Below are 57,462 nucleotides of genomic sequence, written 5' to 3'. Positions count from 1 at the left end.
GTAGTTGATGGTAGCGCGGCCCGAAGCCCCTTTCTTGGTGGTGATGATAACGGCACCGTTGCCGGCGCGCAAGCCATAGATGGCGGCAGCAGCCGGGCCTTTCAGTACCGTCATGCTCTGGATGTCCTCGGGGTTCAGGTCGCCGGCGCGGTTCTGGTTGGCCGTGGAGCGGCCCAGCAAGCCGTTGAAGGCCGAGCCTCCACCCGGGGCCGTGCTTTCCACGAACGAGGAGTTATCCATGATGATGCCATCGATAACAAACAGGGGCTGGTTGTTGCCATCAAGGGAGTTACCACCCCGAATTACAATGGCCGCGCCTTCGCCAGGAGCCCCGCCTGAGCTGGTAATTTGTACGCCCGCTACTTTGCCCTGCAAGGCATTCACGATGTTGGTCTGGCGGGTTTCTACCAGCTCTGAGCCCTGCACCTGGGGCGCGCTGTAGTTCAGCTCACTACGTTCCTGCTTGATGCCGTAGCCCGTAACTACTACTTCGTTCAGGCTTTTAGAGTCGGGGGCGAGGCTGATGTTGGCCGTGGTGCCAGCCCCTACGCGGTACTCCTGGCTGGTGTAGCCAATAAAGCTGAATACCAGGGTGCTGCCTTCCGGCACGTTCGGGAGCGAGTAGCGGCCCTCGCCATCGGTTTGGGTGCCTTGGGTAGTGCCCTTTACCAGCACGTTTACGCCGGGGAGGGGCTGCTGGTCGTTGGCACCAACCACTACGCCCGTGAGGGTGCGGGTGGCCGCCGTTTGGGCGTAGCTAGGCGGTGAAGCCAGCAGTACCCCCAAGGCCAGAGGAGACCATAGAAGTTTTTTCATACAGTAAGGAAAGTGAGAGATAAGAGGAGAGAGGAAGGCGGCGCAGAGGGAGTGCCGGGTAATAGAGCAGAAAAGCAATCTGTGGTCAGCAGATCAAAAAAGCAGAAACCGAGTGAAAAGAACTGGAAAATGAGACTGAACGACTAAAAAAAGAGCGTATTGCTGAGGAAATAAGCTCGTTTTATTAAAAAAATAAAGAAAAAAGTGCTGCTAAATCTAGTAGGCCAAAATTCAGCAACCAACTATATAGGGGTTTTACTAGCTAAGGGAAAGTGCTTTGAATGCTCGGGGCAAAGCGTCAATTTGCTTGCTCACAACTGATGGTTGCGGGCAGGACTTGTTTATGCTTGGCTGCCTGAATCTACGGTTCTCTAGCTAAACTATTCATATGCAGACCACTACTCAGGCCGCCGTGCATACTACCGGCGCTCAGCCGCTGGCCGAAGCCTCTCAGCCCGGTCGGCTCGTGTCGTTGGATGTGTTCCGGGGCATTACCGTAATGGCCATGATTCTGGTGAACAATCCCGGTAGTTGGGACCATATTTATGCGCCCCTGGAGCACGCTCACTGGCACGGCTGCACCCCCACCGACCTGATCTTTCCCTTTTTCCTGTTCATTGTAGGGGTGAGCCTGGTATATGCGCTTGATGGGGCCCGCCAGCAGCCCAGCACGCATGGGCGCACCATGCTGCGCATTCTGAAACGGGCCGCTATTCTCTATGCGCTAGGCCTGTTCTCGGCTCTGTTTCCCACCTTCGACTTCAGCACCGTGCGCATACCGGGCGTGCTGGCCCGCATTGCATTGGTGTTTCTGGTATGCGGCATTGTGTTTCTGAAAACCACCTGGCGCCAACAGCTAGGCCTGTTGGCTACCATTCTGGTGCTCTATAATATGCTGCTGCAACTAGTGCCGGTGCCAGGATATGGTCCCGCTAACCTGGAGGCCAGCACCAACCTCGGCGCCTGGCTCGACCGCACTATTCTGGGGGAAGCTCACCTCTGGAAGCAAAGTCGCACCTGGGACCCCGAAGGAATTTTGGGCACGCTGCCCGCCGTGGGTACTGGCCTACTGGGTATGCTCACGGCCCGCTGGCTCCGGCAACGGGAGGTAGAGCCGGCCACGAAAGTGGCCTGGTTGTTTGTGGCGGGTGGGGCCTGCGTGGTGCTGGGCCTGATCTGGAACGGCTGGTTTCCCATCAATAAAAGCCTCTGGACCAGCTCCTATGTACTTTACGCCGGTGGCCTGGCAGTGGCGGTGCTAGCGGCCTTCTACTGGCTCTGCGATGTGCAAGGCTACCGCAGCTGGATTAAAGCGCCCCTAGTGTACGGAGTGAATGCCATAACCGTGTTTTTCCTTTCCAGCCTGGTGCCGCGCCTGCTTAATATGATTAAAGTGGCCGGCCCCAACGGCCCCACTGGCCTACGCACCTGGCTCTACGACACATTCTTCGTGCCGTACTTCAGCCCCGTTAATGCCTCTCTGGCTGGCGCCATAGTGTGCGTATTGATTTGGCTGGGAATTTTGTGGGTGATGTATAAAAAGCAGATCATCATAAAAGTGTAGCCGCTTGCCAAGCCACTCTCACAGGGATGTTCCGAGCGGGAGCGAGAACTCAGGGCTAGCCTACCAATGGCCAATCCAGGTTCTTGGCTCCCGCTCACAGTATCAGCGTTTAGCAGTAGGCTACTCGGCGCCTGATTTCGGCTGTCTGCCTCAACGATGGCCCCGATTTCTCGTACTTGGGGTATGAAGAACTTGTGGATACTGGCAGCGGCGCTTGTGCTGACTGCCCCGGCAGTAAGTGCCCAAACAACCACCACTCCTGCTGCGGCCTCTGCTACGCCCATATCTGCGAGCCACCGGAAAGCGGCAGAAGAGCTGCTGGCCATCACCGGCAGCGAGAAAAACATGACGGAAATGAGCAGCCGCATGCTTGATGTGCAGCTGGAGCAGCGCCCCGAAATGAAGGCGGTGGAGCCCGAAATGCGGGCTTTCCTCACCAAGTACATGAGCTGGCAATCCATGAAGGATGACTTGGTGCAGCTGTACGCTCAGGAGTTCACCGAAAAGGAGCTCAAAGAGCTGAACAAGTTCTACCAGACGCCCACCGGTCGGAAAACTATCCAGAAAATGCCCATGCTTATGCAAGCCGGAATGGAAATTGGGCAGCGCCGCGTGCAGGAGCACCTCCCGGAGCTACAAAAAGCCATTGCCGATAAAATGCAGAACCAGCAGCCAGGGGCGGTGAAGCAGTAATTGAGCGAAGTGGCCCAGCGGCGCTGTCATTGTCAGCGGAGCGAAGCAATCCTTCCTTGTCGTGCACAAAGCTTCTGCAGAAACCAAGCAAGCCCTTATTTCCGTTGTGGAGGTAAGGGCTTTTGAGTAGGTCAAAGATTCGCGCGCACTGCAGGAAGGATTGCTTCGTCCTTCGTCCTCGCAATGACACACCTCGGCTTGGCCACTTCGCTAAATCATTCACTTAATCACCGTTTCTCAAACTCATACCCCGCAAAGTCTTGGCGGAGCTTGGTTTTGAGGAGCTTACCGGTGGCGGTGTGGGGGAGTTGCTCCACAAACTCTACGGCTTCCGGAATCCACCAGCGGGCCACTTTGCCCTCATAGTAGGCCAGTAGCTCCTGCTTGCTGATTTCAGAATCGGGTTTTCTGACCACTACCAGCAACGGCCGTTCGCTCCACTTGGGGTGAGGCACGCCAATCACGGCAGCTTCGGCAATAGCGGGGTGGCCTACGGCGAGGTTCTCCAGCTCGATACTAGAAATCCACTCGCCGCCCGATTTAATCACGTCTTTGCTACGGTCGGTGATTTGCATGAAGCCAGCGGGGTCAATGGTGGCCACGTCGCCGGTCCGGAACCAGCCGCTGGCCGTGAGCCCACCCGGCTGATCGGCCCCAAAGTACTCGCGCGCAATAAACGGGCCGCGCACTAGCAAGTCACCGAAGGCCACGCCGTCGTGGGGCAACTCCTGGCCGGCATCATCCACAATCTTCATATCCACGCCAAAAATGGCGCGGCCCTGCTTAGTCTGAATGGCAAACTGCTCATCGGGGCTCAGGTTGAGTTGCTGGGGTTTCAGGGTGCACACGGTACCCAGCGGCGAAGTTTCCGACATGCCCCAGGCGTGCCGAATCTCTACGCTCAGCTCCTCATCAAAGGCCTTAAGCAGAGCCGGAGGGCAGGAGGCGCCGCCCACAATCATCTTTTTGAGAGTGGTGAACTGCAGCTTTTTCTCCCGCATAAACGTGAGCAGCCCAAACCAGATGGTGGGCACGCCCGCCGTAAACGTTACGCCTTCCTGCTCATACAACTCATATAGGCTGGCCGCATCGAGGCCGGGGCCGGGCATTACCAGTTTGCAGCCGTTCATGGGGGCCGTGTACGGAATGCCCCAGGCATTAACGTGAAACATGGGTACTACCGGCAGCACCACATCCCGGGCCGAGCAGTTGAAGCCATCGGGCAGGGAGGCGGCGTAGCTGTGCAGTAGCGTGGAGCGGTGGGAATAGAGCACGCCCTTGGGCTGATCAGTGGTGCCGGAGGTATAGCACAGGGAGGATGCGGTATTTTCATCGAACATAGGCCACTCGTAGTCGCTAGTATGCGCAGCCAGTAGGTCTTCGTAGCAGCGTAAGTCGGGCAGGGTAGTCGCCTCGGGCATATGGGCCCGGCCGGTCATGAGCACCCAGCTCTCTACTTTAGGGCACTGGGGGGCCAGCTTTTCTACCAGCGATAGAAAGGTAAGGTCAAAGAACAGCAGCCGGTCTTCGGCGTGATTGATGATGTACACGAGCTGCTCAAAAAACAGGCGCGGGTTGATAGTGTGGCACACCGCGCCCATTCCTGAGATGCCATAATACAGCTCAAAATGCCGGTGCGTGTTCCAGGCTAAGGTGCCTACCCGGTCGCCGTTGCTAACGCCCAGCTCCGAGAGAGCGTTGGCCAGCTGCTTGCTGCGCAGGTGGGCGGCGGCGTACGTGTAGCGGTGTAGGCCACCCTCCGCTAAGCGAGATACAATTTCAGTTTCGGCGTGCCACTTGGCAGCGTGCTCTAGCAGCCCCGCAATGCGCAAGGGCTCGTTCATCATCAAACCTAACATGGAAGTTCTGTTGGTGGGGATTTTAAGCTAACAGATTTCCCACAGATATACATATAGGAGAATTTTCACGGATTTCAGTAGGCCACCTGGCACTCGGTTAGAAACAAAAAAGCTCCGGCCTTGTGGCCGGAGCTTTAGGTTAGTTCTCCTGCGGTACGGTGCTTTCTACGGCTTGCCTGCGGGGTTGCTGAATGCTCTCCAGCGCCACCTGCAACACCCCAGACCTGACGCTGAGCTCCGTGATTTTGTTGTTGCGGCGCGTGGGGTTCACACGGTTAGTGAGCACGATGCAGGTAAGATCTTCCTGTGGGTCAACCCAGAAATACGTGCCCGTAAAGCCCGTGTGCCCGTAGCTGAGCTGCGATACGCTCTTGGCCGAATTGACCGAGGGGTTTGCGGCAGGCCTATCGAAGCCCAGGGCGCGGCGGTTATCGGGGCAGAACTGACACTTAGTGTACTCCGCTATGGTTTCGGCCTTGATTATCTGCTGCCCGCCGTAGCGGCCATTCCAGGCATATAGTTGCACCAGCTTGGCCAGGTCGTTGGCGTTGCCGAACAGGCCCGCGTGGCCCGATAGGCCGCCCAACAGGGCCGCGCCTTCATCGTGCACCGTGCCGTGCAGCTGGCCGTGGCGGAACAGGGAATCGTACTCAGAAGGCGCAATGCGGGCCAGCGGGAAGCGGCGCGTGGGGTTATAGCCCAGGGTAGTGGCACCCAGCGGCCGATAAATTTCGTCGGTTACAAACTTGTTAATGGTTTTGCCCGAGGCCGACTTCACAAAGCGCGGGTACATGATGAACGACAAGTCGGAGTACACGTAGCCGGGCTTCTCGTTCAGCGGCGACTCAGCAATGGCTTTGGTAATGCGCTCGGGGAAGTCGTTGCGGGCCCACAGGTTGGGGCCGGCCGGCAGCGGGAACCGGGCCGAGGAATCGGGGCGGAAGTAGCGGCGGCTCATCTCTGAGGGTTTCGTGGCCGATACCTCTTTGGCATCAGGACTCTTACCGAAAATGGAGTTGAAGAAGCCCTGAGGCTTCGTGTAGTCTTTCCAGAACGGAATCCAGGCTTTCAGGCGGGCCTGGTGAGTGAGCACGTCGCGCAGCTTCAGGTTTTCCTTGTTAGTGCCCTTGAACTCGGGGAACAACTGGCCTAGCGTCATGTCGGGGTTGAACTTGCCCTCATCTTGTAACTTCATCAGGGCCGGCAGTGCCGCCGATACTTTGGTCACGGAAGCCAGGTCGTAAAGGTCGTCGTTGCGGACGGGGCGGCTGGGCTTACCACCCTGCACCGGCGCATCAGCAAAAGAGTGGGTACCGTAGCTCTTGCGCAGTACTACCACCCCACGGCGGGCAATTACCACCTCGCCGCCAGGAAAAGCTTTGGCCGCCACGGCGCCATTCATAATAGAGTCCACGCGGGCCTCCAGATTGTTGTTCATGCCTACCGCCTCGGGGAAGCTGTAGCGCAGCCGGATGCCGCCCTTGGTGGCTAGGCCAGTGCCATAGCTATAACGGTCCGACACCGTAACGGGCAACTTGCCACTGGCCGATACCCCGCCGAAAAGTACCTCGGCGGCTACCTCCTGGGCATTTTTACTTTCCTGGTAGGCCAGTACCACCGCGTCGGCGCGGTCCAGGTCTCGGATTTTGGCTACGGCGTAAGCATTACCAAACACCGTAACAATAACCTTTTGGCCCTTGCCGCCCAGCTCGTGCAGAAATACGTTGGTTTCGGGTGTCACGCCAAAGTTGGTGGCGGGCAGTCGGCCGAGGTTGTTTACGCCCACTAGCACCGTGTTGTAACTTTTCAGCGTTTCGCGCATCTTCGTCAGCTCGTCCATGCTAGCGGTGGCGGGTAGCCAGAAGTGGCGCACGGGGGCGTAGTCGGCCACCATGCGCTGGAAGTCGGTGGTATCTTTGGTACCGATAGTGAGCGTGGCCAGGCGCAGCGTATCAAGGCGCTGCAGGGGCAGCAGGTTTTTCTGGTTGCGCAGTACCGTTACGCTCAGCTCCGTGAGGTGCTGGCTGAGGTACTGGGCGTGGGGCGTGTTTAGGTCGGCGGTAAGGTTGCGCAGGTCGATGGGCTTGTACTTGTTCAAGCCAGCCCACTCTTTCAGGGCCAGCACCTTGCGGCAGCGGGCATCGAGGTCGGCTTGGCTAAGTTGGCCTTGGTTGATGGCGTCGCGCACCATTTTCAGCGCCAGCGGAATATTCTTGGAAAACTCCAGAACGTCATTGCCGGCCAGCAAGGCCCGTAGGTCGGCGTCGCCGGGCGGGTACTTGCTGATGACGCCCTTCATGTTCATGGCATCGGTGAAGATGATGCCCTCAAAGCCCAGCTTCTGCTTGAGCAAGCCCTGAATGATAGGCTTGGAAAGAGTACTGGGCATGCCCGTGGTATCCAGGGCCGGAATGTTGAGGTGAGCCACCATCATGCCCCCAATGCCACGCTTAATCAAGCTTTTGAACGGGTACAGCTCCAGCGTATCAATGCGCTTGCGGTCAATGCGGAGCAGGGGCAGGGCCAGGTGAGAGTCAGTGTCGGTGTCGCCGTGGCCAGGGAAGTGCTTGGCTACGGCCAATATGCCCGCATCCTGCATGCCCTTCATGTATTGGTAGCTCTTCTCAGTTACGTTTTCGCGGTTCTCGCCCCAGCTGCGGTAGCCGATGACGGGGTTGGCGGCGTTGTTATTCACGTCTACTACCGGCGCGAAGTTTACGTGCATACCCAGGCGCTTGAACTGCGCTGCTACCTCGGTGCCCATGTCGTACACCAGCTGGTTATCCCGCACTCCTCCCATGCTCATCTGGTAGGGAAAGCGCTGCACGCTATCCAGACGCATGCCCACGCCCCACTCGGCGTCCATGGCCACCAGCAGTGGCACTTTACTCTGGCTCTGGTAGCGGTTGAGGAGCTTGCTTTGGCGCACAGGGCCGCCCTGAAAGAAAATCAGGCCGCCAATTCCGTACTGCTGAATCAGGGCCGAAACGGAGTCTTCATCAATCCGCTTGCGGTTAGAGTACGCCGCCACCATAAAGAGCTGCGCCACGCGCTGGTCGGGCGTCAGGGTCTGCATCACCGAGTCAACCCACCGCGACTGGCCTAGCTGCCCGGCAAAAGGCACCGGCAGGTTGCGGCTTTGTACAACGGGGGCCGCTTTTTTGGCGCTGGCCGCCTTGGTAGCTTCCTGCTGCCGCTTGGGGGCAACTTCGGAGCGGGTAGTTTTCTTCTGAGCGGAAGAAGACTTGCGGCGTTGTGCTGAAGAGTCGGCGGGGTTCAGCAGCATGAGCAGTAGCCACAAAAACGAAAGGGAGCGAAGGAAAGACAAGGGCAGTGCTAGCGGTTAGAATGGGTAGAATGCGAATTTAAGGTATTTGAGGAGGAAGGTAGCCGCATGCCACTGAACACGCGCCCAAGAGGGCGCCGGAAGTGGCCTAGAACTAAGAAAGGGCGACTGATGCCAGCCGCCCTTTCGGTACTACTTGTTGGTTGGGTGCGTGCCCGTTACTTCACCAGCACCAGACGCTTGGTTTCCACCTTGCCACCCGAAACCAGACGGCAGGTGTATACGCCCTCTGTGAGGGAACGGCCTTCCAGCGTGGTATCATAATCACGGCCGGCTTCGGCTACGCCTTGGTACAGGGTAGCCACCAACTGGCCTAGCTGGTTGTACACCTGCAACTGCACGTGGGCCGTAGCCACCGCCCGGAACCGCACCACGGTCCGCTCAGTGAAGGGGTTAGGGTACGCTGCGAAGGTCGAGCCTTGCGCGTCACCTACAACACTGGCAGTAGTGCTGGTAGCCTCCGGAGTGCAGGAGCCCAGGCCGTTGCCGTCCTTCTTAAGATGAGCAGGCACCGCATTCACCGACACGCAAATCACCTTGCCGCTCTGGCACACCAGTACCTTATCGGAGTTGGGGTTATTGCTGCAGCGCACGTCGAGCACCGTGAGAGTTACTTCTTTGGTGGCCGAGCAGCCAAACTCGTTGGTGACAGTTACCACGTAGCGGTACACGCCGGGCTGGCTGGCCGTAAACACGGGGTTGGCAATGGCGGCATTGCTGAGGCCAGCGGCTGGGCTCCAGCTGTAGCTGGTGCCACCGGTGGCCGTGAGTGTGACGCTCTGTGGCCCGTAGCCTACGTACAAAGTAGTTGGTACGCCGCCGGTATACACATCGTTGGCGGGCGTAACTGCTAGGCCAGGGGTCGGCAGGGGGTTTACCGTTACTACTGCCTGCCCGCTGATAGCGCTGCCGCTGCAGGAGCCATCAGAAACGGCCGTGAGCGAGTAGGTGGTAGTGCTGGCGGGGCTTACTGAGAAGGTATAATGCGAAGTCGTGATGCCGGTTACCGTTACTGGCGTGGTGCCATCAGTGTAGGTCAGCGACCAGGGCGCCGTGCCGGTCAGGGCCACACTCAGGGCAGCACTTGAGCCGGCGCAAATAGCGGTGGTGCCGCTGAGCGTAGCCGTTGGCAAAGCCTTGAGCGTAAGGTTGGTGCTGTTGGCGTTACCAAATACTGAAGGCGTAGTGCTCACCACCCGAATGCGGTATAGAGTGCCCGGCGCTACCGTAGCTGGAAGGGTAGCCGCAATAGAATAATTGCCTGCCGCCGATGCCGTAACAGAGCCAATAGCCGTTGGAGCCGTGAAGCTACCCGTAGCATCAGAAAGTTGAGCTGTGAAAGTGCGGTTTGCGGTACCGGAGCCAGCTACCGTAAACGGTACATTCAGGGTGCTACCCACGCAAAAAGAGCTAGAGGCTAGGGGGCTAGTGGTAATAGTTGAGATATCGGTGCGTTGCACATAGTCGCGGAGCCACTTGAGAGCGGCGCGCTCAGCCCCGTTTTCGTAGGCCAGGTAGGCCCCCTGCGCCGTGCGCCAGTGGCCGGGCCGGTAGCCCCACAGCGTAATGCCTTTCACGGCCGGGTGCTCCCAGAACAGCGGGAACACGCGCTGGTACTCGGCCAGCTGCACTTCATCCTGGAGGCCATCAATATCAAGCTCCGTGATATAAATAGGAAGGCCCGCTGAGGCAATCAGGTTGAGGTTGGCCGTGAGGGAGGCGGCAGGCGTTGGCTGTGTAGAGAAAGCGTGCCCCTGAATGCCCACCACATCAATGAGGTTGCGCTGCCGCAGCAGGTTGATGATGTTTAGGTACTGCTGAGCGCCAGCGGTGGTGTTTTCCACGCTGTAGTCGTTCAACATCAGTTGGGTATTGGGGAAGTACTGGCGGGCCAGCTGGAAGGAGGTAATTACCCAGTCCCAGCCCGTGGTGCCTTTGCCGCCCAGCGCCTCAATATAGTTGCCGCTACCCTGGTCGGTGGGGCTTTGCTTTACCGGGGCATCGTGGGTAGGCTCATTTACTACTTCCAGAAAGGCAACGTCGGGGTAGCGCTGGGCTACGGCCGCAAACCACTCTTTAATCTCGGCCAGCTGCTCAGCCGGAGGGAGGTTTTCAATCCAGGAAGGCTGCTGGTTGCCCCAAATGAGTACGTGCATCCGGAAGGGGATATTCTGCCGTTTGGCCCGAGCATAGGCTGAGTCCAGGTCCGTCCAGTTCATCACGTTGCGGGTGCCTTCTACGCTGCCCCACTTGCCGCCATTCTCCGAAACTACCTGGTTGAAGTACTTCCCGAAGTTAACCTTCTGCGGATTGCTATATACACCACCCAGGAATTTAGGCTTGCCAGTAGCAATAGGCGGCCCCGGCGGGTTGAAAGGGGGTGGGGGCGGGGTAACAGAGCCCTGCTGCCCATTATCTAGGTTAGCCACGGTGAAAAACACGCCCGAGGCTCCAAACACGAACTTGTCGATGTCAAGGCCATTTTCCCGACTGCCAATTTCAAAGGTCTGAGTCAGGCCGCTGGCAGGTACCGTGAAGTTGCTGCCCCCAAAGGCCGACATCTTCACCCATTTCCAGACGTTGTTAGTAGAGGCAGTGCCCGCGCTGCTAACAATATCAGTTGAGGTAGTGTATCCGCCGCCCGCCAGGCCATTGGCGTTAACCCAGCGGTTGGTCTCAAACGCTGAGCGGGTCCCGAATGAATTGGGAACGTAGTAGCTGTCGTCATTGAAGCCGCCAGCGCCCACCCGTACTCGGGCATAGAGCTCATAGGTGCCGGCGCCCGGAAAGGTAATAGTGTAAGAAACCACCCGGTTATCGGCGTTGGGGCTCTGCGTGGAGCCATTCAGCGTAACAAAGTCGCCTACTACGCGCAGAAAACCGGTACCGGCCTCAGTGTTGAAGGTAATAGCCGCCGGAGCGGTGGCTGCATCCCGGATGGTGCCGGCTTCGGCTTGTATTACTACGGGAGCGTTCTGGCCGTACATGGCTAAACTGGAGAAGAGAAGTGCCGGAAGCAACAGTAAGCGTCGGAGTCTTACCATGAGAGTTGGTGGGTTTGGTGGAGGAATGAGAAGCACAGGTATTAGTTGAAGTCTATGTCAACTGATATTTGTCCTAATGTATAGTGTTCTCAGGCTCATCAAATACCCTTAGAAAACCCAGCGCAGAGAAAAAATACGCAACCGTTTCCGGTAGTAAATTGCAATCGTTTGTGATAGATGAATATTTAAAAAGCACAAAATTGTGTATGGCTCCAGGCGGGCGTACTCAACTAACCTTAATAGGCTAAGCGGCTTATGTCGTGTCTAAGCTCTGAGAAGAGTACAGCCAAGCCAGCTACCAGGACCAGTCCAGCATGGCAGTTGCGGTGGTACCCCAACGCGGTGTTGCCCTCACTGGAAAGTGCCAGTGGTGGGCTCTGCTATTCAGGCTAGGGAATTAGTGCCTTACAGTAGCCATGCAGTTTGATAGGTGACAGTGGGCTGGGCATAAGCGGGCGCATAACCAGTTAGTTAAGAAAGCTGCTCAACAAGCTTTTTAGGCCGGTTCGTATATCTTTGGCGCCCTTCCCCTCCACCTCGATCTGTGTCCCATGCCTTCACTTGATATTGATGCACTGCTGCATCAGCTACCCGGCAATTACATTCTGCTCACCCCCGACAATATCATCATTGATGCGTCAGACGACTATCTGGCTGTTACGCTCAAGCAGCGCGCAGATATAGTTGGCCGTAATATTCTGGAGGCCTACACCGCCGCCGAGCAAAACGAATGGCAGGTACTGGCCGACTCCTTCGAGCAGGTACGCCGCCTGCGCCAGCCCTTCACCATGCCCCTCATTCGCTACGATCTACAGCGCACCGATGGACAAAGTGGTTATGAGGAGCGCTATTGGCAGGCAACAAACTACCCCATACTTGACGCCGACGGCGCGCTGCTCTACATCCTGCGCCGTACCCGCGACGTAACGGAGGCGCACCTAGCGGAACTCCAGCGCCGGCGTATGGCGCAGGAGTTGGCTGAAAGCCAACAGCGGGCCCAGTTTATTCTGCAGGTCCTGCCCGTAATGGTGTGGACCAGCCAACCCAACGGCGACGCCGAAACCTTCAATGAGCGGTGGCTGCAATTTACCGGCCGCACCCCCGAGCAGGAGCGGGGCCACGGTTGGCAGGAGGGTATTCATTCTGATGACCGCGCCAAGGTGACAAAAACCTGGCAGGAGGCCGCCGCCGCCAAAACCAAATATCAGCTGGAGTACCGTTTGCGCTGCGCCGATGGCAGCTACCGTTGGGTGCTGGCTCAGAGCGTGCCCCGCGTGAATGCAGAAGGCGAAGTAACCATGTGGATTGGCTGCGCAACCGATATTCATGATCAACGGCAATTGGTGCAGGAGTTGCTGCAGGCCAACGAAGAGCAAATGGTCTTATCGGAGCAGGCGTATCAGGCACACCAGTTAGCCCGCAGCCAGCGGGAGTCGTTCTATGAGCTGTTCCTGCAGGCTCCGGCCCTAATTGCAGTGGTGCGCGGCCCCGAGTATCGCTATGAGTTTGTGAACCCACGCTACCAGGAGCTGTTCCCCGACCGGGAGTTGCTGGGGCGTACTGTGGCCGAGGCCGTGCCCGAGGCGGTGGAGCAGGGCTTTATTGGTTTGCTCGATGAAGTGTACCGCTCCGGTGAGCCTTACCGCGGCAATGAGGTGCTGCTGCAACTGCGCCGCCATGATTCAGGCCAGCTAGATGAGGTGTACCTGAATTTCACTTACCAAGCCCTGCGTGAACACGGCCACATCGTGGGCATTTCGTGCTTTGCTTTTGATGTGACCGAGCTGGTCATTGCGCGCCAACAGCTTGAGCAGCTACTAAACCGCACGCCCAACCCTGAGGCGTAAGCGAGGATGGAAACCACGAACCTAGACGTGCAGCAGGCACGCATCAAGCAGATTCTGTTTAAGTCGCAGTTGCGCTCGGTGCTCTATGGGGTGCGTGAGCCAACAGAAGCCCTGTTCTCGAGTCGGGAAAATGTGCTGGGCCAATGGCTGACCACCGTGTTGCGCCCGCAGCACGGCACCCGCCCGGAGCTGCGCGAAGCCGAACGGCTACTAACTCAAATGCTGAACGTTGCCCGGGAGCTGGTGACCCAATACCAACGCGGTCAGATCGAAGAATCGCGCCGGGGAATGAGCCAGATTGACGCCTACGCCGAGCAGCTGTTGCAGCAACTAGAGCGGCTGTCAGCCTAACCGCTGGAGCTGGGTGTTCTCTAAGCGCGGGGGAAATACCGTGGCATCAGTAGGCTTGGCGGGCACTGCTGCATTTTTCCTGGACTGTAGGTTGTATATTGCCCCGAAGCCGGGACGTAGCCCCTACAAATGTAGGGTGCACTCCACTTAGGTCTCAGCTCTTGCCCACGCCTCTCTACTTCTCCAGCTATGAACCATTTGCAAACTGAAACCGAGCGCCTGACCGCCTTAAAGCGCTACGACATTCTGGGTACTCCTGCCGACGGCAGCATGAACCGGCTGGCAGCGCTGGCGGCGAAGGTATTCAACATGCCTATTGCCATTATCAGCATGGTGGATGAAGACCGTATTTGGTTTAAGTCTCGCCATGGCCTCGATGTTGACCACATAGACCGCGACCCTGGCCTCTGCGCCTCTGCTATCCTCTCTGATGAGGTGTATATTGTGGAAGACGCGCGGCGCGACCCGCGCACACTTACCAACCCCTTGGTGGCCGGCGAGTTTGGGCTGCAGTTTTACGCGGCCGCCCCACTGCGCACCCACGATGGCTATAACCTGGGCACCTTCTGCCTGATTGATCAGAAGCCACGCTATCTAACGCAGGCTCAAAAGGCCATTCTGCAGGACCTGGCCGATCTGGCAATGGATGAAATTGAACTGCGGCTGGCGGCCCGGCAGGCTGCTCAGGAGAGTACGGAGCGCATTGCGGAGCTGGAAATGCGCGCAGCTGGCGCGTAATCTTAAGAGCCACAGCCGTGCTACATGCGTCGTAGCCATTCCGCTGCCGTATCTGGTTCGCGGAAGGTCATGAACACGATGCCGGCAGTAGTATGTTCTATAGCCAGCTCTGCCGAGAGCTGGCTATAGCGCTCCGGCGACTGTACCCAGGCAAAATAACGGCACCCAGCCGCATAGAGCTGGGGAAAGAATACCTCGCCGCCCCACCGGGCCGCTTCGGCCCAAAGCCCCTGCATGCGGGAGTTATCATTCAGTATTTTCTGGCAGCGCTCGTGGTGCATCAGCTCCAGCAGCTTAAGGGCCCCTTCCATTACCTCTTCATCGTTAGGGCTGCCCTGCCATTGAAGCTCCAGCCAATTATCTAGGTAGTGGTAGGCAATGCTGAGCGTAGCTGAAGTGTACAGGGCGCGTTGGGCCATTGGAGTAGTAACTAGGTTGGCTGTATCTGCTGTCAAACGGAGCGCCGCCAACAAGGGGGAGCGTCGTCTAGGCCAGGAGAATCATGGGGGAAAGACGGTTGACTGCTTATGAGGGTAGTGATTGAGGCTATACCCGTATCAGGCCACACAGAGCAACTGTAACAAGGCCTGCCTACGGCAGTTAAGCTACGTCTGTATCGGCCCCACTGGCCCAGGCCCGGGCTTGTGGTAGGTTAGTGAACGTGCGAACTTCAAAGGGCTGTACCTGCGTGGCTCCTTGGTACATGTTGCCGATAAGCAGGCGGTTCAGAGTTTCACCGGACTCAAGCCGGGCAAAGCGCAGTACGCCCAATTCGGCAATTGCCGGCAACACGTACTCTGACACCCAGCGCAGATCAACGGGCCGTACTGCACCCAGCCGCTGATCGTTAGCAACCCAGGCCTTTACGCCGTGCTGCTTTGCTAACACCAAGGCCTCCTCCACATAGCGGCGAAAGTCTGTGCTGTTAACAAAGGCTAGCCATTCGGTTTCTAATGTTGGTAGGGGCCCCGGATGAAGGTGGAGTACCAGGGAGGGATTTGAAGCAAGAACGGGCATAAAAGGTAAAAGAAAAACGAGGAGCGGCGAGCGGGTAAGGGTGGGAGAGATGCTTCTTACCAGCTGTTGTTGGCACTACTTCTATTTGATGAGGGGAGGCTGGCCGGAGCTGCCAAAACGCAGTACGCACAATAGGCCTATCTACTGAGTCCGGAATCTGCCTAACCGGTTACCAGGCGGATGCCAATTAGGCTGCTCCAGCGTAGGTTCCGGCTGGCGGGGCCAGCTTTTCCAGTTGAGTTATGAGCTGGTCGCCGAGGCGGTCAATTTGCGTCATGCCCCGGCGGGCTTCATCAATCTGGCCGCGTTGGTACTGAGCTACAAGCTCACTACCGGTGTTGAGCAGTTGCCGAAGCAGGCGTTCTGCTTCTACAATCTCCAGGCGGTTAGGGAATTTAGGCTTAACAACCCCCGTGAGCCATTGACCAAGGGCATTGCCCTGGGGAAGAAACAGGGCCGCATCTGGCTCACGCACCCCATAGAGCACTGAGCGCAACTGCGACTTAAACAGGATATGCTTGATGCGGACCTGTTGAAAATCAAGGGTGTTTATATCCATCGAGTAAGCTTCTTGCACAAGAGTATAGGGTACATCATCTTACTCAGGAAGCACTTGAGGCCGAAGGTGGCGTTTGTGACTCCAGTTGCTGGCGGGCCTGCACCAGCTCGGTGACATCAAAGGCGAAACTAAAGATGCCCACAATTTCACCGTTTTCGCGTAGCGCTTGGTAGGTAAAATCAAAGTAGCGCGTTTCACGTTGGCCAGTCGCACGGCGGTGCAGTTGCAGGGGCATCTGCTTGCCGTAGAACGGCTCCCCGGTCTGATAAACCTGGTCAAGCAAGGCAATAAAACCTTGCTCTTTCGCCTCAGGTACTACCTCCAGCACGGTCCGGCCGATAAGCTCATCGGTGGCAAACAGCTCGTAGTAGGGTGGGTTAACAAATTCAAACAAGTACTGAGGGCCGCGCACCACTGAAATCAGGGCCGGAGCTTGCATGAGCAAAGAGTAGAAGGTCTCGCGCTGGCTCTGCGACAGTTGGAAAGCCTGGTAGGCCTGATCTGATAAAGCTGCCTGCTCTTCATTGGCCTGCAGCAGTTCAACCACCAGCTGCTTCTGGTCGTGAATATCAATGGAACAGCCTACCCACATGCTTACCTGTCCATCTGCATTACGGCGCGGAATGCCACGGGCCAGCACCCAGCGGTAGTCGCCGTCGGCGCTGCGCAGGCGGTACTCGGTCTGGTAGTTTTCGCCCGATTCGTAGGCCTGTCGCCAGGCAGCTTCGGCTGCGGGCCGGTCATCGGGATGTACACCTTCCAGCCAGCCAAATGCCGTTTCCTGCTCCATGCGGCGGCCCGTAAATGAAAGCCAGCTGTGGTTGAAGTACTCAGAGTAGCCATCGGGCCGGGTGGTCCATACCATCACGGGCAGAGCTTCTAGAATGAAGGAAGAACGCGCCTGGCTTTCCTGCAGATCACGCTGCATAGTGCGGGCCTGTTGCTCAGCCTGGTACTGCTCTGTAATATCACTGGTGCGCAACAAGATGGCCTGCAGCTGCCCTTGACCATCAAGCTGCGGAAAGTTGGTGGTTTGCCAGTACCGCTCCTCCATGCCGCCGCCCTCTGCCGCCTGGCGCTGCATATCATAGCGGATGCGGGGCATGGTGTGCGGCTTGCCGTGGGTGCGCACAAACTCCAGCGAATCCGTAAAAACCTGCCAATCGTTTTGGGCGGCGGGCGGAAAGACATCAAATACGTTGCGCCCTACAATTTGCTCCCGTTGCTTAAACGTAACCTGCAAGTACAGGTCGCTGGCATCAAGAATGGTAAAATCCGGTGCCATAAGCAGGTAGTGCTCAGGCAGCTGCCAAAGAGAGTAAAACGTGCCAGGTGCAGATAGGGGTGGAATCATTAGGGTAGGTTAGGAAAGTAGTGCACAATATACGCAGGACAGCCGCGTCTGGCCAGCTTCCGGCCTTGCCCTATGCCTGAAAGGCGGCTGGTGCGCGATGCAAAGGGAAAAGTGCCAGCTCTGGCTTTACCCGTCCTGCCAGCCTCACGCTCATACCGACAGCCAACACAGCAGCTTACCAACGCCTGTTTGAGACCACTCCGATACTCTGTTGCCGGCCTCACTGGGCACTAGGCACTACTAATTAGAGCTCAGGAGTTGTGCCAGCAGCTAGCAGGTTGCCTCGTTTTTAAGCTGTCTAACCGGGAAGCGTAGCGTCGGGCTGCCTGGTGCTACGCCTCAGGAAGCGGTAGCTCATGCCAGCCGTGGCGCTTCTCCGCGACTGCTCGCTACCATTAATGGGCAGCGGGCGAAGAAATAATTGGGCCCAGATAGGCCACTGCTACTTACTGCGGAAGCTCTATCTCCTGCGTGAAGAATACTTGGCCATCATCTCCGCGCAGGGAGGCCGAGACCAGAAGCTTGCGGCGGCGCTGCCGAAACCGGAACAACGCGTAGTGCTTCTCATTAACTAATGGCCCCAACCGGTATTGGTTTGGCTCGCCGGTGTTATGGGTGGCCGGGTGGGTGAGGCCGCTGGAAGTAACCTCGTATACTGGGTAGGCCACTCCCGGAACCATCATTTTAGAAATCTCGCCAACGTGCCGGTCGCCGCTGATAAGCAGTACTCCCTTTGCCTGGCTGGACGCCAGCAGCTGCAGCAGGCGCTGTCGAGCCACCGGAAAGTTGGCCCACTTCTCGAAGCGGTGCTCCTGGGGTAAAAACTGAATGCCCGAGGCAATGATGTGCGCATCGGCATCGGAGTGCTGGAGCTGCTGCTCAAGCCAATGCCATTGCGCTTCGCCGAGGATGTCGCCGGTGAGGTTAGGATGGTATACCTGCTGAGCGTCGCGGTAGAGGGTATCCTGAAAAGATCGGTCATCGAGCAGTAGTACTTTTACCTTTTTGCGGCCAACCTGATAGGTATAGGCAGCATAAATACCCTCCTGCTTCCGGCGCGGGCTATCGGCTGGCTCCTGCAGAAAATCAAGGGCAAGCTGCTGGTTTTGGGCTTTGAAGGGGTAGTTTTTGTCGCCGTCGTTGCGGCCGTAATCGTGGTCGTCCCAGGTGCCAATGATCTTCACGCCTTGTTCGCGCAGATGGCGGTAGCCAGGCTGGTTGAACTCGGCGTCGTACTTGGCGCGCAATACGGCAGGATCATCGGAGTCGCCGTAAATGTTGTCGCCGAGCCAGATCCAGATGTTGGGTTGGTCGCGGGCAATATCGTCCCAGAGGGGTTGGGGCAGGTCGTGGCGGTTGCAGGAGCCAAACGCAATTCGCAGCTCCTGCTTAGGTGTTTGGGCGGCGGCCCATTGGCTACTCAGAAACAGGCACAGCAGTAAAGTCAAAGGCTTTTTCATGCGGCAAAGATGCGGGCTACGGTGTCAGTGAGTAGGAGAAGCCCACGTTATCAATTGGTGAAATATAGAGGCCTAGACTACTCTTAACCAGAAAACCACAGGCTTTACCACACTACGGCCTTACTTTTGCAAGCGGGGTATATGCCTCTGGCTCCAACGGGCGTTATATCGTTGGGTTACCCGTTTCATCCTTTAACTACCAGGCCGTTTTGCACTCAACTGCCCAACTCCCCACACGTATTTTGTTCCGTAGCTGGCTGCTGCCGGTGTTTTTACTGCTATCGGGGGTGCTGCTGGCACCCGTGGCCCAAGCCCAGGTGCAGCTTAAAGGCGTTGTGATTGATAAAGATACCAAAGAACGCCTGCCTTTCGCCAGCGTGGCCGTGCAGGGCACCGGCAACGGTACCGCCACCAACCTGGAGGGGGAGTTCACGCTGAAAGTAGCCAAGCTGCCCGTAATTCTACTGGCCTCGGAGCTAGGCCACGTGCGCGACACGCTGCGCATTACCAGCGCTACCCAAGCTATTGAAATTGCGCTGGGGTCGGCCTCTATTGTGCTGCCCGAGGTGAAAGTAGGCAGCTACCCTTTTCAGCTCGTTGACCGGGCCTACCGGAATATGGAGCGCAACTACCGCCGCAAGTACTACGGCAAGGCCTTTTACCGCCAAACCACCCGCATTGATAATGAGCCCACGGAGCTGCAGGAGGTGGTGTGGAACGTGAAGTCTAATAATGCCCGCATTGAGGGCACCGCTATTGCCCAGGGCCGCTACGCCGGCAAGCAGGCTATTACCAACTTTAGCAACTTCTCGCTCTACACGAAATCCTACGGCCTCTTCGACCCCAGCGCCGACACTACCAGGTCGTTGGCGCTACTGAGTCCCAACGTGGTAAAGAACTACGAGCTGGAGCTGAAAGGCATTGTGGCGGGCGCCGACTCCACGAAGGGCGGCATTGCCGAAATCGACTTCAACACCCGTCCTGAGCTGACCAAGTATAAGTCGGAAGGTACTATCTGGATTGACACCGACACCTACCGGGTGGTACGCTACCGCATGACCACGCCCAACTTTACGGGTAGCACCAGCAACCCCAGCCAGAAGTTCCGCGATACCCAGCTCGATATTGAAATGAGTTTTCAGAATACCGAGGGCGAAGTAGCCCCGCTAGAGTACATGAAGACCAACCTGACCGCTAACCTGGTGAGCGGCAAAGACGTGACTCCGCTCAATGTGTCGTCGTTTACGTTCTTCTATGACACCAACACCACGCCTACCAACATTCCGTACGCTCGCGTAAGCCTGCAAGACCGTGACTTGGCCGCAATCCGCAGCATCAAGTACGACCCGGAGTTTTGGGCTAACAACCCCGTAGTGCGCCGTACTCCCGTGGAAGACGAAGTAATTGCTGCCTTCGAAAAGAAAGGCGCGTTTGGCACCATGGTAAAGCCTGCGCCCGCTAGGCCAGCCCGCTAAGCACTCATGAACTACCTCATAAAAAAGCCTTCTGCAGTAGCGGAAGGCTTTTTTATGAGGTATTGGCAGTAGGTTTATACATAGTGTGCGTACTAGGCCCAGTAAATAAGCGTTGCGCTGGCCATGCAGTGGAGCTTGTGATCTGCACACGGCAACGTGGCCAGCAATGGCCGAGGCCTGCTTGCTGGAGGAAGAACGGCGAAAGCAGTCTATCAATACCGTGGCACAACCCTGCATCATTAAGAGTGGGAGGAAAGTTCTGCGTATAAGGGGAGTAGAGACACAGGAGGGCATCGGAGGCTGACCGAAATAAAATTCTGGTTGAGTCAAAAGTGTATATGCAGTTGTCCCGCTCAGAAGGTTTTGGGTTGAGTATTGCACAGGCGTTGGCTTGCCAGACGCCGGTAGTCATTTCAACTCAGGTGCCTATTCATAGTAAAATCAGGGCGTACGGCGCGGGCTTTGCTGTAAGCTCTCCCGAAGAAGCCGCGCAGGCCCTAGATACACTCTTCTCGTTACCGCCAACGGAGTATGTTGCCATGGCTGAAAACGCGCGCCGCTGCTATGAGCAGGAGTTTCATCCGGATGTTATTAAGCCCCAATTGATTAACCTGTATAAAAAGGCACTCTCGCAGTCAGTGCCTTAAGTTCGGATTGCTTGTCGGTTAGGCTCCATGCCGCCAAGCGCTACTATAACTTTCTAACCTGAAACAGCCGTAAACGAAGAATAAAGTTGGCTGCGCACTGTGCAGGATGTTTCTTTGCAGCGGAGCGGCCAGCAGGCCTAGCTCTTCCAGTTACCCGCTTTATGCGCCAAGCCGTTGCTATTCTGCTGCTTTGCTCGCTCATGGTGCAGTGCACCGGGCGGTTTGGCATTGTGGCAGGCTGGTGGCTAAACCAAGACTACATTGCGCGGGTGCTCTGTATCAACCGCGACAAGCCACAGCTGAAGTGTAATGGCCGCTGCCATCTGCGCAAAGAGTTGAAAGCTCAGGAGGAGCGGGAACAGAAGCAGCAAACTGGTAGCAAGCAGGCCGCCCAGGAAACCCTCACCCTGTTTTGCGCAGCTATAGTGCCCCTGCGCCTTACACCACCAACTGCCTTCCCGGAGGCTACGCGCTACGCCGCCTTTCGCGTAGGCCACTATGCCTGGGACCAACCCGGCCCCGACTACCCGCCCGCGCAGGGCTGATTATACCCCGCTTTCTCGGAATCTGACAGGCCTAGCGGCCCGGCTTCGTGTTGCCTTTTTGGGCGAGCAGAAGCGGGTGCGGCCTGCCGTACAATCAGCCTTCTTTCAGTGAAGAAACATGTATTGCTGCCCCTGGCTCTCGTGGTGAGCCAGGCAGCGTGGGCACAGCGTACCCTCACGGGCCGCGTGTTCGACGCTACCACCAAAGAACCCCTGGTGGGTGCCACCGTGCGCACCCCCAATGCCCAGCTCGGAACCGTTACCAACGCTAACGGCCAGTTCTCGCTTGCCACCGAAACCAACCAGCTAGTGGTTTCGGCGGTGGGTTATAAACCGTTTACCGTAGCCGTGCCGGCCGAAAGCAGTGGCCTACGGGTGGCGCTGAAGCCGGCCGTGGAAGACCTGCAAACCGTGGTGGTAACCGCCAGCCGTGAGGCCCAGCTGCGCACCGATGCTCCGGTGGCCATTTCTAAACTCTCGCCCACCGTCATTCAGGACACTAAGCCTACGCTGCTGACGGAGCTGATAAATAAGGTGCCGGGGGTAGTAATGCTCAACTACGGCAACGAGCAGCACGCCATGGGCATTCGGCAGCCCTTCGGCACCTCGGCGTACTTTCTGTACCTAGAAGATGGTATTCCGCTGCGGCCCATGGGCGTGTTCAACCACAATGCACTGCTCGAAACCAACCCGTTGGCTATTAATTCTATTGAGGTAGTGAAGGGGCCGGCTTCTTCGCTGTACGGGCCCGAGGCGGTAGGCGGGGCCATTAACGTGCTCACCAAGCGGCCCACCAGCGTGCCCACCGCCAGCGTGGGCGTGCAGGCCGACCAGTACGGCTACCGGCGCCTGCAGTTTGGGGGCGGGGGCATGGCCACCCCGAAGCTGGGGGCCTACGTAGGTGGCTATGTAGCCCGGCAGCGCAACGGCTGGGCCGCCAGCTCCGACTACGACAAGGTATCGGTGAACGGCCGGGTGGAATATGCACTGTCGGATAAAACCCGCCTCACTGCCGCGGCTTCGTACAACGACTACGACTCCCAAACCAGCAGCGCCGTGGACAGCGTGGCCTACTACCGCCGCGAGTACTCCAGCACCTCCAATTTTACTTACCGCAAAACCTACGCCCTACGGGCCCGCCTTACTGCCGAGCAGCAGTGGAATGCGCGCAATCAAACCACGCTCACAGCCTTCTTCCGGGATAACAGCATCGGGCAGAACCCCACGTATGGCATTCGGTGGCGGTCGGGAGCCAGCACGGCCACCGGCGAAATCAACGAGAGCCAGTTTAAGAGCTATGGTGTGCTGGCCCAGCACAGCGTACAACTCGGGTGGCTGAAGTCGAGGCTGCTGACGGGCACCAGCTTCGACTACTCGCCCACCCAGTACAATGCCCATCAGCTTGACCTCACGGCTCAGTTGCGGGCCGATAGGAAGTCGGTGGAGCGCTACACCGTGACGGCTGACCGGCCCGATCTGCCCATTGCCCATTACGACACCGACCTGCTCAACTCGGCGGTGTACGCGCAGCTGGATGTGCACCCCCTAGAGCACCTGCAGCTCACGCTGGGAGGGCGGTTTGATAGGCTGTCGTTTGACTATAACAACTACCTCGACCAGTCAAGCGGCAACAAAACCTTCCAGCAGGCCACGCCCAAAATCGGGCTGACGTATGACCTGGGCCACGGGCGCGGGCTGTACGCCAATTATAGCCAGGGCTTTTCGCCGCCGGGCCTCACGGCCATTTTCCGGAAGCGGCCCAACACGCCCGCCGGTGCCCCCTCTGAGTTTTACTACAACCTGAAACCGGCCCATTTCTTCAACCGCGAAATTGGGGGTTGGGCCTCAGTGCTAAACAATAAGGTGTACGTAGATGTGGCCCTGTACCAGTTGGACGGCCGCAATGAGCTGCTCAGCATCCGGCAGCCCGATAACTCCACCGACTACCAAAGCGCTGGCAAAACTCTGCATCGCGGCATTGAGTACGGCCTCACTTACAAGCCTACGGCCGAGCTGCTCTTCCGCTTCGGCGGTACTAATGCCGTGCATCGGTTTGAGGATTTCCAGCTCAGCGCTAACCAGACTGATGCAGTGCAGAACGTAAACGGCAAAGACATGCCCCAGGCGCCGCGCTGGGTAGCCAATACCGAGCTAACCTACAAGCCCCAATGGCTACCCGGCTTCCGGATAGCTGGCGAGTATCAGCGCATCAGCAGCTGGTACCAAGACCAGGTAAACCGCGTGCAGTATAACGATAAAGGCCTGTTTGGAGTCCGGGGCGTGAGCGTGCTTAACGTGCGCACCGGCTACAGCTGGCACGAAACCCTGGAGGTATTCGTGAACTTGCTCAACGCCACTAACGAGCTCTACGCTACCGCCGCCACCCGTGGCAACGCCCGCACCGACCGCACCACCTACACCCCCGGTGCCCCCCGCACCTTCACGGCCGGCGTGCAATACAATTTCATCGGCAAAAAATAGCGGCCAGAACCTAGCTCACCTTCTTAGATAAGGAGGGGTTGGAGTAGTTGAGTGGCCTAGGCTACGTAGACAGCAAGGCTTTCAAATAATGAAAGAACATCGTGCTGAGCACCGCCGACGCCTTGCGCGTGCTGCCCATAAAGCCTAGATAAGGCCACGTCTCAACGATTCTCCTAGAACGTCCTGCTGAGCGCAGCCGAATGTTCCTTCCTAGACCCCTAGGCCACTTCTGTTGCTTCTCAGCCTCGCATACTTCAAGAGAGTGGGCTACCACGCTGGCCTCCCAACTATTACTCACTCCATGCAAACCACTACCCAGGCGCCTGCCGCCCAGCCCGGCCCCATCCGGCGTATGGTGCAGCGCAATATGTACCGCTGGCACCGTATCATAGGCATTCTTACGGTGATACCCGTCATTTTCTGGACCCTGAGTGGGTTGACTCACCCCCTGATGAGTAACTGGTTTAGGCCAAAAATTGCGCGGGAGTTTCTGGTGCCGGTGCCCGCTCCACGCCTCACGGTGCCGTTGGGGCAGGTGTTGCGCCAGAACCACGTACCTAGTCTGCGCAACGTGCGGCTGGTGCGCTGGAAGGGGCAGCCAGCTTACCAAGTGTTAGTTGAATCTCCAACGGCCGTGCTGCGCTACTTCAGCGCCGCTACTGGCCTAGCACTACCCACCACCGCCGACCGGCAATACGCTGAGCAGCTGGCCCGCTACTTTGCGCAGGACACTGCCGCACAAGTGGCCTCCGCTGAGCGGTTAACGGCTTTCAATGGGGAATACAAGTTCGTGAACCGCCTGCTGCCAGTCTGGAAGATTACGTTTGACCGGCCCGATGGCCTAACGGTGTACGTGGAGACAATGCCGGCTCGCATGGCCACATTCAACAACCACACCCGCAGGGCTTTCATCCGGGTGTTTGACCTGCTACACAACTGGTCGTTTCTGGAGCTAGTGGGCAGCAACACGTTTCGGGTCCTGATTATGCTGGGGCTGTTAACCATCATCCTGGCCTCCACCCTTAGTGGCCTGGTGCTATATGGGTTTATGTGGAAGCGCTTCCGCAAACCCCGTAGCGCGCAAGACAACCTGGGGTGGTTGCGGAAGTACCACCGGCAGGTGGGGCTGGCTGTGGCATTTGTCACGTTCACCTTCGCCGGCAGCGGGGCCTTTCACGTTTACCTCAAGCTGCACCCCGACGACCGGCTGCGCTATCAGCACGCCCCCGCCATACCGCTGGGCCAGTTGCAGGTTGACCTCACGGCCCTGCCACTCCAATGGAAAACGGTGCAGAACGTGGCGCTGGCGGAGTTTGAGGGGCAAGTATACTACCAGGTATTTCTTTTGCCCATCAACGATGAAACCGCCAATAGTGTAACTGCAGGGGGTAGCACCGGCCAGCCCATTGAAGCGGTTAAGCCTCAGTCAGTGGCCTACTACAGTGCCGTTACCGGCGAGCTGCTGCCCGATGGAGCTACCCGGCACGCCCGCGCCCTGGCCAGCGCGTTTTTGAGAGAGGCCAGCGGTACTGTAAAGATGCCAGCCATCGAGAAAACGGAGCTAATCGACCATTTCGAAGGTGAATATGGCTTCATCAACAAGCGCCTGCCCGTGGTGAAAGTGGCCTACCACACTCCCGCGCAAACTACACTCTACGTAGAGCCCGTTACCGGCCGCCTGGCCGCCCGCATCGAAAATGCTGACCGTTACGAGGGCCTCAGTTTTGCCTTCCTGCACAAGTTCCACGTCATCGGCACCGCCGCCGGCAAAGACATCCGCGACATTGTAACCATGCTTTCGGCACTGGGTGTGCTGGTGGTGGCGTTGCTAGGCTTGTGGCTGTTTGTAAAGGTGAAGTAAGAGGCCTAGCGGAGCGCCTCACCCCCGGCCCCTCCTTTGAAAGAAGAGAAGGGGAGGCTGACGATTTCAGGTCAGTAGGTTTTGAATGGTATGCTAGGCTAGAGCCGTCTGCTGACAGTTGGCTCCTCCTTTACTGGAGAGAATAGGAGGCTGAGGGAGGGCCCGCCAGAACGAGCCGGCAAAGCAAAAGGCCGCTCCAAGTAGTTTGGAGCGGCCTTTTGCTTTGTGCGCTGGTAAGCTTACCCTTTGCGGGCTTCGTCGTAACGACGATTTACTTCAGCCCAATTGATGACATTATAGAATGCCTTGATGTAGTCGGGGCGCTTATTCTGATACTTGAGGTAGTAGGCGTGCTCCCACACATCAAGGCCCAGCAGCGGGGTGCCGCGCTGAATGCCGGGCAAATCCATTAGAGGGTTGTCTTGGTTGGGGGTGGAGGTAACAGCCAGCTTACCCGACTGCTTGTCATGAATCAGCCAGGCCCAGCCAGAGCCAAAACGGCCGGAAGCGGCCTTCGTGAATTCCTCCTGAAACTTCTCGTAGCTCCCAAAGTCCTTGTTGATAGCTGAGGCCAGAGCGCCTGTTGGCTGTCCGCCGCCTTTGGGAGTCATGAGCAGCCAGAAGAAGGAGTGATTCCAGTGGCCGCCAGAGTTGTTCCGAATAGCATCAGGCTGCTTGCTGGCCGAAGCCAGCAGCTGGGCCAGGCTCAGCTTTTCTTCCGGCTTGCCAGATACAGCGTCGTTAAGCTTAGACACGTAGCCTTTGTGGTGCGCATCATGATGAATTTCCATCGTCTTGGCATCAATGTGCGGCTCCAGAGCATTAAAAGCGTAGGGGAGGGCGGGCAGCGTGAAGGGGCCATCGGCAATGGGCGTAGCCCGGGCCTCGCGCAGTAGTTTCTCTTCGTGCGCGGCCGCCAGCAAGGCAGGGCTCACGAGGGCGCCCACCAGCGTCAGTAGGCCGTTTTTCAGGAAATCTCGCTTCAGCATGATCGTATGGGAAGGATGGAAGGGAAGATAAACGAAGGCAACCAGGCAAATAAGATACCAGTCGCAAGGTAAGGGTTGTACCTATACTAGCGGCCTGCGGTTGCGCTTGGGAGCAATAAGCACGTAGTAATGAGCAGTGAGCAATGAACAATTCACGTGCTCTACACGGCCTTACTCATTGTTCACGGCTCATTACTACTTGTTAATTGCCTAATTACGGATTGGTGCTCCACATGCCGGCTTCTTTAATGAAGATGCGGCGGTTGAGCTTAAGCTGGGAGATGATGAATTCTGCCAGGTCTTCGGGCTGCATCACCTTATCGGGGTTGCCGTCGGTGAGCTTGTTGCTGATGGCCAGTTCAGTAGCTACAGTGCTGGGCGTAAGGGCCGAAACGCGGATGTTATGCTTGCGCACCTCCTGCATCAACGACTCCGTGAGGCCCAGAATGGCAAACTTGGAAGCACTATAGGCGCTGGTGGTAGCAGCGCCCCGCTGCCCGGCCGTAGAGGCAATATTGATAATGTCGCCGGTTTCGCGGGCAATCATTTGGGGCAGTACGGCGCGGGTGGCGTAGTACGTGCCCAGCAGGTTTACCTGAATAATCTTCTCCCACTCCGCCGGGTCCATGTCTACGAGCTTGGCGAAGGTGCCGATGCCAGCGTTGTTGATGAGAATATCCAGGTCGCCCAGCTCGGCTTGTGCTTTACTAACGGCGGCTTCCACGGAGGCGCGGTCGGCAATGTCGGCGGCGAGAACTACGGCCTTCACGCCCAAGGCTTCAATTTCCTGAGCTACTTCGCGCAGCTGACTTTCAGTGCGGGCCAGCAGGGCTACGTTCACGCCTTCCTGCGCCAATGCTACCGCTATAGCTCGTCCGATACCTTTTCCTGCTCCCGTTACCAGAGCGCTTTTGCCAGTGAGTGAGTTCATATAATGCGTTATTAACCAAGGGGTGTGGCTGTATAACCCTGCCAGGCCAATTCGGTTACGAAATTCTCACTCTTGATTATGCCAAAGTCTGGTTTTTAGGCAAACGGCAGGACTTCCAGCCACGGTTTAAGAGCACAGAAGACTCCCAACAAAGTCATAGTTATCAACTCAGTCGTGATGCTAAATCAAGACTGTACTATGGCCGGTGAAGATGTTATACTAACCGCTGGTTCCTGTGGCTCGCTGGTTGAGGACCAGCCAAGCCGTACTGTTAGCTTCGGTTCCGGGCAAGCAGCTATCAGTGGCTGCCGTAATGACGGTTGGCAACGGCCAAAGCCTTGTGAAAGACTTATTTGATGCCGGCTTACAAGTGTGTATTAAGGGCGAAAGCTCCGATTGCAGCCTCGGCGACATCAAAAACCTGGAGTGCAACCCGTATGCCATGGAGTTTGTAACGGCCAATGGTTGTGCTAGCCCACTGCCAGTGCAACTGGTAAGTTTTACTGCCCGCAACCAAGGCGGCAAGGTGTAGCTGAACTGGGCTACGGCTACTGAGCTAAACTCGGCTTCGTTTGACGTAGAGCGCTCCGTTGATGGAAAGTCCTTCCAGAAGATAGTAAATGTTAAGGCCGCCGGCAATAGTTCTTCCACCCGCAACTACACCGCCATTGATGCGGCTCCGCAGCAGGGTACTACGTATTACCGCCTGCGCCAGGTTGACCGTGATGGCACCATGGCTTACTCGCAGGTAGTAACCGTGCAGGTAAACAGCAGCCTAGCCCAGCAGGAAATGAACGTATATGGCAGCCCGACTCTGCTTAACGTTGATATGCAGACCAACGGTGTGCCAATCTATCCGGGTGCTGGATGCTATGGGCCGCGTGCTCCGTTCAGAGCAGCTGCCGGCCGGCCAGACGGGTACCTTTAACCATAGAGTAGCACTGGGGCAGCAGGCCCGTGGCGGTGTATATATTGTGCAGGCTATTACCACCCAAGGCACTATAAGCCGGCGGGTAATGCTACAGGAGTAACCCCGGCATACATACTAAAAGCCAGCGCCCCGGCGCATGCGTTTCGGGGCACTGGCTTTTTGTAGTGAGCGGGCAGTGTTGGCTGGTATTGGGGCCTAGGCCACTCTGGGCAGGGGTGCGTAGCGCTGAGTGTTGAGGTTTAGCGCCGGCTACTTACCTTCAAGCTTCACTTTCTACTAAATACGGTTAATGAAGAAATTAGCCCTGACCGGCCTGTTGGCCAGTGCCCTTCTGGCAACGGCCTGCAACCAGCAAAAATCTGCCGATGGCGGCGCGGCAAGCGCAGAAACCAACCTTGCCGACGTGAAAGACATTAACAAGCTGTTTGAACTGTACTGGGAAGACAATGCCAAGCTCTTCCCCCTCGACGCCACTACCCAGGGCGACAACCGCTACAACGACCAGCTACCCAACGATGGCACCAAGGCGTTTCGGGAAAAGCTGCGTGCTTTCTACCAAAACTACCTCAACGGCCTGCAGAAGTTTGATCCTGCCTCGCTGTCCGAGAACGACCGGATCAGCTACAACATCTTGCGCTATGACCTGCAAACCAAGCTGGAGGGCCTGAAGCTGAACACCTGGATGATTCCGTTCCAGCAGTTTTGGGGCTTGCCCATTACGCTAGGCCAGTTCGGCTCGGGCGAGGGGGTGCAGCCGTTCAAAACCACTAAGGATTACGAGAACTGGCTGGGCCGCGTGCACGGCTTTACGGTGTGGGCTGACACGGCCATCGGCAACTTCCGCCAGGGCATGAAAACCGGCATGGTGTTGCCCAAAGCGCTGGTAACCAAGATGATTCCGCAGATGCGCGACCTGGAGGTGACCGACCCCACCAAAAGCTTGTTCTACGGCCCCATCACGCGCATGCCCGCCGACATTTCGGCCGCCGATAAGCAGCGCCTCACCGAGGCCTACAAGAAGGCCATCATGGAGGAGCTGGTGCCCACCTACAAGAAGCTCGGCGACTTTCTGGAGAACGAGTACGCGCCCAAAGCCCGCAACACCACCGGCATTTCGGGGGTGCCCGGCGGCGATGAAATCTACCGTTACTACGTGAAGAGCTGGACTACCACCGACAAAACACCGGAGGAAATCTACCAGACTGGCCTACGGGAGGTAACCCGCATTCGGGGGGAGATGGAGAAGGTAAAGGCGCAGGTAGGCTTCAACGGCGACCTGAAAGCGTTCTTCCAGCACCTGAAGACCGACCCCAAGCTCATGCCCTACAAAACGCCGGAAGAAGTGCTGAATGCTTTCCGGAATATTCAGGCCAAAATCACACCTAACCTGCCCAAAATGTTCGGGCGCACGCCCAAAACGCCGTTCGAGATTCGGCAGACGGAGGCGTTTCGGGCGGCTTCGGCCTCCGCCGAGTACAACCAAGGCTCCCCCGATGGCTCTCGGCCAGGAGTGTTCTACATTCCAATTGTAGATGCGACCAAATTCAACGTTACCTCCGGCATGGAGTCGTTGTTCCTGCACGAAGCCATTCCGGGCCACCACTACCAGATTTCGCTGCAGCAGGAGAATACCAACCTGCCCAAGTTCCGCCGCTTTGCGTGGTACGGGGCCATGGGTGAGGGCTGGGCACTCTACTCTGAAAGCCTGGGCAAGGAGCTAGGCCTCTACACCGACCCCTACCAGTACATGGGGGCCCTCGGCGACGAGATGCACCGTGCCGTGCGCTTGGTAGTTGACGTGGGCATGCACAGCAAAAACATGAGCCGCGAGGATGCCATTAAGTACATGATGGACAATGAGGCCATCAGCGAAGACGGGGCTACCGCCGAAATTGAACGCTACATGGCTATTCCGGGGCAGGCCCTGTCGTACAAAATCGGGGCCTTGAAAATTCGGGAGCTGCGCGAGAAATACACCAAGCAGCTCGGCCCCCACAACGATAAGCTTCGGGAGAAGTATGCCGGTCAGCACCGGGCCCACTTCAACCTGGCCGCCTTTCATGATGAGCTGCTCAAGGATGGTGTAATGCCGCTTTCCGTGCTGGAAAGCAAAATGGATAATTGGGCATCTACTAATAAATAACCGTAAGCCCTACCTAACACAACAGCGCCCGAGTGGAACGGCAGTGCCGCCTCGCTCGGGCGCTGTTGTTTGCGGAGGTAGCCTAGCGCAGCAAGTACAGTCTGCCGGGAGCTACTGCATGCCCCGCGCTACTTGCTCAATGATTCCAGCGCATCCATGTCTTCCTGCGAAAGGGAAATGGAGGTGGCTTTTGCGTTTTCTTCTAGGTGCTTCACTTTAGAAGTACCCGGAATGAGCAGGATGTTGGGCGAGCGGTGCAGCAGCCAGCTCAGGGCAATTTGCTGCTTGCTGGCTTCATACTTCTGGCCAATCTTCTCCAGCTTGCCCAGGGCCTCAGTATTCCCCCCGTTGAGCGGGTACCACGGAATAAAAGCCATATCGTTCTGCTCGCAGTACTTCAGCTCAGCCTCCCACTTGCGGTTATCTACGCTGTACATGTTCTGTACCGATACCACTTTTACATATTCCTGAGCCTTCTTAATCTGCTCTACGCTTACCTCTGAAAGGCCAATGTGCTTTACCAAGCCATCCTTCTGTGCCTGCTGCAGAAACTCCAGGGTTTTCTCGAATGGGACTTCCGGATCTACGCGGTGCAGCTGGTACAAATCAATCTGGTCTAGCTTCAGGCGCTTCAGGCTACCCTCCAGCGCCTCCCGCAGGTGGTTGGGGTGGGCATTGATGGGCCATTGGTTGGGGCCGGTGCGCAGTAGGCCACCCTTGGTAGCAATGACCAGGCCGGCGCGGTAAGGGTGGAGGGCTTCGGCAATCAGCTCTTCCGATACATTGGGGCCGTAACTGTCGGCGGTGTCAATGAAGTTGATGCCCAGCTCCACGGCGCGCTTCAGTACCCTAATGGATTCATCGTGGTCTTGAGGTGGGCCCCAAATGCCCTCGCCGGTAATGCGCATAGCGCCGTAGCCCATGCGGTTAACGGTAAGGTCGCCGCCCAGCGTAAAGGTGGGCGCGTACGAGGTGTTGGTTTGATCAGCCATAAAAAATAGTTGGTGTTTAGAGAAAAGAACGAGTTCTTAAAAGCTACTAGGCTTATACGAGGGTAGGGGTAGATAACAGCTGAAACAAAAGAATGTCACGGCCTGCGGGGAACCGTAGTGCCTGGGTAGAGGCCTAGCATTGCCTGGGTCAACTGTGCTGGCCGCCTGTGCGTAGGCATCAACTCCTCTATACAAATAGTCTAATGAAGCTTTCTACTCCTGCGCTGGCCTTTGTGTTGGGCCGCCTGATGTTGGGTGTCAATTTTACGGTGCACGGGCTGGTGCGGCTGCCTAAGCTGGCGGGCTTTCGGGCGGGGCTGCTGAAGCAGTTTGCCGCCTCCCCGCTGCCGGCGCCGCTGGTAGAGGCCTTTGCCACGGTGCTCCCGTTTGCGGAAGCTGGCATTGGTGTGCTGCTCTTGCTGGGCCAGTTTACGCGCCCAGCTCTTACGGCTGCCATGCTGGTACTTACCAGCCTAGTATTTGGCAGTGCCCTGCTTGAGCAGTGGGACACGGTGGGCACCCAAATGATATACGGTATTTTCGTGCTGGGGCTCATTCTGCTCAGCCCGCACAACCGCCTCTGCCTCGACCGCGTTAGCTCTAACGCGCCTCTAGGCCACTAACTACAGATTCTGCCGGGCTGCTTCGGCCATTAAAAGAAGGCTTGCGTTCAAGGAAAGACTATTCTTCCATCGACTTCCTTCTAGTACCCATGAGCAAACATCTTTGGCAAACCATTGGCCTGAGCGGCCTGGCGGGCTTCCGGAGCATGACGGCCCCCGCGCTGCTGAGCAGCAACCTTCTCAAATACCATCCGCAGGCTCTCGAAGGCTCACCGTTGCGGTACCTGCAAAAGCCCCTGGTAGCCAATGGCCTGAAAGTAATGGCCCTTGGCGAGATGGCCGCCGATAAACTGCCCCAAATGCCCGATAGAATTGCGCCAGGCGTCTTGGCCGGGCGTATTGCCTCGGGTGCCTTGATTGGCGCTACCCTCTACAAGGTGAACCACGGCAGCTTGCTTAATGGCGCATTGCTAGGCAGCCTGGCTGCCGTAGCGGGCAGCTACCTGAGCTTTTTCCTGCGCAAGCAAGCCACTCAAAGCTCTGGGCTGCCCGGGGGTATAGTAGGCGGCCTAGAAGACCTACTAACGGTGGGCACTGGGCTGGCCCTCACCAAGGGCAGCCACGTAGCGCAGCCTCAGCCCCGGCGGTGGGCCCTCTAACGCAGCCCAGCCCTAACACGCAAAAAGCCCCGCAGCATACGTGCTACGGGGCTTTTTAGGTGGCGGTAAATTACTCCTCCGACTGGCTGCTGCGGGCAGTGCCTCGTACTTCTGAGTTGCCTTCCGGAACGGTAACATTCGGTGAGCCAGGGTTGCTGGGTGAGCCCTCCAGGCCAGCCTGGGCCGACGTTTGCTGGTCTTGAGCGGAGCCTTTGCCGATGGGCGTGTAGGCCTCATCGCCATGGCTGATGCTGTCGCGGTTGGTTTCGGTGGCACGGGCCGGCGTAGAAACAGTAAAGTCCTGGCTGACTTGTGGGTCTTTGCCGGGGGTGTTTCTGTAGTCGCAGGCGGTGAGTGAAGTAAAGAGGCCGGTAGCCAGCAGAAGGAAAAGAGCGCGTTTCATAAGGGAAAGAATAGGATGAGATGCAAGGAAGAGGAAAGGGAATATAGGTAAGACGGGACTCCGGGGGTTTCAGTTACACGGATAACTCCGGGCGGCCGTTGTACTATTGCGTATGCATTCACAAGTACCGGCCCCGGCCCTCATGAACTGGAGCGGTGGCAAAGATTCCGCCCTGGCGCTCTACCACGCCTTGCGCAACCCTGAGTTGCAGCTCAACGCGTTGTTAACCAGCGTAAACGCGCAGTATCAACGGGTGTCTATGCATGGGGTGCGCGTGCAGCTGCTGGAAGCGCAGGCCCAGCGCATTGGCCTGCCGCTCACCCAGCTCCTGCTCCCCGAAATGCCCGACATGAGCACCTACGAGGCACAAATGCAGGCGGCCCTGGCCCCGTTGCGGGCGCAGGGCATAACTCATTCCGTATTCGGAGATATTTACCTCGACGATTTACGTCAGTACCGGGAGCAGCAGCTGGCTCGCGTGGGCATGCAGGCAGTATTTCCGCTCTGGCAGAGGCCTAACGAAGAATTGCTGCGCGACTACCTGGGACTGGGTTTCCGGGCGATAGTGGTGTGCGTAAACGACCGGTACCTCGACCAAAGCTTCTGCGGCCGCCTCCTCAACGAGGAGTTCCTGCGCGACTTGCCCGCGGGCGTAGACTCCTGCGGCGAAAATGGGGAGTATCACAGCTTTGTGTTTGACGCTCCTTACTTCAGCAGCCCTATTCCGTTTGAGCGCGGCGAGCTGGTGCACCGTACCTATCAGGCCCCTGCCAGCAGCCAAAGCACCTGCCCACCCACTACAGATACCACCGCACCACCTGACCCAGTTGCGGCGGGTTTCTGGTACTGTGACCTGCACCTGGCCTAGTGTAGCAGGTATTTAGAGTGGAGAAAGCTTACTGCCACTGGCCATTCTGGTAGCACAAGTCTGAGCAGGTAGCGCCTTCGCGCAGCACCCAGTTGCCGGGGCGTTCCATCCACTCCAGCTGGCCGGTTTCGTTGCTTTCGCGCGCAATATTGATGGAGCAGACGTCAATGGTTTCCGTCTCAATCCGGTTTACGCGCAGCTGCTCTACATATTGTAGGGTGAGCTTGTCCTCGTCGAGGCAGGAAGGATGGAGGGCCAGGTTATGAGCTGGGCTGGGCATGGCCGCCGAGGGGTACAGGAGCCCATCAAAGGCAGTGCCCAGCTGGCAAGCTTCAGCAATGGCAATTGAGAGTCGGTAATGATGAGCGTTATCATCGTGCACCGTGCGCGTAAAGGCACCCGTCAGGAACTGCGCCAAAGCCCGGGCGTCATCCGGGAGCTGTTGCAGGGCCCAGCGTAAGGCTTGGTCGCGGTCAGTGTGTGGGTCGTCTACGCACACATCGGCATAGCCAAAGCTGACAATGCTCAGAGGCTTTTTTGTTTGCCAACGACTGATTACAATATGGTCGCCGGGTACTACGCCGGCCTCAAAAAACGGCGGGTGCCAGGTGGCGCTGCAGTAAAACATGGGGGTGCCCTCCCGGTTGGCCCGTTGGTCGTGTACTACTCGCTCTGCCGGTGGGTACGATACATCATGCACATAGCGGGGACGTTGTTTGGTAACGATGCCGCGGTACACAACCAGGCCCGGCGCAAAAGTTAAGCAGCGCATAGTTTGCCCTTGCAGTAGCTGCCGCACGCGCTCAGCCAGCTCATCAATGGAATGCTTGCGCAGGTCTAGGTGGCGCAGGGAGGCCAGCTGGCGGTTGAGTGGCTGGGCCCCAGTGGGTGGGCTGGAGGGAGTGGAAGCCATATAGAAAGGGAACATACTCTAACCGCACGGAGGCTGCGTAAGGCACTGCAGAGCCTCCGCGCGGTGAAAGCAGGGTGTGAATGCAGTAGCAAGCGTGCGACAATCAGCGTGCAGCTACTGGCGGTTACTCATACTCTTCCTCGTCATAGTAATCTGCCTCGTCCTGCTGGTTTCGGTGGTTGGCCCATAGCAGGCCGCCTACCAACGCCAGGCCGGCCCCCAGTAGCCAGAGCGGAATGTGTGGGGCCACCGCGGGCGGTACTGACTGCACGCCTCGCTCATCGGTACGGGCGGGGTGGCCTACGTAGCGCCCATGCAGCGGCACGGCCTTTTTCTCAAAGTTTTCAACCAGGTCGGTCAGTTGGCGGCTGAGTTCTTCACCGCGCATCGGAATACCGTGGCCAGTGGCGGCTACTCGCGGCATCAGCCCCGCCAGCCGCTCCACTGATTGCCGGGCCAGCTCCCAGTCGGGGGTGAAGTACATGGGCGGCCCGTGTACCTCCTGCTTCTGCACCCATACCGCCAGCGCCGACTCCTGCTTGGTGGTCACGAAGGCATCACCAGCCAGTAGCATTTTGTCTGCGTCCCGGAAAAACGACACGTGACCCGGGGCGTGGCCCGGCGTGAACACCCAACGCCAGCCCGCGAGAAACGGTACCGAGCCATCATCCGGCAAGGCCTTCACCCGGGCACCGAGGTCGAGGGGGCTTTTGGGGTATAAGAAGGACATGGCTGCCATGGCGCCGCCGCCCACGGTGGGGTCTGGGGGTGGGTAAGCTGAGAGCCCCGTTAGGTAAGGCAGCTCCAGCGGGTGCGCGTACACGGGCACGTCAGGCCACTGCTCAAGCAGGTAGTGTAGGCCACCCACATGATCAAAGTGGCCGTGGGTGAGCAAAATGGCTGCCGGCGGGTTATCGGCCCCAAAGAGTTCCTGCGCATGGTGGTGAATCTTGGGCCCCGAGCCCGGCAGGCCGGCATCTACCAGCACCCACGGGTCCGTAGGAACATCGGGGTTGCGCACGTAAAACAGGTTTACAAATACATTGCGCAGCCCCCAAACACCTGGCTCTACATAGAACCGGGTGGGGGTGTTGGCGCGGTTTGCGTGGTTAGTCATTAGATAACGGGGTTAGGTGAGAAAAGAGAGCTGAGTAAGTTTTCAGAGGCAGGGCAAACAGGGCAACTAGAGGCTATGGCGCGCAGCCACAGAGTAGCTCGGGCTTGGGCGGGGGAACTTTGTAATCGGGTTGCGATACTTCTTTCATGTAGATGACGTCGAGCTGCTGCAGCGGCGGATTAGCCGGGTTCTCGTGCCAAATGCGTAGCAGATAGTTGCAGTAGTAAGGCCGCATGTAGCTGTTGTCTACGAACAAGTAGTTTTCAGAGTACTTGCGCCACCGGTCATTTTTGAATAGGGACACCACCGAGGCCGGCTTGGCATAGGTGAGTGCCGCACCATGGCGGTTAAGGTCTACGTGGCGGCCATCTTTGGTGGTGCCATCCAGAATGTACCAGCCGTCATCTTTGAATACCGAAGGCGCAAACATGCCCCAGTGCTGATCTACCCGAGTCAGGAACCCAATCCAGCGCAAGGGGGCTTTCATCATCCATTGGGGTGTTACAATTGAGTCGAGGTTCCACCAGCATATGTACACGAGCAGGCCAGCTACCAGCCCCTCGCGCAGCGTGCGCAGCCACCTGCGCAACCCCTCCGATACTGCCCACGAGGTATGTATGCGCACCTGCACTGCTTGCCGCCAGGTGGCCAGGCGGGGCTGCAGCGGTGCCAGCCGAGTTGCCACCCGGGGCCCCAGCTGCTGTGCCCGCGGCACTATGTGTTTCTCCAGCCAATCCATGGCCGAAGCCGGCAACAGACCCAACACCGACGCCATATTGATGAGGAAAAACAGGCCTACGAACAGCGTTAGGCTGATGCCGAGGTGAAAGCCATACATCACAAACACAAACAGCATCCGCCACCACGGCACTGCCACCGGGATAAAGAGCACAAAGGGCAACAGCAACTCCAGCCGGTAGGTAGCGAGCGTCAGGAACCGCAGCAGCTCTGGGTATGGGTAAATCAGCCGTCCGCCGGGCAGTAGCACCTGGTCAAGGCTCAGGGCGTAATACAGCGCAGTTCCATCGCGGCTCCACTCGGGGCTGCTTTTCAGCAAGGCTGTGCACCAATACACCAGGCAGATTTGCACAATGTAGGCCACTGTAGCGGCACTGAAGTAGCTAAGCTGGGCGGGAGCTGGGCGCTTGCGCGCATCGAGGGAATATACCCGGCCCCAGGGCAGGAAGAAGCCCCAAAACAGCAGCATCCGGAGAAGGTCGTCGCCGCCCTGCAGAATCAAGGGGTTCCGGTTTTGCAAAGACACCAGCAGCAGCCACGAGATGAAAGTGGCAACCCTGGTTTTATAGCCCAGCAGAAGGGCAACAGCCGCTACTGCCGCCAGTAAGAAAAGCACCGCCTCCACCTGCCAGAGGCCACTGCTGGTGTGCAATGAGAAAACGTAGGGGTTCCACAAATGCTCATACAGCACCGAAAGCGGCAGCACGCCCATGTTGGAGTAAAAGGCCTCCAGATCGGTGCTGCGGATCCCCAAGTCAAGCAGAACCACCGCTGCTACGGCAGCGCGCAAAAGGGCCAGGGCCCTCAGATCAACAACGAATGGACGACGAAGGAACGTGAGAAACCGGAGCATGCCGTGCCAGGTGGGCGTAAGTAAAAACAAAAAGGCGGAAAGGCGCTACCACTACTCATGGTCGGCCATTCCGCCTTCTGAGCTATCCAATGGGTACCTTCAGAATTGCCTTAACGGGTAGTGGTGCCACTGGTTGTGCCTGAAGTGGTTCCGCCGGAAACGGAGCTGCCGCTCGTGCTGCCCGTGGTACCGCCTGAGCCCGTAGTGGTAGCCGCCCCACCGGTAGTGCCCATGGTGGTAGAGCCACCTGCCGTAGAGCTGGAGCCGCTGGTGGGGTTACCGTTGCCGGCGGCATCGCCTACGCCAGCCGTGCTGCCCGTGCTAGCCCCCGACTTGCTGCTACCATTAGCGCCGCCAGTATCGCCACCCCCATCATTTTCCATCATCTCACTGTTCACGTTTGAGTTACCAGAGGTAGACATGGTATCGGAGGTGCTACCGTCGGCCGTGGCCGCGTTTTCGCCTTGATTGTTGCTGCTGCAAGCTCCTACAGTGAGGGTGGTGCCCAGTAGTGCCAGCATTACGTACATGCGTTTCGAATTCATAATCAGAAGAAGTTAACAAGCCATAAGTTGGCTGGCCTGTGGTGGATAAGAACAGGTACTACAAGCAATACAGCCCGACCAAAGAGGCTGGGCTGTAACCAGCAACGCGGGTGGCGCAGCCAGCAGCGGAGTGCGTGGTAGAATCTGTAGCTGCAGGTGCTCTTCAGCGGCAGGTCAAGTACACAGAATGGCGGTAATCGGTAAACAAGCACTTCATAACTCAGAAAGACTTAAACGGATCGGGATGCTTTATGGCTATACGGGTACAGAGCTTGGTTATTTTCGAAAAATATCCTGAATAAATACGGTTTTTTAGATCAATAATAACAGTGCAACTACGTATAAATCCGGGAGCTTAACCTGTTGCTATCAGTTACCTCTTCGGGTCGGTTACGAGCAAAGCATATGCAAACGGGCTCTACATTCCAGTGGTATCAGTTTCTCTATGTTTGTGTACCAAACGGTGCCAATGGAGTAGTATCCTGCAACAGTCAATGGCCCTTCAACTGGCACTACTTTACTGTAGCAATTGCACCGCAAGCCTTCAAATTTGCCGTTGCTACTTCTTGCCTTCCGGCTCGTATAAGGGCTGATTTCTTTTCTCAGTATACAGCGTTTATGTCTGGTGCTTCGGCTATTATTTTGTTTGATGGCGTGTGTAACCTCTGCCATGGCTTCGTCCAGTTCGTTATTGGCCGCGATAAAAACCAGTATTTTCAGTTTGCTTCGTTGCAGTCAGAGGTAGGCCAGGCACTACTAAGGCAGCACGGCCTGCAGCCCGCCATTACCCCCGAAACAGTGGTGCTGCTAGAGGGAGGACAGGCCTACGCATATTCTTCGGCCGTACTGCGCATTATGCGGCACCTAAGCGGCGCTTGGCGGTGGTTGTACATAGCTCGCGTGCTGCCTAGGCCACTGCGCGATGCGGCGTACCGCTTTGTAGCCCGGCACCGGTACCAGTGGTTTGGACAGCAGGAAGCTTGCCTGTTGCCTACTCCGGCCTTGCGGCAGCGCTTTCTCTAGCCCGGTGCGCGAGCAAACCAATGGCCCCCGGTGGGGTTGTTGCTACTTTCAGCGGCGCTTAACGGTAAGCCCGCTTTTACTTACTGGCCGCTCTGGCCGCTCAGCTAATTCTGCTTTTCTCTATGCAAGCACTCGTTCTTGAGGGCATCAATCAGCCCCTGCAGCTTCAGGAAGTTGCCACCCCCACACCTGGTCCCGGCGAGGTATTGGTGCAACTTTACGCCGCCGCCCTTAATCACCGCGACGTCTGGATTCAGAAGGGGCAGTACGCAGGCCTGAAATTTCCCAGTATTCTGGGTTCCGATGGGGCTGGTATAGTGACAGCAGTAGGAGAGGGGGCCCCCGCTGAGTTGCAGGGACAGGCAGTGGTTATCAACCCCGGCCACAACTGGGGCAATAATCCCGCCGCGCAAGCCCGTGAGTTTACCATTCTGGGCCTCCCGCATCAGGGCACGTTTGCGGAGTACGTGAGCGTACCAGCCCGCTATGTGCAGGCTAAGCCCACCTACCTTTCGTTTGAACAGGCCGCTGCCTTGCCCTTAGGAGGGGTAACCGCGTACCGGGCCGCCTTTACGCGCGCGGGCTTACAGCCCGGCGAGCGGGTACTCATTACGGGCATTGGCGGTGGTGTGGCCCTGCTGGCTCTGCAAATGGCAGTGGCCATTGGCGCTGAGGTATGGGTAACGTCAGGCTCTCAGGAGAAAATAAGCAGAGCCATAGGCCTGGGGGCTAAAGGTGGTATCAGCTACAAAACCGAAAAGTGGGCCTCTGAGCTAACGAAGCAAGCGGGCGGAGCATTCCAGGTAATAATTGATAGCGCCGTAGGGCCCGGCTTCTCTGAATTGCTGGATGCCGCTGCTCCTGGTGGCCGCATCGTGTTTTATGGAGGTACGGCCGGTGCCATGCAGGATGTGCCTCCAGCCAAGATATTCTGGAAGCAGCTGTCTATACTAGGCTCTACTATGGGTACTGAGCAGGACTTCGCCGCAATGGTTAGTCTCTTTGAGCAGCATCAGATAGTGCCGGTCGTAGATGAAGTACTGCCATTTGCTGATGGAGAAGCCGCTATGAGCCGCATGGCTAACGGCCTACAGTTTGGTAAATTGGTGTTGCAAATAAAAGCCTCATAAATAAACTGTTGAGGCGATGCTTGCGCTTGGAAAAAGCCAAGAAAAAATGGCAAGAGAAGGAATGTTACTACCCAGGCTGCTGTTCTATAACTGACAGAATTATGTGCCACTGACTCTCTACTTCTCCTGATATGAAAGCACCTGCTGAATACCTGAATTGCCCGGTTTTCGAACTTACCTACCCAACGGGTGAAGCGGCAGAATCGGTACCCGTAGTGGCCTACCACGATGCCGTACAAGCCGTTGAGGCTGCTTTGGCTGATGCGGAGAAGTACAAATACTTACTCATGCGCGCCTTGCGCCGTCATGCAACCCAAAACCAGATAACCTACCCGGCTGCCACGCCAATCTTGGATGCCCCCGATGCTGACGAAACGCCTGTTTGGCCGCTTTATCCTGATATGGCCGCCTAAGCTCGTGGTATCCCTTAACAGAACCAGGCCCCTCCTGCATGCAGGAGGGGCCTGGTTCTGTTAAGGGATACGTAACTTTTCAAGTTAACTGTGTTTCTGTGTGAGCCGGGTTATACTTTAAATGGCAGTAGCAGTAGCTACCAGGCGCTGGCCAAGCTCCTTGGCCAGCTTGGCAGCTTGCTCCCGCAGCTCGGGCACCGCTGTAGATTCATAATACGCCGGGCGCCGGCTAGGGCCAAGCGTAAATAGAATGGGGGACACGCTCCCGGTGCTGCTAAGAAGCGCGCCGTGCTCATCGGTTTTAATTCCGAGCCGTAGCGCATCCGGGCACAATTGGCCCGCGTCGCGTAAACTCTGCACAAAGCTGTCTGAAATGCGGCTATAGTCCAGCAGTGGACCAGTGCAGTTTATTACGTGAGCGGCCGTGAGCTGTCGGTGTGGTTGCCTGGCCTGTTGCACGGTTACCAGAACGCCTTCGCCACCCGCTGCCAGCCCCCGGACCCGGCCTGTCTCTTCTTGCAGGACGCCGTCGGCCAGCATACTGGCCACCACTTCGGCATTCTGCGGCGGGCTGCGGTGCCGTATCACCGACCAATAGCCCGCTACATGGCGCAGAAACCGGGCTTGCTCCTCCGGCGGCCAGGCGGCCCATATCAGGCCCAGATGGGGGCGTAGAGAATCAATAACGGCCCGCCAGTCGGTGCCGGCTTCTGCCGCCATCCCCACGTGCCGCCGAATAACCTGCATAACAGCTGCTACCCTGGTTAAGCCTGCCAGTTCAGTAGCGTAAAAGCTGGGGTAAGGCTCCTGATACTGCTGGTGTACCATCGGCCAGCGCCCGTGCCCCGATACAATCGTTATCTTTCCGCGGTGTCCATCGGCCCGCAGGCCCAGGAGCACATCAATGGCCGTTAAGCCAGAGCCAAGCAAGAGCACCGTCTCATCTAACCCAATAGTGTGAAGCACGCCTTGCTCCCAGGGGTTATGATGATAGCCAGGGAGAGCCGGCAGGGCCGGCGCAAAGGCCGATTTTAGTGGCGGGAAATTACCCAGCGCCAGTATTATATAATTGCTTGTGAGTGTGGTACCATCTGCCAGGCGCACTAGGCCAGTCTGCTGGTCAGCGTTAATCTCCGCTGCTACTGCCGCCTGTGCGTGCCAGAAACACCGGATGCCGTTTGACGAAGGCCACTCCAGCACCTGCCCGATAAGTTGCTGCAGGTAACGGCCGTAGCTCTGCCGGGAGCAAAAATCTAGTTCGCAGTCGGGATTCCGGTTGGTGCGCAGCCAATGCCGGAAGTGGTCAGGCTGATCAGGAAAAGCACTCAGGTACTGGCTCTGCACATTCATCAGATACTCGGGCCGGCGGGCGGTGTACGCCAGGCCAGGCCCCGGCGCCAACCGCGGTTCCACTAAGTGTACGTCGCAGGTGTAGCGTACCATCATAGGCAAGCGGGCTAACTGTACGGCTAGCATTGAACCTGAAAATCCGCCTCCTACAATGGTTATTACCTGTCTTTGCACCTAATCAGGTTTAGAACGCGCCAAAAGCTTAACGCTCCTCAAATAAAGCAGGAACCTTTGTAGTCTGTAATATTGATGGAATATTATATTTTGATGAACATTTCCACCAGGGTGTGCTCTACTAGGTTAGCTGCCTCCTGGCAAGCACGTGGCTCACTGGCTTAAACGTACGAATGGTTAACTGCTTAACCATCCGCCCACCTTGAGTTATGCATGATTGCGGGAGCTCCCCAGAAATGACTTTATCATAAAAGCCCGGTAGCCCCCACCGTAATGCCCCGAGCTGCTTGCTGGCAATAGCCAGAAACAAGCTCCACGGGGCATTACGATGGGGGCTACTCGTCTTCTGTTGGCCGTTAGTAGTAATTGCCAGTTACCAGGTAATTGCGCACGTAGTCATTGATACCATCCTCCAGGCGCGTGAAGGGCCGGTCGTAGCCAATGCTGCGCAGTTTCTGCATCTCAGCCTGCGTAAAGTATTGGTAAGTGTCCCGGATGTCTTCGGGTGTGTCACGGAAATGAATATCAGCGGTGCGGTCGAGGGCCGCGAAGGTGTTCAGTGTTAGATCCAGGAAAGTTCGCGCTTCGCCGGTGCCCAGGTTGTAAATGCCCGAGTGCTGGCGGTTATGCATCAGGAAATAGCATACTTCTACCACGTCCTTCACGTACACAAAGTCGCGCTTCTGCTCCCCGTCGGCATACTCAGGGTTGTGCGAGCGGAACAAGGTCATGGAGCCGGTTTCCTGAATCTGCCGGAACGCGTGCAGAATAACGGAAGCCATGCGGCCCTTGTGGTACTCGTTAGGGCCGTATACGTTGAAGAACTTCAGGCCCGCCCAGAAAAACGGCTTTTCCGTTTGATTGACAGCCCAATTATCAAAGTCGTTCTTAGAGTCGCCATAGGGGTTAAGCGGGCGGAGTAGTGGGAGCAGGGCATCCTCATCGGAGTAGCCGAGCGTGCCGGAGCCGTACGTAGCCGCCGACGACGCGTACACCAATGGCAGTTGATACTGACAGCAGGCCTGCCACATCTTCTTGGAGTACTCGAAATTGAGTACGTTCAGAATGTCGCGGTTTTGCTCCGTGGTATCAGTGCGGGCCCCCAGGTGGAAGATGAACTCTACCTGCTCGTGGTTGGCATCGAGCCACTCAAAAAACGTTTCCCGATCAACATACTCGCGCAGGTGCTTGCCTTTCAGGTTGGCGAGTTTGCGCTCCTCGTTGAAATTATCCACCACCACGATATCGTTGAAGTTGGCGGCATTAAGGCGGGTGACAAGGCAGCTGGCAATAAAGCCGGCCGCTCCAGTAACAACTATCATAAGGCGGAGATTTTGCTCAAAAGTAGCGAGATGTAGCGTAAGGCTCGCCCTCAGGGTTTCGTGCAGGAGAGAAGTATACGTACAACGACAGGCCTAGGCCCGGGATGTTTACGTTACGCAAGTGGGGCTTATTATTTCCTGCGGCGCCGTCTGCTACATTTGCCCCGATGATTTCTTTTCGGCTATTCTCCTTTCTACTGCTAGGCCTAGCTGTTTCCTGTCGGCCTGATACAAGCTCCCGTGCTGCGCAAACCGCAGCCAGTGAGGCTCCGCAACAGGTCAAAGATGATGTGGGCCGCTTGGTTACCATCCCGGCTCACCCGCGCCGGATAATGGCCCTGGCCCCGTCCATGACGGAGATGCTGTACGCCATTGCTGATACCAGCACTATCATTGCCCGCACCCAGGTATGTAATTACCCGGCTGCCATAGTGCACAAGCCAGTAGTCAGCAGCTACCCCCTCGATCTGGAGCGCCTGGTGGCCCTGCACCCCGATGTGGTGTTTACCGTCAGCGGCATAACCTCCCCCGACGATGCCGCCCGCCTGGAGCAACTCGGTATTCCCGTGTATTTTCAGCAGTATGAAACCGTGAAGGACGTTTTCCGGGGCATGCGCGACCTAGGCCACTTGCTAGGCCGTGAAGAGGCCGCCCGCCAGCTCACAGACTCCTTGCAGCAGGAGCTGCGCCAATTACCTCCTGTTACCGGCCCGGCCCCGCGGGTGCTGGCCATTACCTGGCAAGACCCCATTTATGTGTACGGGCAGAACACGCTGTTCACGGATAAAATCAGACTAGCCGGCGGCCAGAATGCCGTAACCGAGAAGTTTGCCCAGCCTTACCCGGCTCTCACCCGGGAATACATTTTAAAGCTGAACCCTGATGTACTGATTGGGGGGCGCTTTGGTAAGCTCGATAGCACCTTTTTTAAGAGCTATCCTGAGCTGCGCCGCATCCGGGCATACCAAACCCGGCAGGTGTATCCCGTAACAGGAAACCTGATGGAGCGCCCGGGGCCGCGCACCGTTGAGTCGGTGCGGGAGCTGCAGCGCCTTCTTGCGCAAGGTGCAGCTAGGCCACTTCCTCAATAAGCAGCGCCCATGAAGCGCTCCGCTCTCCCCTGGATTGTTGCCAGCCTGTTGCTAACTATGCTGCTGCTGGCGGTAGGCCTGCGGGTGGGTAGCTATGAAACGGATTACGCCCTCATCACGCGCGCCCTGCTGCATTACAACCCCCAAGACCCCGCCCAGTTGGTGTTGGTGGAGCTGCGGTTGCCGCGGCTGCTGCTGGCGCTGCTGGCCGGAGGTGGCCTGGCCTTCAGCGGCTACCTCATGCAGGCCATGGTAAACAATCCCATGGCCGATCCTTACCTGCTGGGTACGGCCTCGGGTGGGGCGCTGGGGGCTATTCTTACGTTTGCCTTTGCTCCTAGCTTGGTAGTTGCGGGTATTTATCTGCCACCGGTTGCGGCCCTACTTGGGGCGCTGAGTACTACTCTGGTGGTAGTAGTGCTCGGAACGCGGCGTGGGCAGCTTATTCCGGCCCAAATGCTGCTGGCGGGCATTGCCATCGGTTCCCTCATGACGGCGTTAGGTGGCCTGCTCACGTTTTTGGCCAGCTCCCAGGAAAAATTGCGCACCATCACTTTCTGGGCCATGGGCGGGTTCGAGAAAGCCAGCTGGAGCGTGCTGCCGTACCCTGGGTTAGCCCTCCTGACTGGCCTGGTTGTGTTTGCGGCCGTGCAAAAAGACTTAAATATCTTGTTGCTAGGGGAGGAGCGGGCACAGGCTCTGGGGGTACATGTGGCCCGCACCCGCTGGATTTTACTCCTCACGGCATCCCTGCTAACTGGGTGTGTGGTAGCCTTGTGTGGGCCTATCGGGTTTGTAGGGCTGATGGTGCCCCACCTCACGCGTTGGGCATTGGGAGTTACGGGCCGGGCCAACTTGCTGCTCTGCGCCCTTATTGGAGGAAATTTCCTGCTGCTCTGCGACCTGCTGGCCCGGCTGCTCTATCCTCCCGCCGGGTTACCCGTTGGCTTGGTTACGGCCCTGTTCGGCGTACCGTTCTTCGTATATTTGCTGCGAAAACAAGGGTCTTAGGGCCTTGGCGACTTAAGGTCCTGGCTGACATTCAACGAGTAACAGTCAGCAACCCAAGCCAAGACCCCAAGCCCCTCAGACCCCAAGACCCCAATCAATGGTTTACATCAGCCGACAGGAACACTTCAACGCGGCCCACAAGCTCTACAATCCTAACTGGAGTGAGGAGCGCAACCGCGAAGTCTTCGGCCCCTGCGCCAATGCCAACTGGCACGGCCATAACTACGACCTCATCGTCACCGTCAAAGGCAAACCCGACCCCGAAACCGGTTTTGTCATCGATCTGAAGCAGCTCAGCACCGTCATCCGTACCCACGTGGTAGATCAGGTAGACCATAAGAACCTGAACATGGATGTGCCCTTCATGCAAGGGCAGCTGGCCAGCACCGAAAACCTGGTAATTGCTTTCTGGAAAATACTCCAGCCCGAAATCGAAAGCATTTCACCCGCCCGGTTGCACAGCATCAAGCTCTACGAAACGCCTCGCAACTTTGTGGAGTACTTCGGCGAGGAATAAGGTATAGAAGAAAACTAGCCCTGTCATTCCGACGCAGGAGGAATCTGGGGTAATTCACTAGCAAACTGCGTCGGAACGACAGACGGCACGTCAACTCTGCTGGCCCGTTTCTGCTTACAGATTCAACCATGAAATATTACCTGATAGCTGGCGAACGGTCCGGCGACTTCCACGCCGCCAACCTCATGCGCTCCTTGAAAGAGCAGGACTCGCAAGCCGAGTTCCGGTGCTGGGGTGGCGACATGATGCAGGCCGCCGGCGGTGAGCTGGTGCACCACTACCAGGAAATGGCCATCATGGGCTTCTGGGAAGCCGCTACCAGCATCCTCAAACTCCGGGGCTACCTCAAGGAGTGCCAGAAAGATCTACTGGCCTACCGCCCCGATGTAGTGATTCTGGTAGACTACGCCGGCTTCAACATGCGCATTGCCAAGTTTGCCAAGGCCAATGGCATTAAGGTGTTCTATTACATCTCGCCCAAAATCTGGGCTTGGAACCAGGGCCGGGTACATCAGGTGAAGCAGGTAGTGGACAGGATGTTCGTAATTCTGCCCTTCGAAGAGGAATTCTACCAGCGCTTTGATTACAAAGTAGACTACATCGGTAACCCAACCGCTGATGCCGTAGCAGAACACCAGAAATCCGAAGACTTCTACACACGCAATAACCTTGACCCAATGCGGCAAATTATTGCCGTACTGCCCGGCTCGCGCAAGCAGGAAATTGAGGAGATGCTCTACGAGATGGTAGCCATCCTGCCGCCCTTCCTCGACTACCAGTTCATCGTGGCCGGCGTCGATAACCTCGACCGGAACTATTACTCCAACTTCGAGCGCAACAACGTCCGCATCGTCTTCGACCAGACCTTCGACCTGCTGGCTCACGCCTCCGCGGCCCTCGTCACCAGCGGTACTGCCACACTGGAAACGGCTTTGTTTGATGTGCCTCAGGTAGTGTGCTACCGCACCAGCGCCGTGTCATATGCCATCGGCAAGGCGGTCATCAAAGTGCCCTACATTTCGCTTGTAAACCTCATTGCTGGCAAAGAGGTGGTAAAGGAGCTAATTCAAGGCGACTTCACTGCCCGCAACCTCGTCCCCGAACTCAAGAAGGTTCTGACCGATGACGCTTGCATTGCCCAGCAGAAAGCCGGCTACGCCGAGCTTCGCGAGAAGCTAGGCCACCAAAAGTCAGCCGAGAAAGCAGCAAAGTTGATGGTGAAGTATTTGAAGGAATGGGTATCGTAGGCCGTTTCAAAAGCGTAGATAAGCTTCTGTCTTGGTTTTTCGTTACTCTATTGGTTATTGGAGTAGCAGCAGGATTTGCTAGGATGTATTTAATCACTCCTGCCTTTTTATTCGACATTGAAGATAGACTAAGCAGTGATACAACTTTGGTGTCACGAATAGGAGAGATAAGAAGGAAAGAAATAAAATTTTCTGATGATCAGCTTGCTTTAGGAGATTCAGCATCCTTCTATGTTATAATAGGTGGAGCATGTGACAGTGACTATGTGCGAGTTAGGGGGATATATACTCAGACCAAAAGAGGAATTATTTATACGATTCGCGACACAACATTCTTGAATCAGTGCCCTTGAAAGCATTGAGTGCTTATCATAAAAGCAGAAGGGAGAAGGCTATTAGCCTTCTCCCTTCTGCTTTTATAGTTTGATAACAAGGTATTTATGCCGCGCGCAACTGCTTCATGGCAGTTTGCTCGAACTTACTCCGGGCGTAATCCTCATCAATCACCAGCTCTTTCACGCCTTCCTCCGAAGGCATATCAAACATGGCGTCGGTCATGATGCCTTCACAGATGCTGCGTAGGCCACGTGCCCCAAGGCGGTACTCATCCGCTTTTAGCACGATGTATTCCAGAGCGCCCTCGGAGAAGGAAAGCTGAATGCCTTCCATATCGAACAGGCGCTGGTACTGCTTCACGATGGAGTTCTTGGGCTCCGTTAGGATTTTGCGCAGGGTAGCGTGGTCAAGAGGGTTGAGGTGGGTAAGCACCGGCAGGCGGCCAATCAATTCCGGAATCAGGCCAAAAGCTTTCAGGTCCTGAGCCGTTACGTAACGCAGGAAGTTCTGCGTGTCTACTTTCTCCTCCAGCTGCGTTTTGGCAAAGCCGATAGGCTTCGTGTTCAGTCTGTTCTTGATGATGCGCTCAATGCCCACGAAGGCACCGCCGCAGATAAACAGGATGTTCTCCGTATTCACCGTAATCATCTTCTGCTCGGGGTGCTTGCGGCCGCCGTGCGGAGGCACGTTCACCGTAGTGCCTTCCAGCAGCTTCAGCATGGCCTGCTGCACGCCCTCGCCGCTCACGTCGCGCGTAATGCTGGGGTTGTCGCTCTTGCGGGCAATCTTGTCAATCTCATCGATGTACACAATGCCGCGCTCTGCCGCTTCCACGTTGTAGTCGGCGGCTTGCAGCAGGCGGGTCAGGATGCTTTCCACGTCCTCGCCCACGTAGCCGGCTTCCGTCAGCACGGTGGCATCGGCAATACAGAAAGGCACCTGCAGAATGTTAGCCAGCATCTTGGTCAGGAAAGTCTTGCCTGTACCCGTCTCACCTACCATAATGATGTTCGATTTTTCAATCACCACATCATCTTTCTGGGGCTTCTGCATGAGGCGCTTGTAGTGGTTGTACACCGCCACCGACATTACCTTCTTCGCCTCATCCTGGCCTACCACGTACTGATCGAGGTACTCTTTCATCTCGCGCGGCTTCACGAGGTTAAACTTCGGGGCCTTGGAGTTGGCTCGAATCTTATTCTCCTCGTTTAGAATCTGCTGGGCCTGTCCCACGCAACGCTCACAGATGTGGGCGTTGATACCGGAAATCATAACCGTGACGTCTTTTTTGTTCTTGCCGCAGAAGGAGCACGTAATATCTGCCATGTCGAGGGGACTCTGGATAAGGATAGAAGCGGTAGCTTTCGCTAACCTACCTCAAAGGTACGAAAAGGCCAACGCCGCGCACCGTTAAAAAAGTGCCAACATGATTAGCCTCTACTAAAAAGAAAAAGCCCGCTCTAGCGGGCTTTTTCAGAGTAAGCAGTCAGGCGGAGCTTGTCCCAGCCTGGCGCGTAGCGTTGAGTTACGCCTTCTTCTTTTCCAGAACCTCGTCAATGAGACCGTACTCCTTGGCCTCGTCGGCACGCATCCAGTAGTCGCGGTCCGAGTTGTCGTGGATTTCCTGGTAGGTTTTGCCAGTGTGCTCCGCGAGGATATCGTACAATTCCTTCTTCAGTTTCAGAATCTCACGAGCCGTGATTTCGATATCCGAAGACTGACCCTGCGCACCACCCGAGGGCTGGTGAATCATCACGCGAGCGTGGGGGAGGGCCGAGCGCTTGTCTTTGGCACCACCCGCCAGCAGTACGGCGCCCATCGAGGCCGCTAGGCCAGTGCAAATCGTAGCCACGTCGGGGTTCACGTACTGCATGGTGTCGTAAATGCCCAGGCCAGCGTACACTGAGCCACCGGGCGAGTTGATGTAGAGCAGGATGTCCTTCTTGGCGTCCACCGACTCCAGGAACAGCATCTGCGCCGTCAGGATATTAGCAATGTAGTCGTCCACGGCCGTGCCCAGGAACACAATGCGGTCCATGATCAGGCGCGAGAAAACGTCAATCTCAGCGAAACGCGTGGGGCGCTCCTCAATTACCGAGCGGGTCATACCCGTAGGCATGATCAGACCGTTGCGGGTCTGGCCCTCTACGTGTTGAATGTATTGATCCACACCTAGGCCACTCAGGCCTTGGCCTTTCACGGCAAATTTGCGGAACTCTTCTTTATTCAGCATGGCAGAAAAAGTGGGAGATAAAATGTGTCAGACGAAAAAGTATAGGCAACAAAAAAGCCCATACGGCAAGTAAGGGCTTTTTTGTTGGTTCGAAAACCGAAAATGTTAGCGCTTAGCCAGCATTCTGATTGCGGAAGTCCTCGGCCGTAATCGCGTTGTCATTAACAACAACTTTGCCGCGCAGGTTTTCCAGCACTTTTTCTGCCAGAATGGCTTCATACTCGTTTACGTAGTTTTTGCCGTTCTCCTGACGCAGGAAATTGTCAGCAAAGCCACGCACCGATTCTTCCAGCTCAGGGGTCATCTCCATGTTGAACTGGCCTAGAATCTTCTGCATCGTGCGGTCAACGATTTCTTCGTTCGAAACTTTCAAGTCGTTGGCTTCCACCACTTTGTTGCGGATCATCGACCACTTCAGCTCCTTCTCGTAGTCTTCGTAGTGTTCTTCAACCTGCTCCGGAGTCAGCTTGCCCTGGTTAGCACGTACCAGCCATTTTTTGAAGAACTCTTTCGGCACCTCAATCGTGGTGCTTTCCAGCATCTTGTCGATGATCTGGCGGTTTACCAAGTTGTCAGCCTCCCGGTCGTAGTTCTCCTGTACCGTCGAGCGAACCTTCTCGTCGAAGTCTTCTTTCGAGGTTACGATGTCCTTGCCGAATACTTTGTCAAACAGCTCCTGGTTGAACTCAGCAGGAGTAGAGCGCTGGATTTTCTCAATCGACAGCGTGTACTCGCCCTCAACCGTGTCAGCCTCTTCTTTGCTCATGCCCGAGAAGCTGGAAATAGCCGTAGCGTCGCCGTCGAAAGCGTCTTTCAGGTCAAACGTTACCGAATCACCCACTTTCACGCCCACAAACTTGTCAACGCCGTTCTTCACCTTGTTCAGAGGAAGCAGTACTACGCGGCCATCACCCTCTTCGCCAGCTTTTAGCAGCTTGCCCGAGATGTAGTCAGTGGCCTCAGCCGTTTCAGGCTCAATCGACTCACCAAACTGACGCTCCAGCTGCTCGTAAGTTTCCTTCAGCGTGTTTTCGTCTAGGTCTACCTTATGGCGGTCAACCGTAACAGCCTGGTCGGCGGGCAGCTCGAAATCGGGCAGCAGGCCTAGCTCAAACTGGAACGAGTAGTCTTTCTGGGTGTCGAAATCAACATCGGTAGGAACCGGAATGGGCTCACCAAGGATCTTGAGGTCGTTTTCCTTGATATAGTCATCAACTGACTTGCTCAGCAGGCCATTGATTTCTTCTACCAGGATGCCCTTGCCGTACATTTTGCGTACCAGCGTAACTGGCACTTTGCCCGGGCGGAACCCTTTGATCTGCGCCTTTTTGCTGTATTCCTTCAGCTTCGACTCCACGGTGGGAGCGTAGTCAGCCTCCGTAAGGTTTACTGTCAGGATGGCACTCAGCTGGTCGTCTTTTTTGTCGAGGGTAATGTCCAAAACGGGTTGTCGGTTAAGGGTACTACGTGGGTGTGAATGCGGGCCAAAACCCGGATAAAAAATAAACCCCCAACGGGTGGGTTGAGGGTTTAGAAGCGGTTTTTAGAAAAAACCAAAAAGATAAGTGCGGATGGAGGGACTCGAACCCACACGCCTTGCGGCACCAGATCCTAAGTCTGGCACGTCTACCAATTTCGCCACATCCGCGTCCGGAAGCCAACTGCCTCGGGGCCGCAAAACTACACAAGGGTTTTTTAAAAACAAACGCGCTCTTCATTAAAAGAAATAATCTGTGCTCTGGTTAGCTGCACTAACAGGCCTGGCCGAGTGTTAAGCTTGTAGAAGCCTACATATCCTTGCGTAAATTCCTGATCGGCCCTGCCCAACGCTTGGGCTCCGTGCCGTACCTTAGCAATCATTACTCCGGCGTCTCCAGCGCCGCCCGCGTACCATGCCTACCGTCATCGACCCCGAAGTAGAGCGCCAGGAAATTCTGCGCCACTACCGCCGCCTGCTCCGCACCGCTAAGCCTTATCTGAAGGAAGGCGATGCGAAGCTTATTAAAAAGGCCTTCAATACATCCCTGGAAGCGCACAAAGAAATGCGCCGCAAGTCGGGTGAGCCCTACATCTTGCACCCACTGGCCGTAGCGCAGATTGTGGTGGAAGAAATAGGCCTAGGCACCACCAGCATTGTGGCTGCCCTGCTGCACGACGTGGTAGAGGACACGCCTTGGGAAATAGCTGATGTAGAGCGCGAGTTCGGTAATAAAGTGGCTCGCATCGTCGATGGCCTCACCAAAATCTCGGGCGTATTCGAATATGGCACCTCTGAGCAAGCTGAGAACTTCCGCAAGATGCTGCTCACGCTCTCGGAAGATGTGCGCGTTATCCTCATCAAGCTCGCCGACCGCCTGCACAACATGCGGACGCTCGACTCGATGCCGCGCCATAAGCAGCTCAAGATTGCTTCAGAAACTATTTACCTCTACGCTCCGCTGGCCCACCGCCTAGGCCTGTACGCCATCAAAACCGAGCTGGAAGATCTATACCTTAAGTACACTGACACCGAAGTTTATAATGAGCTAGTAAACCGGGTGCGTCAGAGCCGTAGCGCCCGTAACCGCTTCATCAAAGAGTTCGTGCTGCCCATCGACGACGAACTGAAGGCCCAGGGCTTTGGCTACGAAATCAAAGGCCGTCCCAAGAGCATCTATTCCATCCTGAAGAAGATGCGCAAGCAGAACATCACCTTCGATGAAGTGTATGACCTGTTTGCTATTCGGGTAATCCTAGATGTGCCCCAGGAGCAGGAAAAAGCCGCATGCTGGCAAGTGTACTCCATTGTTACGGACTTCTATCAACCGAACCCCGACCGCCTGCGCGATTGGGTGAGCACGCCCAAAGCCAATGGGTATGAGTCGTTGCACACCACAGTTATGTCACGCTCGGGCCAATGGGTAGAGGTGCAGATCCGCAGCCGCCGCATGGATGATATTGCGGAGAAAGGTTACGCCGCGCACTGGAAGTACAAAGACTCCGGTGCCATTCAGCCTGAGTCAACACTGGAAGCGTGGATTAATAAGGTGCGGGAGATGCTCGAAACCAATAACTCCAGCGCCCTGGAGTTCATGGACGAGTTCCGCCAGAACCTATTCGTGAAGGAAGTATATGCCTTCACCCCCAAAGGCAAGCTCGTTATCCTGCCTGATAAAGCCACGGCTCTCGACTTTGCCTTCGAGATTCATACGCATATAGGCCTACGCTGCCTCGGGGCCAAAGTAAACCAGAAGCTGCAGCCCCTGAGCTACGAACTGCGCAACGGCGACCAAGTGGAAATCCTGACGTCGCAGAAGCAGCGGCCTACTGAGGAGTGGCTGCAGTACGTAATCACCTCTAAAGCTCGGAGCAAAATCAAGGAGTGGCTCCGCGATGATAAAAAGTCGAAGGCGGAAGATGGCCGCTTCTTAGTAGAGAAGCGCCTGGAGCTGCTGGGTATTGAATACACGCCCGATAACCTCAACCGCCTGCTGGCGCACTTCAATACGCGAAATGCACAGGAGTTCTTCTACCGGCTTGCTATCGGCCAGATTGACGGCCGGGATATAAAGACTGATCTGTTTGACCCCGCCATTGAAGTTCCCCGCTCGCCATCTATGCTCGAGCCTAAAGCGTTCGATCATGAGGTGCAGAAGATCCGCGGCCTCAGCGCCAATATGCTGGTAATAGGGGAGCAGACCGATAAGTTCGACTACACCATTGCGCCCTGCTGTAACCCTATCCCCGGCGATGATGTGTTTGGCTTTGAAACGGAGGAGGGCATTGTTATTCACCGAACCTCTTGCCCTAAAGCCGTGCAGATGATGTCGAACTACGGCAACCGCATCGTGCGCGCTAAGTGGACGGAGCAGTTGGAGTTGGCTTTCTTAGCAGGTATCCGCATCAAAGGTTCTGACCGGGTAGGCCTAGTAAACGACGTAACTCGCATCATCAGTAACAGCCTCAAGGTCAATATGCGCTCTATTACCATCGACTCCAATGATGGTATGTTTGAGGGGCAGATTATGGTTTTCGTAAATGATACTGACCACCTGAATAAAATGATTCAGCGCTTGTCTAAAGTGAATGGAGTACTGCAGGTAGAGCGCTTTGATTCCTCTGCCAGGTCATAAAAAGTCTAAATCAAAACCGAGAGTATAAAACAGCACAAGCACATTGGAAAGGGATAAGTAAGGATAAGGATGTTTCAGTATATGAAGCAGAACCTGCTCGAAAACTTACCACGGTTTTCTGCTGTTTTAGCTCCTTATATATAAGGCCGTAAAAATGCCCACAACGGAGAAGCATCTCGATCAAGAGAAATACGCAGAGGTAAAGAAGATATTCACTGCTTACCTCGAGAATAAAGGGCTGCGCAAAACCTCGGAGCGTTATGCCATCCTCGAAGAAATTTACTCCCGCACCGGGCACTTTGATGTAGAAGAGCTCTTTGCTGGCATGAAGGAGCAGGGTCTGCAGGTTAGCCGCGCTACAGTCTACAATACGCTTGACTTGCTCGTAGAACATGGCCTGGTAAGTAAGCACCAATTTGGCCGTAACCTGGCGCAATATGAGAAGAGCTACGGTTATCGCCAGCACGATCATGTTATCTGCACGGAGTGTCACAAAGTCGTAGAGTTTTGTGATCCGCGTATCCACGGAATCCAGACCATGGTAGGGGAGTTACTCAACTTCCATATCTTGCACCACTCTTTAAACCTTTACGGCGTGTGCGGTGACTGCCGCGCCAAAGCCGCCGCCCGCTCTTTAGCCGAATGAAAACTGACAGCACCGTCCAGGACGGTATCCTCTTCGTGCGCCTATCCGGCGACTTAATCGGTAGCCCCGATACGCAGCAGTTACTGCAAAGCGTCGATCAGCATTTGGGTGATGAGCTCCGCAACTGCGCAGTAGATCTGTCCGGAATCCGTTACATCAATAGCACAGGCATCGGAGTACTGGTATCTTTGCTCACTAAGTTCCGTAGCCGCGGCGGGGAAATGATGTTGATTAACCCCGCCGACCACCCTCGTAAAATGTTGGCTTTAACTAAGCTGAACGCTATTTTTTCCATTGCGGACGATGAAGCATCGGCCGCTCAACAGTTGAAAGCCGCAAACTAATGCCCGTTGACGTACTAGTTGGATTGCAGTGGGGTGATGAAGGCAAAGGAAAGATTGTTGATGTACTCGCCCCCACCTACGACGTAGTAGCCCGCTTTCAGGGCGGCCCTAATGCAGGCCATACGCTCACCTTCGACGGCATTAAGCACGTCTTACACCAAGTTCCTTCGGGTATCTTCCATCCGCACATTATTAATGTGGTTGGTAATGGTGTGGTGCTTGACCCCTTCGTTTTTCGCCAAGAGCTGCAAAAGCTCACTGACCGTGGCATTGATTGGGCCAAGAATCTCTATGTTTCTCGTAAAGCCCAGCTGATTCTGCCTTCGCACCGCGCCCTTGACCGGATCAACGAAGAAGCTCGTGGTGGCAGCAAAATTGGATCTACCTTAAAAGGTATTGGCCCAACTTACCAAGACAAAATTGGCCGTACTGGCCTACGTGTTGGTGATATTCTGCTCCCAGACTTTCAGGAGCGTTATCAGGAGGCCGTAGCTCGTCATACTCAGCTTGCCCAATTCCACGGGAAAGAGCTGGAAATAGCGGAGTTCGAAGCCGATTTCTTCTCTGCCGTCGAGTTCCTGCGCACCCTGCAGCTCACCGACACGGAGTATCTACTAAACGATTTGCTGAAGCAAGGCAAAAATGTTCTGGCCGAAGGGGCACAGGGCTCTATGTTGGACATTGACTTCGGTACCTATCCCTATGTCACGTCTTCCAGCACTATTGTAGCCGGTGCCTGTACTGGCCTAGGTATTGCGCCTAAGCATATTGAAAAGGTATATGGTATCAGCAAAGCCTATTGCACCCGCGTAGGCAGCGGCCCATTCCCAACCGAACTTCTAAATGAAGTGGGGGAGCAGATCCGCCAGGCTGGCCGAGAGTTTGGTTCTACCACGGGCCGTCCACGTCGTTGTGGCTGGATCGATTTGCCCGCTCTTCGTTATAGCATCATGCTAAACGGCGTGACGGAAATTCACTTGATGAAGGCTGATGTGCTGGATGGGTTTGACGAAATCCAGATCTGCACACACTATCGCACCGCCGACGGTCAGGAAACCGATCATCTGCCCGACCATGGAGACTTGGAGAACCTGACTCCTATATACACAAGCTTACCCGGTTGGCGCACCGACCTACAAGCTGTTACCGATCCTCAGGCATTACCCGCTGAGCTAAAAAGCTACGTGCAGTTCTTAGAGCAACACTTAGAAGTGCCCGTTAGCATTGTTAGTGTAGGCCCAGACCGAGTTAGCACCTTACACTTAAACTAAGTTGCCCTAACTATTCCTCTCAACGAGCAGCCCAAAAGGCTGCTCGTTGCTTTTGTATACTGCGCAAGAGCATAGCTTGAGGAGGCATAAGGGTCCTACACAAATAACTTTTAAAGAATCTTCCGTCTTATTTGAACCAACCGACAGAGGTAAGTAGTTATGCCACAGCCAACGGGGGGAGACAGGGGGGTAGCCTTTCACTAAACCTCCTGAAAGTTTTTCCGCCAGGCTTGCAAAAGCGAAGCAGAACCCGGACTTTTGCCCACCCAAATCGGACGGAGGCGGGCTACGGACAGGGCGAAAAGAAAGTTGCGGTAAGCGCTAGGAAAAGCGGAGAGACTCGGCCTACCTTTGCAGCCCGCTTCAGCTGGAAGCGCCCCGGCAGTCGAGTCGAAAAAAGTTTTTCTTCGCTTGCTTGCTAGTTCAGAAACTCCTGTTACCTTTGCACCCCGCTTAGCTCACGAAAGTGGTCTAGGACGCGGGAAACGAAGAAAGCGAAAAGATTTTTTTGCTTTCGGAGTTGGAAAGAAGGAAAAGAGCAGCGTATCTTTGCAGTCCGCTTCAACCGGAAGCGCCTGAGTCAACCGAAAAGTGCGAAAGTTTTTTTACTTCAGCATTTGGCCAAATAAAATAGAGTGAGTACCTTTGCCACCCGCTTCGCTTGGAAGCGCCGGCCAGTGAAAGCCACCGACTACTAATAGGGTAGTCACGACGCTTCTTCAATAGGAAGGGGCAGACGTTCTTTGAATGATTGGAAAGACAATATGGGTGTTGACCCAGTGGAAACACGGGGTCAATAATAAGGACTCATAAGCGTAGAGAAGAAACGAATACACATACAGCTCGTCAAACAACGAGTCGGAGATGGCACTCGACATCGGCCCTGCTTCGGCAGGTGCTAAGTAATTTATACAATGGAGAGTTTGATCCTGGCTCAGGA

The 57,462-nt window shown here is 56.4% G+C and carries 49 protein-coding genes, 1 tRNA gene and 1 rRNA gene (2 of these 51 cut by a window edge); 28 read left to right on the top strand and 23 right to left on the bottom strand.

From position 1 onward, the window contains the following. Positions 1-816, bottom strand: partial view of a SusC/RagA family TonB-linked outer membrane protein gene (locus HMJ29_RS01315; protein WP_171589791.1) — the 5' portion only. It extends 2,328 nt beyond the left edge of the window; 816 of the gene's 3,144 nt are visible here — the first part of the coding sequence; it begins with the start codon at positions 814-816; its stop codon lies off the left edge, out of view. 388 nt (positions 817-1,204) lie between these two features. Between HMJ29_RS01315 and HMJ29_RS01310 the strand changes: the two genes are divergently transcribed. Together HMJ29_RS01310 and HMJ29_RS01305 are read left to right on the top strand one after the other, a co-directional pair. Beyond that, complete coding sequence (locus tag HMJ29_RS01310) at positions 1,205-2,380, top strand: acyltransferase family protein (protein ID WP_171589790.1); 1,176 nt, start codon at positions 1,205-1,207, stop codon at positions 2,378-2,380. Positions 2,381-2,563: 183 nt separating this feature from the next. Then, a complete protein-coding gene (locus tag HMJ29_RS01305) occupies positions 2,564-3,073 on the top strand; it encodes a DUF2059 domain-containing protein (RefSeq protein ID WP_171589789.1) in 510 nt (169 codons plus the stop codon). Positions 3,074-3,300: 227 nt separating this feature from the next. Here the strand turns inward: HMJ29_RS01305 and HMJ29_RS01300 are convergent, their stop codons facing one another. From HMJ29_RS01300 to HMJ29_RS01290, 3 genes are all read right to left on the bottom strand, one after another. Further along, positions 3,301-4,932 carry a 3-(methylthio)propionyl-CoA ligase gene (locus HMJ29_RS01300; RefSeq protein ID WP_171589788.1) on the bottom strand — a complete coding sequence of 544 codons (1,632 nt, stop codon included), beginning with the start codon at positions 4,930-4,932 and terminating at the stop codon, positions 3,301-3,303. A gap of 139 nt (positions 4,933-5,071) precedes the next feature. Then, positions 5,072-8,260 (bottom strand): serine hydrolase domain-containing protein, encoded by a 3,189-nt coding sequence (locus HMJ29_RS01295; RefSeq protein ID WP_253805662.1) that lies wholly within the window; start codon positions 8,258-8,260, stop codon positions 5,072-5,074. 176 nt (positions 8,261-8,436) lie between these two features. Further along, positions 8,437-11,322, bottom strand: a complete 2,886-nt coding sequence (locus HMJ29_RS01290) for an endo-1,4-beta-xylanase (RefSeq protein WP_171589787.1) — start codon at positions 11,320-11,322, stop codon at positions 8,437-8,439. A 551-nt stretch (positions 11,323-11,873) separates the two neighbouring features. On the opposite strand from HMJ29_RS01290, the gene HMJ29_RS01285 reads away from it, so the two are divergent. The 3 genes from HMJ29_RS01285 to HMJ29_RS01275 all read left to right on the top strand — a co-directional run bounded on the left by HMJ29_RS01285 (position 11,874) and on the right by HMJ29_RS01275 (position 14,258). After that, positions 11,874-13,169, top strand: coding sequence for a PAS domain-containing protein (locus HMJ29_RS01285; protein WP_171589786.1), 1,296 nt, complete (start codon positions 11,874-11,876; stop codon positions 13,167-13,169). 6 nt (positions 13,170-13,175) lie between these two features. Next, positions 13,176-13,520, top strand: coding sequence for a hypothetical protein (locus HMJ29_RS01280; protein ID WP_171589785.1), 345 nt, complete (start codon positions 13,176-13,178; stop codon positions 13,518-13,520). 189 nt (positions 13,521-13,709) lie between these two features. Next, positions 13,710-14,258 carry a GAF domain-containing protein gene (locus HMJ29_RS01275; protein ID WP_171589784.1) on the top strand — a complete coding sequence of 183 codons (549 nt, stop codon included), beginning with the start codon at positions 13,710-13,712 and terminating at the stop codon, positions 14,256-14,258. A gap of 20 nt (positions 14,259-14,278) precedes the next feature. On the opposite strand, the gene HMJ29_RS01270 is transcribed toward HMJ29_RS01275, so the two are convergent. From HMJ29_RS01270 to HMJ29_RS01250, 5 genes are all read right to left on the bottom strand, one after another. After that, complete coding sequence (locus HMJ29_RS01270; RefSeq protein WP_171589783.1) at positions 14,279-14,677, bottom strand: hypothetical protein; 399 nt, start codon at positions 14,675-14,677, stop codon at positions 14,279-14,281. A gap of 181 nt (positions 14,678-14,858) precedes the next feature. Continuing rightward, a complete protein-coding gene (locus HMJ29_RS01265; protein ID WP_171589782.1) occupies positions 14,859-15,275 on the bottom strand; it encodes a hypothetical protein in 417 nt (138 codons plus the stop codon). Between the two features lie 187 nt (positions 15,276-15,462). After that, positions 15,463-15,834, bottom strand: coding sequence for a histidine kinase (locus tag HMJ29_RS01260; RefSeq protein ID WP_171589781.1), 372 nt, complete (start codon positions 15,832-15,834; stop codon positions 15,463-15,465). A 43-nt stretch (positions 15,835-15,877) separates the two neighbouring features. Continuing rightward, the gene (locus HMJ29_RS01255) at positions 15,878-17,188 is read right to left on the bottom strand and encodes a PAS domain-containing protein (protein ID WP_171589780.1); all 1,311 of its coding nucleotides are present in this window, start codon (positions 17,186-17,188) and stop codon (positions 15,878-15,880) included. A 446-nt stretch (positions 17,189-17,634) separates the two neighbouring features. Then, entirely contained in the window at positions 17,635-18,648 is a 1,014-nt protein-coding gene (locus tag HMJ29_RS01250; protein ID WP_171589779.1) for an alkaline phosphatase D family protein, read from the bottom strand. A 209-nt stretch (positions 18,649-18,857) separates the two neighbouring features. On the opposite strand from HMJ29_RS01250, the gene HMJ29_RS01245 reads away from it, so the two are divergent. From HMJ29_RS01245 to HMJ29_RS01225, 5 genes are all read left to right on the top strand, one after another. Then, complete coding sequence (locus HMJ29_RS01245) at positions 18,858-20,123, top strand: carboxypeptidase-like regulatory domain-containing protein (RefSeq protein ID WP_171589778.1); 1,266 nt, start codon at positions 18,858-18,860, stop codon at positions 20,121-20,123. Positions 20,124-20,461: 338 nt separating this feature from the next. Further along, positions 20,462-20,770, top strand: a complete 309-nt coding sequence (locus HMJ29_RS01240) for a glycosyltransferase (protein ID WP_171589777.1) — start codon at positions 20,462-20,464, stop codon at positions 20,768-20,770. 161 nt (positions 20,771-20,931) lie between these two features. Further along, positions 20,932-21,315 carry a hypothetical protein gene (locus tag HMJ29_RS01235; RefSeq protein WP_171589776.1) on the top strand — a complete coding sequence of 128 codons (384 nt, stop codon included), beginning with the start codon at positions 20,932-20,934 and terminating at the stop codon, positions 21,313-21,315. A gap of 108 nt (positions 21,316-21,423) precedes the next feature. Further along, positions 21,424-23,796 (top strand): TonB-dependent receptor, encoded by a 2,373-nt coding sequence (locus tag HMJ29_RS01230; protein WP_171589775.1) that lies wholly within the window; start codon positions 21,424-21,426, stop codon positions 23,794-23,796. Positions 23,797-24,097: 301 nt separating this feature from the next. Beyond that, positions 24,098-25,657 (top strand): PepSY domain-containing protein, encoded by a 1,560-nt coding sequence (locus HMJ29_RS01225; RefSeq protein ID WP_171589774.1) that lies wholly within the window; start codon positions 24,098-24,100, stop codon positions 25,655-25,657. A gap of 239 nt (positions 25,658-25,896) precedes the next feature. Here HMJ29_RS01225 and HMJ29_RS01220 read toward each other — a convergent pair whose 3' ends face one another. Next, a complete protein-coding gene (locus tag HMJ29_RS01220) occupies positions 25,897-26,646 on the bottom strand; it encodes a superoxide dismutase (RefSeq protein WP_171589773.1) in 750 nt (249 codons plus the stop codon). 214 nt (positions 26,647-26,860) lie between these two features. Beyond that, positions 26,861-27,577 carry a 3-ketoacyl-ACP reductase gene (locus HMJ29_RS01215; RefSeq protein WP_171589772.1) on the bottom strand — a complete coding sequence of 239 codons (717 nt, stop codon included), beginning with the start codon at positions 27,575-27,577 and terminating at the stop codon, positions 26,861-26,863. 235 nt (positions 27,578-27,812) lie between these two features. Between HMJ29_RS01215 and HMJ29_RS01210 the strand changes: the two genes are divergently transcribed. The 3 genes from HMJ29_RS01210 (at position 27,813) to HMJ29_RS01200 (ending at position 30,651) form a co-directional block, all read left to right on the top strand. Next, positions 27,813-28,109 (top strand): hypothetical protein, encoded by a 297-nt coding sequence (locus HMJ29_RS01210; RefSeq protein ID WP_171589771.1) that lies wholly within the window; start codon positions 27,813-27,815, stop codon positions 28,107-28,109. A 310-nt stretch (positions 28,110-28,419) separates the two neighbouring features. After that, positions 28,420-28,608 carry a T9SS type A sorting domain-containing protein gene (locus HMJ29_RS01205; protein ID WP_171589770.1) on the top strand — a complete coding sequence of 63 codons (189 nt, stop codon included), beginning with the start codon at positions 28,420-28,422 and terminating at the stop codon, positions 28,606-28,608. Positions 28,609-28,797: 189 nt separating this feature from the next. After that, on the top strand, positions 28,798-30,651 hold the full coding sequence (locus HMJ29_RS01200; RefSeq protein ID WP_171589769.1) for a DUF885 domain-containing protein: 1,854 nt from the start codon (positions 28,798-28,800) through the stop codon (positions 30,649-30,651). Between the two features lie 128 nt (positions 30,652-30,779). On the opposite strand, the gene HMJ29_RS01195 is transcribed toward HMJ29_RS01200, so the two are convergent. Further along, on the bottom strand, positions 30,780-31,643 hold the full coding sequence (locus HMJ29_RS01195; RefSeq protein WP_171589768.1) for an aldo/keto reductase: 864 nt from the start codon (positions 31,641-31,643) through the stop codon (positions 30,780-30,782). 203 nt (positions 31,644-31,846) lie between these two features. Here HMJ29_RS01195 and HMJ29_RS01190 point away from each other — a divergent pair, with 203 nt between their 5' ends. Further along, positions 31,847-32,266: a DoxX family protein gene (locus HMJ29_RS01190; RefSeq protein WP_171589767.1), complete on the top strand. Its 420-nt coding sequence runs from the start codon at positions 31,847-31,849 to the stop codon at positions 32,264-32,266. Between the two features lie 89 nt (positions 32,267-32,355). After that, positions 32,356-32,865, top strand: coding sequence for a DUF4126 family protein (locus HMJ29_RS01185; protein WP_171589766.1), 510 nt, complete (start codon positions 32,356-32,358; stop codon positions 32,863-32,865). Positions 32,866-32,935: 70 nt separating this feature from the next. Here the strand turns inward: HMJ29_RS01185 and HMJ29_RS01180 are convergent, their stop codons facing one another. Next, positions 32,936-33,268 carry a hypothetical protein gene (locus HMJ29_RS01180; protein ID WP_171589765.1) on the bottom strand — a complete coding sequence of 111 codons (333 nt, stop codon included), beginning with the start codon at positions 33,266-33,268 and terminating at the stop codon, positions 32,936-32,938. A gap of 112 nt (positions 33,269-33,380) precedes the next feature. On the opposite strand from HMJ29_RS01180, the gene HMJ29_RS01175 reads away from it, so the two are divergent. Beyond that, complete coding sequence (locus HMJ29_RS01175; protein WP_244678685.1) at positions 33,381-34,136, top strand: Dph6-related ATP pyrophosphatase; 756 nt, start codon at positions 33,381-33,383, stop codon at positions 34,134-34,136. Positions 34,137-34,164: 28 nt separating this feature from the next. On the opposite strand, the gene HMJ29_RS01170 is transcribed toward HMJ29_RS01175, so the two are convergent. From HMJ29_RS01170 to HMJ29_RS01155, 4 genes are all read right to left on the bottom strand, one after another. Next, positions 34,165-35,049 carry an RES family NAD+ phosphorylase gene (locus HMJ29_RS01170; RefSeq protein ID WP_171589764.1) on the bottom strand — a complete coding sequence of 295 codons (885 nt, stop codon included), beginning with the start codon at positions 35,047-35,049 and terminating at the stop codon, positions 34,165-34,167. A 124-nt stretch (positions 35,050-35,173) separates the two neighbouring features. Next, positions 35,174-36,166, bottom strand: coding sequence for an MBL fold metallo-hydrolase (locus tag HMJ29_RS01165; protein ID WP_171589763.1), 993 nt, complete (start codon positions 36,164-36,166; stop codon positions 35,174-35,176). Positions 36,167-36,239: 73 nt separating this feature from the next. Next, positions 36,240-37,757, bottom strand: a complete 1,518-nt coding sequence (locus HMJ29_RS01160) for an HTTM domain-containing protein (protein ID WP_244678684.1) — start codon at positions 37,755-37,757, stop codon at positions 36,240-36,242. Between the two features lie 110 nt (positions 37,758-37,867). Continuing rightward, positions 37,868-38,302, bottom strand: a complete 435-nt coding sequence (locus tag HMJ29_RS01155; RefSeq protein ID WP_171589762.1) for a hypothetical protein — start codon at positions 38,300-38,302, stop codon at positions 37,868-37,870. Positions 38,303-38,920: 618 nt separating this feature from the next. On the opposite strand from HMJ29_RS01155, the gene HMJ29_RS01150 reads away from it, so the two are divergent. The 3 genes from HMJ29_RS01150 (at position 38,921) to HMJ29_RS01140 (ending at position 40,868) form a co-directional block, all read left to right on the top strand. Next, positions 38,921-39,325 (top strand): thiol-disulfide oxidoreductase DCC family protein, encoded by a 405-nt coding sequence (locus HMJ29_RS01150; protein ID WP_171589761.1) that lies wholly within the window; start codon positions 38,921-38,923, stop codon positions 39,323-39,325. Positions 39,326-39,447: 122 nt separating this feature from the next. Continuing rightward, positions 39,448-40,455 carry a zinc-binding dehydrogenase gene (locus tag HMJ29_RS01145; RefSeq protein WP_171589760.1) on the top strand — a complete coding sequence of 336 codons (1,008 nt, stop codon included), beginning with the start codon at positions 39,448-39,450 and terminating at the stop codon, positions 40,453-40,455. 131 nt (positions 40,456-40,586) lie between these two features. Continuing rightward, positions 40,587-40,868 (top strand): hypothetical protein, encoded by a 282-nt coding sequence (locus HMJ29_RS01140; protein WP_171589759.1) that lies wholly within the window; start codon positions 40,587-40,589, stop codon positions 40,866-40,868. Positions 40,869-40,985: 117 nt separating this feature from the next. Here the strand turns inward: HMJ29_RS01140 and HMJ29_RS01135 are convergent, their stop codons facing one another. Further along, positions 40,986-42,314: an FAD/NAD(P)-binding protein gene (locus tag HMJ29_RS01135; RefSeq protein ID WP_244678683.1), complete on the bottom strand. Its 1,329-nt coding sequence runs from the start codon at positions 42,312-42,314 to the stop codon at positions 40,986-40,988. A gap of 434 nt (positions 42,315-42,748) precedes the next feature. Continuing rightward, positions 42,749-43,714 carry an ADP-glyceromanno-heptose 6-epimerase gene (rfaD, locus tag HMJ29_RS01130; protein WP_171589757.1) on the bottom strand — a complete coding sequence of 322 codons (966 nt, stop codon included), beginning with the start codon at positions 43,712-43,714 and terminating at the stop codon, positions 42,749-42,751. 167 nt (positions 43,715-43,881) lie between these two features. Between rfaD and HMJ29_RS01125 the strand changes: the two genes are divergently transcribed. The 4 genes from HMJ29_RS01125 to lpxB all read left to right on the top strand — a co-directional run bounded on the left by HMJ29_RS01125 (position 43,882) and on the right by lpxB (position 47,580). Further along, positions 43,882-44,805, top strand: coding sequence for an ABC transporter substrate-binding protein (locus HMJ29_RS01125; protein ID WP_171589756.1), 924 nt, complete (start codon positions 43,882-43,884; stop codon positions 44,803-44,805). 9 nt (positions 44,806-44,814) lie between these two features. Further along, positions 44,815-45,816 (top strand): FecCD family ABC transporter permease, encoded by a 1,002-nt coding sequence (locus HMJ29_RS01120; protein WP_171589755.1) that lies wholly within the window; start codon positions 44,815-44,817, stop codon positions 45,814-45,816. A 97-nt stretch (positions 45,817-45,913) separates the two neighbouring features. Continuing rightward, complete coding sequence (locus HMJ29_RS01115) at positions 45,914-46,333, top strand: 6-pyruvoyl trahydropterin synthase family protein (protein ID WP_171589754.1); 420 nt, start codon at positions 45,914-45,916, stop codon at positions 46,331-46,333. A 128-nt stretch (positions 46,334-46,461) separates the two neighbouring features. After that, a complete protein-coding gene (gene lpxB / locus HMJ29_RS01110) occupies positions 46,462-47,580 on the top strand; it encodes a lipid-A-disaccharide synthase (RefSeq protein WP_171589753.1) in 1,119 nt (372 codons plus the stop codon). A gap of 438 nt (positions 47,581-48,018) precedes the next feature. Here the strand turns inward: lpxB and clpX are convergent, their stop codons facing one another. From clpX to HMJ29_RS01090, 4 genes are all read right to left on the bottom strand, one after another. Further along, on the bottom strand, positions 48,019-49,242 hold the full coding sequence (gene clpX, locus HMJ29_RS01105) for an ATP-dependent Clp protease ATP-binding subunit ClpX (protein WP_171589752.1): 1,224 nt from the start codon (positions 49,240-49,242) through the stop codon (positions 48,019-48,021). 199 nt (positions 49,243-49,441) lie between these two features. Continuing rightward, positions 49,442-50,149 carry a ClpP family protease gene (locus HMJ29_RS01100; RefSeq protein WP_135531719.1) on the bottom strand — a complete coding sequence of 236 codons (708 nt, stop codon included), beginning with the start codon at positions 50,147-50,149 and terminating at the stop codon, positions 49,442-49,444. A 112-nt stretch (positions 50,150-50,261) separates the two neighbouring features. Continuing rightward, entirely contained in the window at positions 50,262-51,590 is a 1,329-nt protein-coding gene (tig, locus tag HMJ29_RS01095) for a trigger factor (protein ID WP_171589751.1), read from the bottom strand. A gap of 125 nt (positions 51,591-51,715) precedes the next feature. After that, positions 51,716-51,797 (bottom strand) — tRNA-Leu (locus HMJ29_RS01090). A gap of 244 nt (positions 51,798-52,041) precedes the next feature. Between HMJ29_RS01090 and HMJ29_RS01085 the strand changes: the two genes are divergently transcribed. The 5 genes from HMJ29_RS01085 to HMJ29_RS01065 form a co-directional block, all read left to right on the top strand. Beyond that, positions 52,042-54,261: a RelA/SpoT family protein gene (locus HMJ29_RS01085; protein WP_171589750.1), complete on the top strand. Its 2,220-nt coding sequence runs from the start codon at positions 52,042-52,044 to the stop codon at positions 54,259-54,261. Between the two features lie 154 nt (positions 54,262-54,415). Next, positions 54,416-54,907: a Fur family transcriptional regulator gene (locus HMJ29_RS01080; RefSeq protein ID WP_135432516.1), complete on the top strand. Its 492-nt coding sequence runs from the start codon at positions 54,416-54,418 to the stop codon at positions 54,905-54,907. After that, positions 54,904-55,251: an STAS domain-containing protein gene (locus tag HMJ29_RS01075; protein ID WP_171589749.1), complete on the top strand. Its 348-nt coding sequence runs from the start codon at positions 54,904-54,906 to the stop codon at positions 55,249-55,251. Before HMJ29_RS01080 ends, HMJ29_RS01075 begins: the two co-directional genes overlap by 4 nt. Further along, the gene (locus HMJ29_RS01070; protein ID WP_171589748.1) at positions 55,251-56,522 is read left to right on the top strand and encodes an adenylosuccinate synthase; all 1,272 of its coding nucleotides are present in this window, start codon (positions 55,251-55,253) and stop codon (positions 56,520-56,522) included. Before HMJ29_RS01075 ends, HMJ29_RS01070 begins: the two co-directional genes overlap by 1 nt. Positions 56,523-57,433: 911 nt before the next feature. Beyond that, positions 57,434-57,462, top strand: a 16S ribosomal RNA gene (locus tag HMJ29_RS01065); it runs 1,486 nt beyond the window's last position.

Source organism: Hymenobacter taeanensis (assembly GCF_013137895.1).
Lineage (GTDB): Bacteria > Bacteroidota > Bacteroidia > Cytophagales > Hymenobacteraceae > Hymenobacter > Hymenobacter taeanensis.
This window is presented reverse-complemented; position numbering and strand designations above follow the sequence as displayed.

Excerpts from the sequence above, each read along its gene's own strand:
- HMJ29_RS01200 (WP_171589769.1), top strand. The coding sequence starts at position 28,798 with ATGAAGAAATTAGCCCTGACCGGCCTGTTGGCCAGTGCCCTTCTGGCA.
- HMJ29_RS01220 (WP_171589773.1), bottom strand. The coding sequence starts at position 26,646 with ATGCTGAAGCGAGATTTCCTGAAAAACGGCCTACTGACGCTGGTGGGC.
- HMJ29_RS01145 (WP_171589760.1), top strand. The coding sequence starts at position 39,448 with ATGCAAGCACTCGTTCTTGAGGGCATCAATCAGCCCCTGCAGCTTCAG.
- HMJ29_RS01170 (WP_171589764.1), bottom strand. The coding sequence starts at position 35,049 with ATGGCTTCCACTCCCTCCAGCCCACCCACTGGGGCCCAGCCACTCAAC.
- HMJ29_RS01260 (WP_171589781.1), bottom strand. The coding sequence starts at position 15,834 with ATGGATATAAACACCCTTGATTTTCAACAGGTCCGCATCAAGCATATC.
- HMJ29_RS01305 (WP_171589789.1), top strand. The coding sequence starts at position 2,564 with ATGAAGAACTTGTGGATACTGGCAGCGGCGCTTGTGCTGACTGCCCCG.
- lpxB (WP_171589753.1), top strand. The coding sequence starts at position 46,462 with ATGAAATATTACCTGATAGCTGGCGAACGGTCCGGCGACTTCCACGCC.
- HMJ29_RS01255 (WP_171589780.1), bottom strand. The coding sequence starts at position 17,188 with ATGATTCCACCCCTATCTGCACCTGGCACGTTTTACTCTCTTTGGCAG.
- HMJ29_RS01240 (WP_171589777.1), top strand. The coding sequence starts at position 20,462 with ATGCAGTTGTCCCGCTCAGAAGGTTTTGGGTTGAGTATTGCACAGGCG.
- HMJ29_RS01250 (WP_171589779.1), bottom strand. The coding sequence starts at position 18,648 with ATGAAAAAGCCTTTGACTTTACTGCTGTGCCTGTTTCTGAGTAGCCAA.
- HMJ29_RS01215 (WP_171589772.1), bottom strand. The coding sequence starts at position 27,577 with ATGAACTCACTCACTGGCAAAAGCGCTCTGGTAACGGGAGCAGGAAAA.
- HMJ29_RS01140 (WP_171589759.1), top strand. The coding sequence starts at position 40,587 with ATGAAAGCACCTGCTGAATACCTGAATTGCCCGGTTTTCGAACTTACC.
- HMJ29_RS01195 (WP_171589768.1), bottom strand. The coding sequence starts at position 31,643 with ATGGCTGATCAAACCAACACCTCGTACGCGCCCACCTTTACGCTGGGC.
- HMJ29_RS01180 (WP_171589765.1), bottom strand. The coding sequence starts at position 33,268 with ATGAAACGCGCTCTTTTCCTTCTGCTGGCTACCGGCCTCTTTACTTCA.
- HMJ29_RS01075 (WP_171589749.1), top strand. The coding sequence starts at position 54,904 with ATGAAAACTGACAGCACCGTCCAGGACGGTATCCTCTTCGTGCGCCTA.
- HMJ29_RS01135 (WP_244678683.1), bottom strand. The coding sequence starts at position 42,314 with ATGATGGTACGCTACACCTGCGACGTACACTTAGTGGAACCGCGGTTG.
- HMJ29_RS01310 (WP_171589790.1), top strand. The coding sequence starts at position 1,205 with ATGCAGACCACTACTCAGGCCGCCGTGCATACTACCGGCGCTCAGCCG.
- HMJ29_RS01300 (WP_171589788.1), bottom strand. The coding sequence starts at position 4,932 with ATGTTAGGTTTGATGATGAACGAGCCCTTGCGCATTGCGGGGCTGCTA.
- clpX (WP_171589752.1), bottom strand. The coding sequence starts at position 49,242 with ATGGCAGATATTACGTGCTCCTTCTGCGGCAAGAACAAAAAAGACGTC.
- HMJ29_RS01235 (WP_171589776.1), top strand. The coding sequence starts at position 20,932 with ATGCGCCAAGCCGTTGCTATTCTGCTGCTTTGCTCGCTCATGGTGCAG.
- HMJ29_RS01080 (WP_135432516.1), top strand. The coding sequence starts at position 54,416 with ATGCCCACAACGGAGAAGCATCTCGATCAAGAGAAATACGCAGAGGTA.
- HMJ29_RS01265 (WP_171589782.1), bottom strand. The coding sequence starts at position 15,275 with ATGCCCGTTCTTGCTTCAAATCCCTCCCTGGTACTCCACCTTCATCCG.
- HMJ29_RS01190 (WP_171589767.1), top strand. The coding sequence starts at position 31,847 with ATGAAGCTTTCTACTCCTGCGCTGGCCTTTGTGTTGGGCCGCCTGATG.
- HMJ29_RS01155 (WP_171589762.1), bottom strand. The coding sequence starts at position 38,302 with ATGAATTCGAAACGCATGTACGTAATGCTGGCACTACTGGGCACCACC.
- HMJ29_RS01270 (WP_171589783.1), bottom strand. The coding sequence starts at position 14,677 with ATGGCCCAACGCGCCCTGTACACTTCAGCTACGCTCAGCATTGCCTAC.
- rfaD (WP_171589757.1), bottom strand. The coding sequence starts at position 43,714 with ATGATAGTTGTTACTGGAGCGGCCGGCTTTATTGCCAGCTGCCTTGTC.
- HMJ29_RS01070 (WP_171589748.1), top strand. The coding sequence starts at position 55,251 with ATGCCCGTTGACGTACTAGTTGGATTGCAGTGGGGTGATGAAGGCAAA.
- HMJ29_RS01285 (WP_171589786.1), top strand. The coding sequence starts at position 11,874 with ATGCCTTCACTTGATATTGATGCACTGCTGCATCAGCTACCCGGCAAT.
- HMJ29_RS01280 (WP_171589785.1), top strand. The coding sequence starts at position 13,176 with ATGGAAACCACGAACCTAGACGTGCAGCAGGCACGCATCAAGCAGATT.
- HMJ29_RS01120 (WP_171589755.1), top strand. The coding sequence starts at position 44,815 with ATGAAGCGCTCCGCTCTCCCCTGGATTGTTGCCAGCCTGTTGCTAACT.
- HMJ29_RS01165 (WP_171589763.1), bottom strand. The coding sequence starts at position 36,166 with ATGACTAACCACGCAAACCGCGCCAACACCCCCACCCGGTTCTATGTA.
- HMJ29_RS01125 (WP_171589756.1), top strand. The coding sequence starts at position 43,882 with ATGATTTCTTTTCGGCTATTCTCCTTTCTACTGCTAGGCCTAGCTGTT.
- HMJ29_RS01115 (WP_171589754.1), top strand. The coding sequence starts at position 45,914 with ATGGTTTACATCAGCCGACAGGAACACTTCAACGCGGCCCACAAGCTC.
- HMJ29_RS01275 (WP_171589784.1), top strand. The coding sequence starts at position 13,710 with ATGAACCATTTGCAAACTGAAACCGAGCGCCTGACCGCCTTAAAGCGC.
- HMJ29_RS01175 (WP_244678685.1), top strand. The coding sequence starts at position 33,381 with ATGCATTCACAAGTACCGGCCCCGGCCCTCATGAACTGGAGCGGTGGC.
- HMJ29_RS01100 (WP_135531719.1), bottom strand. The coding sequence starts at position 50,149 with ATGCTGAATAAAGAAGAGTTCCGCAAATTTGCCGTGAAAGGCCAAGGC.
- HMJ29_RS01185 (WP_171589766.1), top strand. The coding sequence starts at position 32,356 with ATGAGCAAACATCTTTGGCAAACCATTGGCCTGAGCGGCCTGGCGGGC.
- HMJ29_RS01150 (WP_171589761.1), top strand. The coding sequence starts at position 38,921 with ATGTCTGGTGCTTCGGCTATTATTTTGTTTGATGGCGTGTGTAACCTC.
- HMJ29_RS01290 (WP_171589787.1), bottom strand. The coding sequence starts at position 11,322 with ATGGTAAGACTCCGACGCTTACTGTTGCTTCCGGCACTTCTCTTCTCC.
- HMJ29_RS01225 (WP_171589774.1), top strand. The coding sequence starts at position 24,098 with ATGCAAACCACTACCCAGGCGCCTGCCGCCCAGCCCGGCCCCATCCGG.
- HMJ29_RS01085 (WP_171589750.1), top strand. The coding sequence starts at position 52,042 with ATGCCTACCGTCATCGACCCCGAAGTAGAGCGCCAGGAAATTCTGCGC.
- HMJ29_RS01160 (WP_244678684.1), bottom strand. The coding sequence starts at position 37,757 with ATGCTCCGGTTTCTCACGTTCCTTCGTCGTCCATTCGTTGTTGATCTG.